We start from the raw sequence: 57,671 nt of genomic DNA, 5'->3' as shown, positions 1-57,671 counted from the left end.
GTTTGACACTGTTGCGGGCTTGTCGGCGGCCAATGCAAATGCGGCCAAAAGACAAATCACGCCTGCCATGCAAACCAAAGTTTTTTTCATCAACAGCCATCTCCCCATCAGTTCTGTTCATGTGTATAGCAACCAGCATGCCAACTTCGGAATCGGCGGTAACTTACCTATATGCCTGTAATCATGCATGAAACATTATCAGCACCGGTCTTCGCAGTTTCGAAGCGGATGTCATCGGGGAATAACTCCCCAGCAACTAGGGAATAATTCTTCAAGCAGCGCTTTACATCCCCACTGTATGGAAATTTTAATACAAAAAAATTTTGAATTGCTCATGTGAGCTGACGATTCAGCACCAAAGATTTCTTCCTGATTCCCCGTCTGTTCTTTTTTTGCAACTCTTGCAGGGAAGTAAAAAACCTTTTTGCTGAAATGACCCTGCAAATAAATAAGACTTTGCGATGATCGATTTAATGTTGTATAAAAAGAGCCGCTTGAAAACCGGCAACCGGAATTGAAAATAGTTAGAGGGATGAATTATAAATTGAGCATTTCAACTTCCAGTGGCGATGAAATTAAATTTTTGAAGCAGCAAATCGCGGACTTAAAAAAAAGCGAATCGTTCTTCCGCGCCATTACACAGAATTCATCAGACATTATCATCATTGTTAATAAAAAAGCCGTCATTACTTATGTCAATCCCGCCATTGAGCTGCATCTCGGATATAAACCGGAAGAGCTCATCGGGAAAAGCGGTTTCGATTACATTATCCCGGCCGATATTCCCCGGGCAATTCTGGATTTCGGCAAATCCGTCCTGACAAAGGAAATTAAAATCTCCAACGCCTTCAGCATCCGGCACAAAGATGGTTCAACCCGTGTTCTGGAAGGCATCGGCTTCAACCTGCTGCATAACGGTATTGTTAAGGGCTTCGTCATGAATGTCCATGACATTACAAACCGGCGCAAGACGGAAACCGAACTGGATTCCTATCGTCAACACCTTGAAGAACTCGTGGAAGAACGGACGGCGGAGATATCCCTGATTAATGCCCGACTCTCCGATGAACTTGCCGAGCGTAAAGCAGTGGAAAAAGCCCTGAAAGAAAGCGAAGAAAAATACCGTGATTTTATCGAGACCGCCCCGATTGGCGTCGGCAGAATCGATATGTCGGGAAAAGTCCTCTACATCAACAAGCGCATCGAGGAAATGATGGGATGGTCCCGGGAGAAGGTTATCGGCAAAGATGGTTTCGGCCTGGAATCGTTTGATGATGAATCGCGCAGTCGTCTGCTCGAAAGATTCGCGGCCCGGACGGAGGGCGATATCCCCAGACGTTTTGAGCTCCCCATTGCCAGAAAAGACAAATCCCCCGTATGGGCCGAGGTCATCACCACCATTCTAAAAAAAGACGACACACCGGTCGGCGCTCAGATGGTTTTTGTCAACATCACCGAAAGAAAGGAAGCTGAAGAGGCCCTGCGAAAAAGTGAGGACCGTTTCCGGACGCTGATTCAACGGTCGTCGGACGTGATCACCATTCTGGACACAAAAGGACGGATAACATACAACAGTCCGTCCGCCGAAGGCATTTTCGGTTACCCGCTTGAAACCTTTCCCGGCAAATCGTTTCTGAAATTTATCCACCCTGACGATCAGGCCCTGGTTCGAAGCCGGTTCGCCGGTCTGATGGACAAGACTAATCAGGGAGACACAACCGAATTTCGCGGTTTAAGAGGCGACGGAACATGGAGAACTTTTGAAACCCTGGGGAAAAATCTGATTGATTACGACGGAATCAACGGCGTTGTTTTCATTACCCGAGACATCACGGAAAGAAAACAGGCGGAGGAGGAACGCAGGATCCTGTTAGAAAGGCTGCACCGCGTCGAAAAAATTGAATCTCTGGGAACGCTGGCCGGCGGCGTCGCACATGATCTCAATAACGTTCTGGGCGTCTTGGTCGGCTATACGCAGCTGATGCTGACCAAAATAGAGAAAGATAATCCGTTAACGAAATATCTGCACAACATTTTGAAATCCAGCGAAAAAGGAACGGCCATCATTCAGGACATGTTAACCATGGCCAGACGCGGCGTCAACGTATCGACGGAAGTGGTCAATCTCAACAACATTATATCTGATTTTTTGCAAACACCGGAATTCGACCGCATTCAATCCTACCACCCTCATGTTACATTTGACAAGGTGCTTGCCGGTGATCTGCTCAACATGAAGGGAATGCCCGTGCATCTGGGAAAAGCGCTGATGAATCTCATCTCCAACGCCACTGAAGCCATTACCGATAAGGGAGAGGTCACCATCACCACCGGCAACTGTTATCTGGACAAACCTCTTTCCGACGGCACCGAAGTCCGCCGGGGCGACTATGTTGCCCTGACTATCTGTGACAGCGGTCAGGGCATCTCGCCTTCCGATATCGGCCGAATATTCGAACCTTTCTACACCAAAAAAGTGATGGGCAGAAGCGGAACGGGATTGGGTCTGTCTGTCGTCTGGGGGACCATCAAGGATCATGACGGTTACATTGACGTGCAAAGTGAACCGGGCAGGGGAAGCACCTTCACGATTTATTTTCCCGCCACGCATGAGACCATTGACAGCAAGCGTCCGAAAGACATGTCTCCGGATACTTATATGGGACGCGGCGAATCGGTCCTGGTCATCGACGACATCCACGACCAGAGAGAAGTGGCCACAAGCATGCTGTCCAAACTGGGTTACCAGGTCAAAGCCATGGCCAGCGGCGAAGATGCAGTTGATTACATGAATCATCAGAGCACCGATGTTCTGGTTCTGGACATGCTGATGGAACCGGGAATTGACGGTCTGGAAACCTACAAGCGCATTCTGAAAAAGCACCCGGGACAAAAGGCCATCATCGTCAGCGGATTTTCAGAAACAGCCCGCGTCAAGCAGGCCATGAAACTCGGCGCCGGCGCTTATGTCCAAAAACCCTACCTGCTTGAAAACATCGGCATGGCGCTTCGCAAAGTCCTGTCGGAATCGTCACAACAAATTCCCTAGCGGATGATTCTCTGCACTGTTACCGGAGCAGCCCTGTCATGCAACCGACGCCTGATGGACAGAGGCCGTCATTGAAAACTTTTCTTTCCGGGACATGGTCATGCCGGCTCATCAAACCGGCATTTCAGGGTTAAGACCCCATCCTCATAGGACGTGCGAATCTGATACGGCAGCTTCTTAAACAGACCGAGCATGGAAAAATTTTCCTTGAGAACCAGGGCGTCAAGACCCGTCAGGCCGTTCGCCAAAGCGGCGTCCACAACTTTTTGCTGAAGCTTTACGGCAATCCCCTTTCCTTTCCAGTCATTGGCTACGGAGTAGGCAACCTCTCCGGCGCCGCTTCCTTCCAGAAAATACCCGCCGATGCCGATGATTTTTCCGTACCCCTCTTCGCCCAGATAGGCGACGATAGAGCAATTCCGGATGTAATCGACAATAAACATGTCTTTGACTTCATCCCAGTAAAAGTGATGCCGCCTTCCAAAAAAGCGCTTGGCAATGTCCTGTTCATTCATTTCGTAAAAATGCTCCTGAATGAGCCGTTCATCAACGGTTTTGACGGGACGCAGCGTGATCTTCTGACCGGCGACATTCAACACTTCCTCCAGCCAGGCCGGATAGACGCCAAACTGGGATTCATACAACTTGCGTTCCTGGCCGATTAAACCCTCGCGCCTGGCCTGTTCAAACAACTGCTCGCGAAAATCGGGATGGGCGACGCTGATCATGGCCATGGCGCGTTCCTGCACGTTTTTGCCGAACAGGTTGACGGCGCCGTATTCGGTGACCACGTAAGTCACATCGGCCGCCGGGATGGCCACGGTTCCCGCTGCCTGTTCCAGAACGATGTTGCTGGATTGACCGTCGTCGGCAACCGACTGGACAACAACAATGGACTTGCCGGAAGGCGCCATGGCCGCCCCCCGGCTGAAGTCCACCAGGCCTGCCACATCGGCAAAATGGTTCTGTGCAATCCCGTCGGCCGCCACCTGCCCCTTGAGATCGATGGACGTTACACGGTTGATAGCCGTCATCTTATTGTGACGCGCGATCATGGCCGGATTGCTTACATAATCGCACGGCCGGAATTCAATGGCGGGGTTTCCATTCAGAAAATGGTAAAGTTCATCGGAGCCTATGGCGCCGGAAGCAACCATCTTGCCTTCGTTAAATCCCTTTTTCCGGTTTGTGATGATACCGCGGTTGGCCAGTTCCTGCATGGCATCGAGGATCATCAGGGAGTGGACGCCCAGATCGCACTTACCGCCCAGAGCATCCAAAATGAGTTCTGACGTAAAACCTGGACTGATATGGAGGGTCGACCCGTCTTCCACAAGGTTGGACAGCAGCCTGGCTACCCGATCCGCGCTTTTGATTTCAGGCGTGGGGTAAACCGTCAGGAGATCTTCCTGGTGTTCGACAATGTAATCCACCTCATCCACATGAATCATGCCATAGCCCGGAATCACCGGCATATTCGGGTTGACCTGGACGATAACGACGTCGGCCGCATGAGCGGCAGCCAGCGTGATGTCCACGGAAACGCCCAGATTAAGCCACCCGAACGCATCGGGGGGCGCAGTCTGAATCAGGGCATAGTGAATGGGAATATGGCGCTGATGAAACAAGGCAGGCACCGTATAAAGATTCATCGGCGTGAGAAAACGCCGGGAAGCCGTGAGCCCCTTGATCATGCCCGATCCCTGATAGATGGAGCGCACGTGGTAGCAGCGCCCTTTCGTTTCCTCCGCGACCAGCCCCATCAGCGACCCTTCCAGATTAAGAAAGCGGACGACTTCCACATCGGAGAAATGGTCCGTATGGGCAATGAGCGCCCGCACGAGATGCTGCGGCTCGCCGCAGTAAGAACCGATGAAAACCCTCTTGCCGCGTGAGATGGAGTTGATTGCCGTCTGCGCGGAAACAACCTTGTCCTTGTATGTTTTTGCCACGTGTCCCTCCTGAAATTAAATAGAATCCATATTGCCTTCAACTCCTGCGGCGCCGGCTGAAACAATCACCGGAACGGGAAGCAATGTTATGATCGTGTTTGTTCTTTATCCGTTTTCCCCGTCAATATCAACAAAATGCCCGCAAGTGCCAGATAGGCCAGGGCGAGCATGTAGTGAGCGTTTGATGCCATCCGCCAGGGCAGATAAAGTTCTCCGGTGGGCATGACGGAATGAATGACGCCGAAGAGCGTGAGCAGCGAGCAGAGGGCGGCGCATAATGCCGCCAGTTTCGCCCGGTGATCGATCAGGAAGGCGAGCATGCTGCCCCAGAGCAGCCCTGTCAGAATAAATCCGTTGCTGAGCATGGTCAGCGTCTGATGCAGGTGTTGCAGACGCAGCGGCAGTTCGCCGGGTGTCATGTTCATGGCGCCTGTGAACTGTCCGAGAATAATCACCACGAGGCTGGCAATGACCGGCAGAAAGCTCAGGCTCACCGCCGGAGAATGGGATGGAGGCGATTCGGAGTAGGCCTGATGAATGATCTCAAAACCGACAAAAATGAAAATGGGGGCGATAACCGCGCGCGGAATGAGGCTGACAAACAGCGACATCAGCCCGACCATGGAGCCGATACCGATGGCCAGGCCGGTGGCCAGCGTATAACGCCAGGTCGCTCCCATTTTTTTATAGGCGGGATGGCCGATATAAGGCGTCGTCTGCGCCACGCCGCCGAAGAAAGCCGAAATGAGCGACGTCAAAGCCTCGGTCAGCAGGATATCCCTTGTTCGGTACTGGTCGCCCGCCAGGCGGGCGCTTTCCGTGTTATTGATGCCGCCGATGATCGTCAGAATACCGAAGGGAATGGCAATGGGCAGATACTGAATACTCTGCGGCAGGGTTTTGAGAAAATCGACGGAAAACAGCGGCAGGCACAGATGCATCTCCCAGGAGGGCGCCTGATACTCCGGCAGGCAGCCGCTGAAGCCCAGCGCAAAATGAATCACCGTGCCGAAAAGCACCGCTGCCAAAACGCCGTGAATTCGCCCGGGCAGGCGCATTTTGCTGTAGAGCGCGGCAAAGATCAGCCCCATGGCTACCATGCCGGCCACAGCCTCATTGAATATTTCGATGAGCGGCAGAAAGCCGAGCAGCATCAATCCGATGCCGGCGATGGAACCCAAAAGCCCCGCTGTGGGAATATTGCGCTGAATCCATCCGCCGAAAAAAGAGATAATTATTTTAACGACGCCGATCATGAAAAGCGTGGCCATGCCGATGTGCCAGGCAAGCTCAGCGTCACGGGTGACAACGTAGGCAGGCCCCAGGACCGCATAAGCAATGCCGATGGTGGACGGCGTATCCAGACCCAGCGGCATTGCCGTGACATCCGGACGTCCGGTTTTTCTTTTCAACCGGATGGCCAGCCAGGTATAAACAAGATCGCCCATGAAGACGCCGATGGCCGTGCCCGGAATCATGCGCGTCAGGATAATATCCACGGGATAGTTGAAAGTGAAGACCAGGATGGCGTTTAAAAAGATCAGCACGCCGGCATTGTCCAGGAACAGGGCAAGAAAAGCGGTTGTTTCCCCGCCCCATCCGTTCTGTTTTGCGCCGCTCTCCGCTTTCATCATGGCATTGTCCGTTCCTTCAAATACAGGCAAAATGAAAGGCCGTGAAACGATCCCTTATGCCCGGAGCTATAACTGAAACCATCGGGTTTGACAATTCAATTTATTGACAACCTTACAGCCTTTCCTTTACACAGAGCTTAAGTCATGGTGACTGCCTCCGCCGACCATCCGGGAAAATGAAACCCCCATCCGGATAAAAAAATTGGTTGCCTATCGCAGCGCCTGTCGGTATAAAAGACCGGACAATGGAACAGGTTATGGAAAAACGAAATGTGCAGACTTACGTTCAGGGCGTCCTTGACCGGGACCGGCGGATGCTGGCCAAAACGATCACGCTCATTGAAAGCTCTTTGCCCGCCGATCAGGAATTTTCACGGCAAATCCTGGACAGGCTGATGCCTTACACGGGCAGGGCGCTGCGCCTGGGCATTACGGGTCTGCCGGGCGCAGGTAAAAGCACGTTTATCGAAAGCTTCGGAACCATGCTGACCCGGAAAGGATACCGGGTTGCCGTACTGGCGGTTGATCCCAGCTCGCCTAAAACGGGCGGCAGCATCCTGGCGGATAAAACGCGAATGGAAAAACTGGCTGTAAACGAAAAGGCTTTTATCCGGCCTTCCCCGTCCGGCAAAACGCTGGGCGGCGTGGCGCGCAAGACGCGTGAATCCATGCTGGCCTGTGAGGCGGCGGGATTCGACGTGGTCATGATCGAAACCGTCGGCGTCGGTCAATCGGAAGTAACCGTGGTGTCCATGGTGGATTTCTTTCTGGTGCTGATGATTGCCGGAGGCGGCGACGAATTGCAGGGCATCAAAAAAGGCGTTCTGGAGCTGGCCGATGCCGTCGCCGTCAACAAAGCCGACGGCGACAACATTGAACGGGCCGCACTGGCCAGGCGGCAGTATGAAACGGCGTTTCATCTGCTCTCCGCCCCCTATCGCAACTGGACACCGCCGGTCGTCACCTGCAGTTCCGTCACCATGGACGGACTGGATAATATTTTAAATATTATCCTCGACCATCGCAGCAAACTGACTGCAAGCGGCGAACTCCAGAAAAAGAGGAAGGAACAGGCCAGAGAATGGTTGAAGTTTATGGTGCGGGAAGGCGTTCAGGAGTGGTTTTACGAAAGCCCGGCGGCGCGGGTTCTGGCCGACTCAATGGAGGACGTTGAAAAAGAAATCATCACCCCGACTACCGCCGCGGCCCGTGTACTGGATTGCCTGAAGGGGCGGAAGTTTTAAAAAAGCAGCAAGGTTCAGGGTAAAACCTGCTTCACAAGATACGAAATACGAACGACGAGATACGAAATACAAGGAGAACAACATGAACATTTTAAAGGTTGATCATATCGGCATCGCTGTAAAGAATCTGGCGGAAAGCGCCAAATTCTATGAAATGCTGGGCATTAAGTCGACTGGCGTGGAAGAAGTGGCGGAACAAAAAGTAAAGGTATCTTTTTTCCCGGTGGGGGATTCGGAAATCGAGCTTCTGGAATCCACATCACAAGACGGCCCCATTGCCAAATATATTGAAAAAAACGGCGAAGGCATTCAGCACATGGCGTTGCGCGTGGACAACATCGAGGCGGCGCTTGCCGAACTCAAGGCCCGGGGCGTCCGCCTGATTGATGAAAAGCCACGCTACGGCGCAGGCGGCGCGAGAATCGCTTTTGTGCATCCCAAATCCACGGGCGGCATCCTGCTGGAACTGAGTGAAAGAAAATAAGGACCGGCCTGAGGTCTTTAATGATTACAGGCCTCAGGCAAAAGCGGAGAAAGCAACTCCGCCCCCGCCGCGAAAAAGGCCGCAATCAACCCCTTACAATAAGCACGGGAAGACATTTATCATGGTGGAGAACACCATAGGAAACGCTGCCAAGGACTGTGGCCGACAGGGCGCTTCTGCCGCGGGAACCCATGACAATGAGATTGGCCTTGGACTTTCTGGCTTCATTTATGATCTCCTCCACCGGATATCCCATCCTGATGGACACCTTCGCTGCGACGCCGTTTTTATCACATAATTTTTTTATTTCTCGGGCATAGCCTCCGGCCACCTCATTCAGATAATCTTCAGTTGTATCCGTGAGCTGCCTTGACGTCTTCGAAGCCGGAGCTTCCAGGGCCATGAACAGACGCTTGTCGATCACGATCAGAATAATAATGGAGGCATGCAGTTGTTTGGCAAGATCGACGGCATACACAGCGGCTTTCTGAGACGGTTTGGATCCGTCCGACGGCACAAGAATTGTTGAAATCATATACCCTCCTTTAATCATCAGATATCCGGTCAATGAAGCGGCTGCGCCGGTTCACTCATTTCAGCAAGTTTAACAAAGTATAGAATTGCCGGGCTTGCCTGTCCATTGCAGATTGACCGTAAGATTATTTGCCTGCTCCTGTTACAACAAGGCCCGGTGCGGAAAACGGCAATGATCCTTCCATCAAGCGTGCGTCCCGGCATTCATGCAAAAGAACATTTTTCATGAGCAGGCAAAGGTCATTATTCTTCCCCGATTTTTGCACTATTTTATCAGCAATAATAATGATTGACAAGATTTAAGCAAATTAATTAGTGTAGCGACACATCGCGATCCTGTCAGACAGGACAAGCAGGAACTGATTCACGGGAGGGAAAATGTTAAGCCGCACCGCCGCCGTATTAATCATGATCGACTTTCAAGGCAAACTGGCTCAGGTCATGGCTGACCGGGAAAATCTTTTTGCCAACAACGTCAAACTGATCCGGGGATTCAGGACGTTGAATCTGCCGATCATGGTTACGGAACAGATACCGGAAAAACTGGGGCCGACCATCCCCCAACTGGCGGAGGAACTCGATGGCATCCGCCCGATGGCCAAGGAAACCTTCAGCTGCTGGGCTGACGCTCCTTTTCATGACCACCTTGAATCCCTCACCCGCCGGCACGTCGTCCTGACCGGCATCGAATGCCACATCTGCGTTTATCAGACGGCGCTGGACCTGATGCAAAACGGCTACACCGTTCATCTGGTCGCGGACGCCGTTTCTTCGCGCACGGTGGAAAACCGGGATATCGGCATTCAAGCCATCAAAAGCGCCGGGGCGCATCTGACCTCGACGGAAATGGTTTTATTTGAGCTGCTGCGCACAGCCGCCGACCCGAAAGCCAAAGACATCTTTAAAATTGTGAAATAGAGGAAGTGGCATGCTCGATATTAAACAGTTTCGATACGGGGACAATCTGGCTTACCTTCTTTACGGCAGGACGGAAGCCATGGCCGTCGACGGCGGCGCATGGCAGGAAATCCTTGCTTTTCTGGAACAACACAGCCTGACGCTTAAGCATGTCACCAACACGCACCGGCATCATGATCATACACCGGGTGACGATCATCTCCTGAAGAAAACAAAGGCAAAATTTCTGGACTGTACGGCGCTTACCGACAATCAGGAAATCATCATCGACAACGAGCCCGTTGTTGTTTACCGGACGCCGGGACATTCCAGGGACTCGATTTGCTTTCACGCAGGCCGTAATCTGATCACCGGGGATACGCTGTTTAACGGAACCATCGGCAATAATTTCTCCGGCGATCTGAGGGGATTTTTCAATTCCATCCTGCGCCTGATGGCTCTGCCCGACGACACGCGCATTTTCGCGGGGCACGATTACGTCAGCGATTCACTGGCCTTTGCCCGGCATCTGGAGCCGCAAAACAAGGATATCGACCGCTTCCGTCAATCCTGCGATCCGGATTTTCTTTACTCCACGCTGGCCTGCGAACGAAAAATCAATCCTTATTTACGATTTAACGAAGAACCTATTGTCAAGTTGATCAAAGATCACGGCCTGCCTTCGTCCACCGAATGGGAACGCTGGCAGTCGCTCATGTCTATTGAATAATTTCTGAGCACTCCCGCTCCGGAGAAGCCTTGCCGTCAGGATCATCAAATTGGTGAGCCTGATTTATACCATTCACCTTGACATCCACCGGCCATTCAGTATAAAAAATATACAGCTAAATAATCTGATCCCGGCGGTCAGACGTTTGTTCTTTTCGGAATTGGATTTTTGCCAATCAGCAGTCGTTTGTAAAGCATCTCTGTTTCAAAAACAGGAGGACGCCATAAACAACACTCTGTTAAAGCCAATCAAAATTGGCCGGATGGAGCTCCCTAACCGGATCTTCATGTCACCCATGACGCGCAGCCGCGCGGATAACGCCGACAACAAAGCAACACCCCTCATCGCCGAATACTACGCCCAGCGGGCAAGCGCGGGGCTGATCATCACGGAAGGCTCGCAGGTATCCACACGGGCCGTGGGTTACATCCACACACCGGGCATTTACAGCCCCGAACAGATTGAGGGCTGGAAACTCGCCACGGGTGCGGTTCATCAAAAAGGCGGGCATGTTTTCTGCCAGCTCTGGCATGTGGGCCGGATGTCCCACAGCGACTTTCATCAGGGTTTGCCGCCGCTTGCGCCGTCGGCCGTCAATGCCGGTGATAAGGTCTTTACCGGCGAAGGTTTTAAAAAGACGTCAACGCCCCGCGCAATGACCATTGAAGAAATCCTCAACACCACGCAGGACTTTCGCCGGGCGGCGCAAAATGCCGTTGCCGCGGAGTTTGACGGTGTGGAAATCCATTCAGCCAACGGATATCTTTTTCATCAGTTCTTCGTCAACTGCGCCAACACGCGCACCGATATTTACGGCGGCTCACGCGAAAACAAGGCGCGCTTTTTCTTTGAAACCCTCGACGCCATAGGAAAGTCCATCGGCTTTGACCGCGTAGGTCTGCGGCTCAATCCATCCGCCCATGGATTCTTCGGCATCACGATTGATCAAGACACCCTTCCTGTTTTTGAATACCTTGTCGAACGGCTGAACGATTATCCCGACCTGGCTTATGTCCATTTTGTAGAACCGATGGTCCCGGTGGATAATGTCCCTTATGCCGTGAAGGAAATCGCCAGACATTTCCGTCCGCGCTATAAGGGTAAACTGGTCATTAATTGCGGCTTCCGCGCGGATTCCGCCAGCCGTGTCATAGAAGAGGGGCTTGCCGACGCCGTTGCCTTCGGCAAAGCATTTATCGCCAACCCCGATCTGGTGGAACGCGTCGCCGCCGGCGCCAAGTGGAACCGCTGGGATGAGTCGACTTTCTATGCGGGAGGCGCAAAGGGGTATACGGATTATCCGACGATGGAAAGGTGAGGTTCACCGCTCGATGGTTCTACGGTCCAGTGTTTGCCGCTGAGGAATAAACAGATTCAGAAGAACGATGCTTGCTGTATGAAAATAAGGAGGGAATAAAATGTCAAGAATTAAAGTTGGAGATGTGTTTGGAGACTTTTCATTGAAGAGTCACACGGACGTGACGGTGGATACGGCGTCAATTGCGGGGAAAAAAATCCTGTTGTCTTTTCATCCGCTAGCCTGGACGGAGGTCTGCGCCAAACAGATGCAGTCGCTGGAAGCCCATTTCGAAGTTTTGCAGTCGCTTTGCACCGTCCCGCTGGGATTTTCCGTGGATTCCGTGCCCTGTAAAAAAGCATGGGCAAAAAATCTCGGCATCGAAAAAGTTGACCTGCTTTCGGATTTCTGGCCGCATGGCGGCATAGCGGCACGGATGGGCATTTTCATCGATAAGTTTGGTTTTTCGGAACGCGCCAATATTATCCTCGACGAACAAAGAAAGGCCGTTTTTGTAAAGGTCTACCCCATCCGGGAATTGCCGGACATTAACGAAGTTCTGGAATTTTTAAAAAAATAACCGCACTGATCCGATACATTTTTCCTGGTATTACTTTTAATAACCCAAGGAAACAGTGAACATCATTATTACGAACCGGGCAAAGAAAGGAAAGACTTATGGCTGCAAATAACGCTTGGGCTGGAATGCGGAATTCCATCATGCACCGTTTTAAGGATAAAGATCATCTGACACAGCAGCGGGCATGGTTTCTTTATCTCTTCAGTTTTTGCGCTTTTATTATGTTTATCGTTTTAGGACTCTTCCTTCTTTCTGCTGACGCAGAAAAATTCAAAAAAGCAATTGCTCCGATTTTTGTTATCGAATCCATCGCCGTTATCGCCATCTTCCTGATCCGGGCGGGGAAATATAAAGCAGCAGCCTATAGCATGCTGGTGGTCCAGGTGCTTTGTACATCCGCCGGATTCCTGATTAAATACAACTCGCCTGTCATCTATGAAGGGTTGGTCAGCTATGTTCATTTCATGTATATTGCCATTGTCTTTGCCACCCTCTTCTGTGAACGGAAGGCCATTTTGATGACGTCCGTCTGGTATCTTGGTGTTTTTTTCGTCTACTATTTTGCCGTCCGTGATAAAGTCAGCAACGAAGCATTAAGCATCGTCAAAAGCAGCTTCGCCGACGGTTTCATCGGGATTGTCCTCTGTTCGGTTTTATCACTGCTTATCATCACGGCCATGCGAAGGGCCAATCAACAGCTGGTCGATTCCGTCGATGACGTCCGTGAGGCGTCGCTTAAACTGACCGAAATATCAGGAACCATCGGCTCATCAAGCCAGAGCATCGCTGAAGGAGCGGCACAACAGGCGGCCTCCATGCAGGAAACCACCGCCATGCTCAAAGAAATTTCAGATAAGACCAGAAAAAATGCCGAAATCGTTTCCAATGCTCAGAAGCTCATGAACGACACGGGCATAATTGTCGCCTCCACCAACACGTCTCTAAAGGGGCTGAGATCCTCCATGAATGAGGTCAACGAAGCCAGTGTCAAAACGGCCCGCATTGTCCAAACGATCGATTCCATCGCCTTCCAGACCAATCTCCTCGCCCTCAACGCGGCCGTTGAAGCCGCCCGGGCCGGCGAAACCGGCGTGGGGTTTGCCGTCGTTGCCGACGAAGTGCGGAACCTGGCCCGCAAATCAGCCGAAGCTTCGAAAAACACGCAGGACGTTATCTCGAGCAGCATCGATAACATCAAGAAAAGCACGAATTTTGCCGTCACGTCCGATGAAGCGTTTACGAAATTTATGGAAGTATCCGATCATCTTACCCGGCAACTGAAAGTCATCGGTGAATCCTCGGCGGATCAAACGCTCGGAATTTCGGAAATTGAACGGGCCGTTGACAACATCAACACGGTCATTCAGGCCAATGCCGCCAGTGCCGAGGAAACCGCCGCAGTATCGGCGGAACTCACTACGATGTCCAGGGATATTGCCGCTTTCGTCAGAAAGCTTGACAAGTTAACGAAGTCCTAGGCCGCGGGCATCATTCACGCGTGACCTGATAACCTTCAGGTCATCAGATGGTCGGGGAGCGCGTAATGAATGGACCTTACCTTACCGGGAATATTTACCGGAATGGCCAATACTGTCCTTGGAATTGAAATTACATGTAGCTGTGCAGACTGGGCAGGAAATTCACGCCCAGATAGGTAAACAGGACACAGCCGAAACCGACGATTGCCATGATGGCCATGCGGCGGCCGCGCCAGCCGCGCACCAGACGGGCATGCAGCATGACGGCGTATGTCAGCCATGTGATGAGCGACCAGGTTTCCTTCGGGTCCCAGCTCCAGTAAGAGCCCCAGGCATAGTGCGCCCAGACTGCGCCGGTTACGATCCCCAGTGTCAGAAAAATAAATCCCAGGGCGGCGCTGGAATACATCAGTTCATCCATCTGATATTCGGACGGCATCAGCCGGATAAAAGCATTGGTGTTGGATGAATCCGCGCCAGCCGCACGCTTGATCAGGAACATAATGCCCAGCGCGAATGCCACGGTAAACGCGGCATAACCCATAAAACAGGTCAGTACGTGCGAGGTCAGCCAGTTGCTTTGCAGTGCCGGGATTAAAGGCTCAATGCGGTTATTGATACCCGGAGCAATGGAGGCGTAAGCCATAATCAAGAACGCCACCGGCATGACAAAAACGCCGATGCTGCGATTTTTCAGCCGCCACTCCATCAGCAGATATAACAGAACAATCGTCCACGCAAAAAAAATCAGGGACTCATAAAAATTTGACAAAGGCGCATGCCCCATGCCGAGATCATAAGATGTTTTCCAGCGTATGATCAGGGCAAGGCTCTGAGCGGCAAGACCCATGAGCGCCGTCCAGGTCGCCAGTTTTCCCCAGAATTCCCTTCCCAGGATCATCCGGAAAAGATAAAAAACAAATGCCGCAAAATAGATGAACGTGACCCAGCTCAAAATGGTTGTATTGATCATTTGGAATTCTCCAGATTATCCTTCAGTTCTGCAATAAGGTATTGAACTTCCTGTTCCAGACCCGACTTGTTCTTATAGCTACGGCCCGTGACGCTGATGCGAACATTGCCCTTAACCTGATCAATCCGGATTCCAACCTGCCGCGCATACGAAAACAAGACCAGCAGCAATCCGCAAATCAGCAGCACCGCCGCCGCGCCGACAACAGGCGTTCCCGGATCGCGGTTGACCTGCAGGCCGGTATAATATTTCTCCTCCAGCCCCAGAAGCGCAAATGTATAAGGCTGGAAAAGCCCGGGATTAAACATCGGAACCTGTTTGATGATATCAGGATTCATGGCATTGATCTTTTCAAGATGCTGGAAGACCCAGAAGGTAACCGTTTCTTTTTTAGACCGGACGGCGACTTTAATCGCGGGCCCCATATTCATCAGATTTTTTTCCACCCTCAAAACCTGAAACTCTCCTTCTTTTCCCGGCAGTTCAAACGTGTACCCTTCCCCTACATTCATGATATCGCGGCGGCCGCCGCTCCTCAGCAGGGCCAGCGTGGCCTTCCCGCCCGGTGCGGCGCCATAGCTTGACTGATAAAAGCGGAACCCGTCAAATGCAATGGGATGATTGACAAGAAGTTTTCCCGAATGAACGCCCTGGTTGTTCTTTAAGAACGTCAGATCCGATCGATAGCTTTTGGGTGCGCCGCCGTCATAAAGCTCCAGGGTGAACTTATCGCAGCGGACGGAGAAAGGCAGGGGCAGGGACTGGCTGCCATTGCGCAATTGAATGGCATTGACGGCCTCGCCTTCCCTAATGTTGACGTATCCTTCAACACCGAAAACCGATCCGATAACGGCGCCGATAATTAAAACCAGAAAACTTAAATGAACGATGTAGACCCCGAAAAGTGAAGAGCGCCCCTTTTGCGCGCAGAGGAAAACGCCGCCCGGCACATCCGTCCGCGCCACGCCGCGGTATTTCTTCCGCAGAAGCACGGCGGCCGCGTCCGCCGCTTTCTGAAGATCGGACGCAGACTGAAATTTGTTTTCATCCGGAATATTTTGAAAGGCATCTTCGTTTTGAGGCGTGAGGCTTGTCCGGAAACGCCGCCAGGCTAAAGGGAAACGATCAAGCGAGCAGATGATGATATTGATCGCCAGAAGCCCCGACAAAAGGAAAAACCATACGGAATGATACAGATCGAATATCTGTATCTTCTGCAAAAAGGAAAACAGCGCGGGCGACAGGCGCCCCGCCAGTTCCCCCGCGGCTTCCCGCTGGGGAATCAGCGTTCCGATCAGGGCAAAAAAAGCAATCAAAGCAAGAAGAACAATGGCCAGTTGAACGGATGAAAAGAAAGACCAGATAACGGATTTATTTTTGCTCAAATGAATTCACTCCTATAGATCATTGCAGTTTTTTTACCATAGCACACACTGTAATGCAACCTCACCCTGCCGTAATCCTGAGGATGAGCCCCGTAACTGTCAGCTGAAAATTATATAAACGAATTACTTCTTGTGGCACCTGGCACAATCGCGCGAGGAAAATGCCTTATCACCGTTATGGCACATGCCGCAGGTCTTGCCCTGATACATTTCCGACATGGTCATTTTTGTCTGGCCTTTTTTAACGGTAAACGGCTGAGGATGACATTGATTACACGAAAACGTCGCGTGGCTGGCGTGATGGAAATAAACATTCTGCACCGGCGTTTTATATTTCAGCACAGCGGGGTAATAAGCCGATTTTTTGGCGGCAGGCTTATCTTTGTGACAGCGGTTGCAGTCGTAAAACGCAGATCCGTCTTTGGCGGCATGACAGGTAAAGCACGATTTTCCGTTGACATGATCGTTGAAATCAATCCGGGCTCCGCTCCTCCCATAGGCAAACATTTGCGGATGACAGGCTTTACAGCCCGCTTTAAGCTGATGGCTTTCATGCTTGAAAGAAACGGCTTTAGCGCCCTTGCCGAAATGGATGGCTTCCTTCGGAGAGGGAATGGCCTTTTTATGACACCGGCTGCAATCACTCCAGGCAAACGTATCTTTGCGCTTCTGGTCATGGCAGGTGAAGCAGTATTGATTCCGGCCGTGATCCGTCATCGTGATTTTTGTCGCTCCTTCTTTGGGTTTAAACAGGGAGGGATGGCAGCTGCGGCACGTTGCTTTTTTGACATGCGTCTCATGATGAAACGCCACACCTTTATCGCCCTTGCCCAGCATCACGGATGATTTGTAGGCAAGGACTTCTCTGGCGGGCGCCAAGGCTGCGAAACCGGAATGGCAGCGCGCACATTGCGTATCGGAAGCGAAAGCTTTTTTGCCGTTATGACAGGCTCCGCAATATTTCCCCTTGTAAAGGGAATCCATGGTGAAATCTTTACTTTTCTGGGCATTGAGGGCTTCCATCTCAAACAAACCGCTGTGGCAGGTGCTGCAGGAAAAATCCTTCTGCGCATGGTCCTGATGCGTAAAAATGACGGACTCTATCGGTTTGGTATAAAGAATGCCGGCAGCAACCACGTCGGCCGCCATCGTGGTTACGGGCGCGAAACAGATCAAAAGCAAATTAAAGATCATCAAAAAACGTTTATGCATTGGACTATCCCGGCTACCCTTTCATATAAAATATATTGGGTTTGGCGTCCGTGTGTTCTTTAAGAACCCAGACGGGCTTTTGCAATTGATGAATCAATTTATATACGCGATCCTTTGGATTGGACAAGTCGCCGAAAACACGGACATCCGCCGGACACGCCACCGAACAGGCAACGTTTTTCTCGCCGCGTGAAAGCCTTGATTCAAAGCAAAAATCGCATTTGTCGATAGCGTGCTTTTCCTCGTTGAAATACCGGGCATCGTACGGGCAGGCCACCATGCAGATTTTACAGCCGATGCACTTTTTGTTATCCATCATGACAATGCCGTTTGCTTTATCCTTGTATGTCGCAACCACGGGGCAAGCGCGGACGCAGGGCGGATTATTGCACTGATTGCAAAGCACCGGGATAAATTCCCTCTTCTGTCCGATCGCCAGCGGAACTTCCCTTTCCAGGACGAGCGTACGCCAGCCATAGTCCGGCACATGATTGGTGTCAATGCAGCCTCTCATGCAGCGGCGGCAGCCGATGCACTGGTCCACGCGGACCACCATACAGTAGTGTGGTTTATAAGGATACCTGTCCATAAAGGACCCGGGGGGGAATATTTTTTCAGCGGCGGATACGAGCGACACAATTGAGCCTCCCGCAAACACACCGGTAATCGCGAAACCGATTTTTAAAAATCTCCGGCGATCCATCTCGGAAATCTTTTCGGATTTTTCCAATATTTTTTCTGTGTCAAACGGCTTGAAAATCATGGTTCACTCTCAGTCTTTCCGTTTTCGACCGGCTCATCACAACGGACATCGCCAAAACCGTTGAATATCTTTTCCCCCAGTAAAAACGCCATCCCGCAAAAGCCGGCACCCCCCATGGCAACCAGGATTTCTCTCCACGTGGGAGTATAAGTAAGCAATTGAGAAAACTCTTTGACGCCCAGTTCCCAGTAAAGAGGAACAATTTGTGCAGTCACCACCAGATCCAGACGCATGAAGAAGATACTGAAGATCATAAAGCTCGCGGCAACAATCATCAAGCTTTGCTTCCGGCCCCCGGAAAGCAAAAACAGAAAAAAAGGAATGACCATGCCGCAAGTCACCTCCAATACCCAGAAGTTGAAGGCATGCGCTCCGCTGATCATTTCATAAATGGTGATCAGAAGCGTTGCACCGGCCGTGGTTATCGTGATCATCTTCCAGATCGTCATAAACATAACGGCGGCAATCATCAGCATGGCCAGCTTACTGACCAGTAAAAGCGATTTTTTCTCATCCTCTTCCATGGCCTGTTTGCGGAGCTTTTGCGCCACGATACTGAAAAAGATAATGAAAGCGCTGCCCGTCATCATTGCCGATATAATGAAATAAACAGGGAGGAACGGACCATACCAGAGATCCCGGCCATGCAGCATGGCAAAAATACCGCCCAGATTGCTATGCGCGGCCACACCGAAGGCGACGCTCAGGAACCCGAAAAAGGCAGCGACGCGATGAGATTCGCGCAGGAGCAGAACAAATTCTATTGCCATAAAAATCATGTACATCATGTAAAGGGCGCCCATCCACCAGATGTTGGAGGAAAAATTAGGCGATGTAAAAAAGTAAATCATCATCCGGAAGGGATTTTCGATTTCCAGCCCGATCACCAGAAAACCGGATATGATCGTAATTAAAGCCAGAAGGACGGAACGTTTGGCAATCGGCAGAAAGTCTCGGTTGCCGAACACGTGTCCGATGGAAGAAACCAGACAAAGCCCGGTGGATGCCACAACAAAGAAAATGTATGTGGCAATGAGCAGCGCCAGCGGGATCTCCCGGAAGGTGCCGTAAGCATGGCGGCTGCCTGCAATAAACAGGGAATAAACGCCGGAAACGACACCGGCGAGGAAGAGAAGAGTAAAAAAAATTAAAAAGACAAAATACAGCGGACCGCCGTTTATTACGCGGCCCGCTGCATCCTTAACACATCCCATCCATGCTGATTCTTCCGAACGCACCATGATCTTTTTCCTTATGTCGGCTCAGATCAACTTCAGTTTACGGAACGATAAAATCAAACTTATGGCACTGGGCGCAAAGATTCTCCGACCTGGCATGCTGATGATGACAGAGATTGCAGTCGGCATCCGTCCCGTAATGCGGCGATTCGTGAGGATTGCTCGGTTTGACTTTCGCCGTTTTTTCGGCCAGCTTCGCCGTTGCGCCGTGACAGGCCAAGCACTTGGCCATTTCCACCGGAGCCGGTTTCTTTACTTTGCCGTGGCATTGTGCGCACTGCACACCTTTAAGAGCATGCAGGTGGCTGCCCGGAACCTTGCCCTTTAATGTACCGGCCTTCCCTTCGCCCGCCACATGGCAAACCAGACAGCCTGTATAAGGCATTTCCTTGATCGCTATGTGATTTTCCGGAAGCACTTTCTTGTCTTTATGACAACCCGCACAATCCCATGCTTTTACGGTGATGGTCTTTGACTTGGAGGCGGCCGCTTTCTTCTCTTTAGGCGCGGCATCAAGACCGCCGGCAAAAAACACCGCCAGCAATGCAACCAGTGAAAAGGTCATGAGCAAATATTTTATGTTCTTATTCTTCATAATTCATCTCCAAAATCATACAATGACTTCAAATATACTAACCGTCTTTTAAATAGCATATAAGCATGGCAAGACACAAGCGTCAATGAAGGGCTGTTAACGGCCCTTCATTGATGCCGGACCATTTTACAGTTAACCCCACGGTTTTTCTTTAGCTGCGCTTTTTCCGGCAATACGGCCGAAGACGATACAATCCGCCATGGCCACGCCACCCAGCCGCACGGCGCCATGCACGCCGCCGGTCACCTCGCCTGCCGCGTAAAGACCCTTCACCGGCTTAAAATCAAATCCGATAACCTGAGCGTCCTGATCGATGTTCAGTCCACCCATCGTATGATGAACCTTGGGCCAGAGTCTTGCGGCATAAAAAGGCGCTTCAACGGTCGGTTTGGCGTCCTTGAAGATCATACAGTCAAAATCATCGTCCTTTTTCTTTTCCACAAAGGAATTCCAGCGTTCGATTTCTTTAAGGAAAACATCAACGGCAATATGGTATTCCTTCGCCACGGCGTCCAGCGAATCAAACTTCTTGATAGCTCCCGCTTCCATCCCTTTTTCGAGCGCCTTGGGAAAGATCTGTTTCCTGACGGCGTAAGAATCGCCCATAATAATGACCGGGTCGCCAACCAGGATGATGGCATCGGCGCGTTCCTTGCGGTTTCCCGTTTCCTTGAAGAATCGTTTGCCTGTCTTGGGATTGATCATCGGGCCGTATCCGACCAGCCGTTCACAAAAGAGCGGCACATAACCGAATCCCTTTTCATCCGGGCTTGTCCAGGGGCCCAGCTGAATCCAGTCCATCTGGACATCCATCGCGCCGGCCTTGCACGCTGCCAGCAATGCTTCGCCGGTAGCGCCCGGCTGATTAGTGGATTCGAACCTGTCCGTGAGGCGGGGGTCATGCACCTGACGCAATTTCAAATCTCTGGAAAAACCGCCTGAACTCAGCACGACGGCTCTCTTCGCCTTGATAAAGGCTGTCTTGCCCGAACGATCATCGGGAAATTTGTAATCCTTCCGCACTTCCAGGCCGACGATTCGGCCCTCTTTGTTGGAAAGGAATTTGACCAGCCTGGTGCGCATTTGAATTTTCACGCCGATTTCTTTGGCTTTGGACAGTTCTTTGTTGACCAGTTCCGAACCCGAGGAGTTGATTGTTCCATGGGCCCTCTTGACGGAGTGGCCGCCGTGATAATTGAGTTTGGTATATTTGGCGCCAATGTATGTTTCCGTCCATTCCAATGCTCCCCTGGCCCCGTAGGCCACAATTTTGGCCAGGTCGGGATGATTCAGATAAGCCCCCGCCTTGAGCATATCTTTTAACATCAGCTCCGCCGAGTCCTGAACGCCGTTTTCCTGCTGCAGCTTCGTGCCGGGCGCGCAAAAATCGCCGCCGTTAATGATGGAGTTGCCTCCATGAAGCGGCATCTTTTCGATGACCAGAACACTGGCTCCCGCATTTTTCGCTTCAATGGCGGCGGCCAGACCCGCAAAGCCGCTGCCCACCACAACAACATCGTAGGTGTCATCCCATTTTTTCGGCAGAACATCGCATGCCGCTTCGGCCTGTCCGGTCATTAAAGGCAAGCCGCTTGCGGCCAGTCCGGCAACAGCGGCCACCCCGCCGGCCGTCTTGAGAAAATTCCGTCTGCTGAGCGTTTCTTCGGTCTGATTGATTTTTTTCATAGGATATCCCTCCTGGTTGTATTTATCTTTTTGGGTTGAGTAATGATTCCTCCGGCAAAGAATAAAAAAGAGGCAGTTAGTACTTCTGAAACGATTGAGGATTATACATTCCGGCGACAAAACGGATTTTACACTTACCTGCAAATCCGGCGGTGCTACAATACACCCAAACGGAAAGGCCTGTCAAGAAACTCCATCATCAATAATTTATTTGTCAAACAGCAACATAAGAAGTTAATATTATTAATATATGGCGGCGCTGATCAAATGTTTGAAATAACACCGTTCCGGATGTTCTTCCGATACGTAAACCCATGATGTCTTGACAAATGATCATGATCGGCGGATAATGCACTCAGACTCAGCAGGGTGTATCAATCATATATCTGAAACATGCAAGGAGGTTCGTTATGATTCATGTCATAAAAATATTTGCATTTATGGTTTCATTCCTGCTGTTTGCCGGCGTGGCCCCGGCAGCGCAGGACCACTCCCAATTTATCTCGGGACCGTTCAAGACGGGACCGGACGTCACGAAAAAGTGCCTGCAATGTCATGGTAAACAGGCTGGTGACTTCATGAAAACGCCTCACTGGACATGGAGCACAACCCAGGAAGTTCAGGGGAAGGGAAAAGTCGAACTCGGCAAGAAGAACGCCATCAATAATTATTGTATCGCCTTACCGAGCAACAATCCCCGTTGTACAAGCTGTCATGCGGGCTATGGCTGGAAAGATAATTCTTTCGATTTCTCGAAGCCGGAAAACATCGACTGTCTCATTTGCCATGATAAGACAGGCAGCTATAAAAAGCTTCCCGCAGGATCAGGCCATCCCGCTTATCAGGATACGGAATTCCCTCCTAAATCAGGAAAAATCTGGAAAGCGCTTGATCTGGAAAAGATCGCAAAAAGCGTTGGCCCAACCAGTCGAGCGACCTGCGGAGCCTGCCATTTCTTCGGCGGCGGAGGCGATCACATCAAACATGGGGATCTGGATAGTTCTCTGGGAGCCCCCAAACGTTCAATCGATGTCCATATGGCCGTAGACGGCGCAAACATGAACTGCAGTTCCTGCCATAAAACCGTTAATCACGTCATCCCCGGAAAAGCGCTCTCCGTATCCATGACCGGAAGTGGATTGACGCTCAACTGTTCCGATTGCCACGCGGGAACCCCGCATGGCAAAAATGCCATTCTCAACAAACACAGTGAAAGGGTTGCCTGCCAGACCTGCCACATTCCGACTTATGCCAAAGCGCTTCCGACAAAAATATGGTGGGACTGGTCAACAGCGGGCAAAGACGGACCTGTCCAGAAAGATCAATACGGCCAGCCGCTCTATGACAAGCAGAAAGGCGACTTTAAATGGGCTAAAGAGGAAAAGCCGGTTTATTTCTGGTTTAATGGCTCCGTTGATCGCTATCTTCTGGGAGAAAAGATGGATCCGTCAAAAGTGACCCACCTGAATTATCCCAGGGGGGACCGAAATGATAAAACGGCCAGGATTACCCCGTTTAAAGTCATGCGGGGTAAACAGCCATATGATGCGGGAAACAATGTCTTTGCCGTACCGCATTTGTGGGCCGGTTACTGGAAGCACTGGGACTGGGGCCAGGCCATGGTTGACGGGATGAAAGTCGCAGGTCTGCCCTACAGCGGAAAATACGGCTTTGCGGAAACAGACATGTACTGGAAGGTCAATCACATGGTAGCCCCCAAGGCAAACGCGCTAAAGTGTAACGACTGCCACGGCAAGAACGGCAGACTCAACTGGAAAGATCTGGGTTATGCCGGCGATCCTGGGGAAAAGAAATAAAGGGCAGGGCAAAAAATAAAGCCGTTGGAAGGTTTGCTGCATGCCCTTCCAACGGCTTTTTTAATTCTTAAAAAAATCAGGGTTCGGCGGGAGCTGCCGGATCGGCCAGCCATTCCATGGACGAACCATCATAAACTTTCACATCTTTATATCCCAGCATATCCACCATGATCAATGCCCAGGAGGTACAAGTCTTGCCGGTATCGCAATAAAGGATATATTCCTTATTCCGATCGCCCCCCACTGCTTTTTCGGCTAACGCGGCAAGCGTGGCCTTGTCTTTGTATAAACCCTCCGGAGTGTACAATTGGCCCACCGGCAAATTAACAGATCCCTTGATTCGGCCCAGCTTAGGCACAAAAGCAAGCTTTTCTTTTCCCTGGTAGAAAGCCGGCGCTCGGGTATCGACGATGACGGCCTTGCCTATTTTATCCAGGACATAGGCCTTATCGGCAAACAAAGCCTGATTAACGGAAGCTTTGAAAGATTTTGCTTTCGCCTTTGCCATATCCTGCGAGAGAGGTTTGTTTTCTTTGACCCATTGATTCTGGCCGCCATTGAGAATAGCTGCATTGGGCACGCCCAGATACTTCAAGGTCCAGGCAACGCGGGTCATATCGAACTGATCGGGAACTTTATCCGTTTTTCCGACAATGACCACCTGTGAATCCTTGTCGATGCCCGCGTTTCCGACAACATCCGTCAGATCATCAACGGGCGGCAGTTCATTGAGCAGGCTCCCCTTCTTGATCGCCCAGGAACCATAAAACACATTGATCGCACCGGGAATATGACCGGCCTTGTATTCCTCCACTTTCCGAATATCCAGGATGACTAAATTTGCATTCTTCAGATTATTTTGCAGCCAGTCCGTAGAGACAACGGGATCCATGCTGCCGGCCAGCGCGGTTAACGGCAAAAGGAACAAAATAACAACCATTACTGTTTTGAACCATCTTTCATTTCTCATAAAAAAACCTCCCGGGTTATTTGTTGATTCGCTTAAGATGATAGATTAAGCCTTCATTGGCCCTGGAACCATCCTTGATCAGTTTTTCTTTCGTTAAAAAATTCTTCTTCTCGACATGGCAGGCATCGCAGGAACGGGTGCGGTCCGTCCGTTTCCGGATATTGTGGGCGGGCGTGTCCCAGTAATTGGGCAAGGCGTCGAAATGCTCCATTTTGATGCCTTCTTTGGCAAACGTGTCGCGAACTGTCGGAATCAACCGCAAAGTCGTCAGCATTTTTTTGTCCCGCGGACTGCGCCCTAATATGATTTCCGGATTGGCTTTTGCGCCTTCGCCCGCATGGCATTGCTGACAGTTGCGATACTCCGCTCCGGCATGGCATCCGTAGCAGGATACCTTGTCTTGATGCGTCTCGTGCGACATTTTAGCCATTGCATTTTTTTCGCCGCCCGCCTTGTGGCAGCTGCGGCAGGCCGGACGATCTTTTACATGATTCTTGGATGCATACGCCTTACCGTCGCCGTGAAATTCCAGCTTCTTGTGGCAGTCCATGCACAGCATGCCTTTTTGATAGTGAACATCCGGGGCACCGCCGTATTCTCCCGTATATTCAGGATAGACCCGCCCGCCGTGGCACGACGAACAGGTTTTGCCTTCATCTTTTTTGACGAACTTATGTTTGGCCAGCAATCCGGTACTGATGCCGCCTACGGCCGGAGACTTGACGTGGCAGTCTCCGCAGGACGCATGGCAACTGCGGCATGATTTTTCAAAAACTTTTTCATCAAATATTTTTAATTCTTCTTTGGAAAAACGGGGCATCACCCCGTTTCGCTGACCGGCCAATGTGTAATGAAGCGACTTTGCATACTTGTCCGTCACCGGCTTATGGCACGTCGCGCAGGTGGACAGATTGTCCGAAGGTCTTTTAATCAGGCCTTGATGGGCCTTTTGTTTATTTAAAGTTTCACTGTCTCCCCGATGACACTGGGAACACGATAGAATAAAATGTTGATCTTTCTTGAGAAGGTCACGATCGACAACATACCCTTTATACATTTCTTCCGGCCGGACCGCCGGAGGAGCGCCCGCTCACCCCTCTCCTTCACTCATCGGCGCAGGCGGCGGTTTATGCATCGACTTCATCAGCGATTCATTGGAATGACAGGTCACACAACTGCTGTTAGAAGCAGCGAAGCCGGCTGAACAAAAAATGAAGAAAAAGATCAGCATTAGAAAGAAAGGGGTTATTTGTTGATTGCGCATTGAAACCTCCCGGAGATTGCAGTTTTTTGAATTGATTAAGCCGGTAACCTTTCATCAAATTCATTTAATTTGCGATCCATCAATCGGGATGGAAATTTAATGCATCGCTGGCAGTTGACGGGCATCATAATGTCTTCCATCATTTCCCGCGCATTCTAGTATTTAATCGGCGACATTGCAAGCCTCTTTCCCGTTGCGGCTTTTTCCGAATAAAAGTCAGAGGCGCCGGAAATAATTTAACGACTATCCATGGGATATTTGGCCAGAAGGGAATTCTTGCATTTCTTTCCGTTTATGCTACATTCTCCGCAGGGTTTATACTTGTGAAAAGAATTATTAAGTCATTTTGCCATAGCAGTTCGTTGTTTCTTCTTCAGCCTGGTCTCATCATATCCATTTTCCGGCGCTGTCTTATCCCTGCAAAATACTGTTCCCATGCACGGATACCGCATCAGGGTCTTTTAACAAAATCATTTTCAATCATGATAAGTTATAATGATTTTAGTCATTACAATTTATCTTCGGTCATTTTATGGCAAGAAAACGTCTTTTAACAACCTAACCACAGAAACAAATTATCAGGAGGTAAATTATGGCGGAAGACAAAAAAATCACAAAATCATTAACCAGACGGAATTTCATAAAATCCGCAGGCACTGTAGCGGCTGTCGCCGGGCTGGCCTCAAGCGGTGTCGCGTTGGCGCCCTGGAAAGCGGAAGCGGCCGCCTTGCCGAAAAAATGGGACGAAACTTATGATGTGGTCGTCATCGGCAGCGGATTTGCGGGACTGGCTGCGGCTTATGAAGCAAAGAAAGCCGGGGCATCCGTTGTCGTTTTGGAAAAGATGCGTACGCCGGGCGGAAACTCGATTATCAACGGCGGTGTAATCTCCGCGGCAGGTTCTCCCAAGGAAAAAGAACAGGGTATTCAGGATTCACCGGAACTCTTGTTAAAAGACATGCTGGCAGCCGGCCTCAACCTGAATCATGTGGAACTGGCCAAGATGGTTGCCGATAATTCCAACTCAACCGTTCAATGGACCATTACGGAACTCGGTGTTCAGTACAAGGACAAACTTTCCCAGGAGGGCGGTCACTCTGTTCCCCGGATGTACAGCACTTACAACCAGAGCGGTTCGGCCATCGTCACGCAGCAGCTGGCTAAATTAAAAGAGTTGGGCATAGTGCCCAAAACACAAAGCTTTCTGACCCAGATATACCGCGACGCAGACGGACGGGTCAAGGGCGTTCAGATTCGGGAGAAGTATGTTTTCCCCAACAAAGACAGTGGAAAAGCAAAAAACATCAAGGCCAGAAAAGCCGTCGTTCTGGCCACGGGAGGTTTTGGCAACGACGTCGCCTTCAGAACCATCCAGGACCCCCGCCTGACGGCCGAATTCCCCAGCACGAATCAGCCCGGCGCCACCGCGGAAAGTTTGCGCGAAGCCCTGCGCATTGGCTGCACACCGCTGCAGCTTTCCTGGATTCAGCTTGGTCCGTGGGGCAGTCCGGATGAAAAGGGCATGGGACTGTCGCCTTTCTTCGCACAGCTTTGTGCTGCCATGTATGGCCTCTGGATTGACACCAAAACCGGCAAACGCTTTGTCAATGAATTGGCCGACCGTAAAATTCGCGCGGATGCCATCATTCGCGTCGGCAATAAATGCATCGCTTTTACAGATGCCTATGGCTATGCCCTCGGCGAAAAGCTGATTGCGGAGTCCCTGCCGAAATTGATCGAAAGAGGCGTGGTTAAAAAATATGATACGCTGGAACAGATGGCAGCGGCATATGATTGCCCGGTGGAACCCCTGAAAGGGGAAATTGAAAAATTCAACAAAGGTGTTCTGGCCGGCAAGGATGCCGAATGGGGCAGATATTTGCAGAAAAATCAGAAACCGCTGGGCCCCGGTCCCTACTATGCTCTCAGGCTCACACCCAAGATTCATCACTGCATGGGCGGCGTCAATATGAATGTCAAAGCGCAGGCGACGGACATCATGACGGACAAGCCCATCCCCGGTTTGTATGCGGCCGGTGAAGTCACAGGCGGTGTGCATGGTGCGGTCCGCCTGGGCAGCTGCGCCACGCTTGACTGCCTGATTTTCGGCCGGATTGCCGGAAAAAACGCGGCAGCGGAAAAAGCATGGAGTTAAAACCCTGCCATCCCTGATCGCCTGATAAAGATCGGGAATGCGTTGAAACCAAAAGAGCCCTTCCGGATGAACCGGTGAGGGCTCTTTTTTTGCATGGATGCCGGCAATCCATTAAACAGCTGAAAATTATTCCAATGTCCGACCGGTCATCCTTTTTCACTGTTGACTTCAACTGCGTTATCAAGTAAAAAATAGCATCAGTCTCAAGTAACCTGCTCAAGGAAAGAACGCGATGATTCGTTCGGCACTCTTAGTCACATTAGGCATAGCGATTACGGCATTTTTCTCCTTCTGGTCCGTTGTCTTTTCTTTTTTTAACAACGCGGAAAATAATGTTCATAAGGTAGCCAATATCTGGGGCAGAATTCTGCTGATGCTCTGCAACACCAAAGTCGAGGTCATCGGCAGCGAAAACATCCTGCGGGGCAAACCCCAGGTGTTTATGGCCAACCATCAAAGCGATTTTGATATTCTGATTACGCTGGCGCACGTTCCGGGGCAGTTTCGCTGGATTGCCAAAAAAGAATTATTCGCGATCCCCATCTTCGGCCAGGCCATGAAAAGCGCAGGCTATATTGAAATCGACCGGCAAAACCACGAAAAAGCCCTGCAAAGCCTGGACCTGGCGGCATTGCGCATCCGGCAGGGAAAATCCGTCATGACGTTTCCGGAAGGTACCCGCAGCCGCAACGGCGAAATTAAAACGTTCAAGCAGGGAACCTTTTACCTGGCGATACAATCCGGTGTGCCGATTGTTCCGATCAGCATCATCGGCAGCGGCGACATCATGCCGAAGCGGTCGCTCAAAATTAAACCCGGCAGAATCAAACTGGTCATCGGCAAACCGATTAACGTTAAAAACTACACATTGGAAAACCGGCAGGAGCTGATCAACCATGTCCGGCAGGTCATTATTGAAAATTATAACGCCTATCGACATGACGGCACGGCAAACATCAAAGACGTTCAGCCAGAAATGAAAATGGCGCTCTAATGGAAGAAAATCCCAAGGATCATCCTCATAAACGCATCAGGGAAATTAAAGGCGTCATTTGTCTCGGACTGTCGCTGTTTCTCTTTTTGTGTCTTTTTTCATTCTCGCCTGCTGATCCGTCTCCGATGAAATTCATCGGGGATGCCCAATCCACACACAATCTCACAGGCATCGTCGGCTCCTATTCCGCAGGTTGGATGATCTTTCTTCTGGGGTTTGCCTCTTTCCTTCTGCCCATCGCCCTCTCGGCCATGGCCTTCCAGTATTTTCTGCGGCCGGCTTTTGCAATGGACACTCAGCGCGTTTTCGGCTTTCTGTTTTTTACATTGTCCTGTGCCGGTCTTTTCAGCACCCTGATCAGAGGGGGTATTACCCTTCATGGAGAAAAGCTCAGAGTAGGAGCAGGCGGAGAGATCGGCAGCGGTATCGTTCAGTTCCTGCTTGGCTATTTTAATCCGGCCGGCACCTACATTATTCTGATCGTTATTTTTATTGTCGCGCTGTTTTTCATCATCGAGTTCTCCCTCGTGTCGGTAACGGAACGTTTTTCTCAGTGGACCCATGGTCTGTTGAAATCAACCAAAGATCATGTCACATCTTTTTATGCCGGATTGTTTTCCCGGCTGAAAACGGAAAATAACCCGCCGCCCATCATCGAAGAAACGGAGCCAGCGCCGAAGAAATCAAAACCGAAGAAAATCGAACAGACGCATTTTGATTTTTCGAAACTCAAATCCGACGGCAGATTTCAGTTGCCGCCTTTCACCCTGCTGGAAGTAGCGCCCCAGAAAGACACACGCGTCAAGCGCGATCATCTGGTTACCAACTCGCGCATCCTGGAAAAGAAGCTGGCGGATTTCGGCGTCGAGGCGCGTGTCGTGGAAGTGATGCCCGGCCCGGTGATTACCATGTATGAACTGGAACCGGCGTCCGGCGTGAAAATCAACCGCATTACCAATCTGGCCGACGATCTGGCGCTGGCGCTGATGGCGCCCAGCATCCGGATTCTGGCGCCCATTCCCGGCAAATCCGTCATCGGCATTGAAATCCCCAACCTCAAAAGAGATCCGGTTTTCCTCAAAGACGTGCTGGACAACGACGCCTTTACCGAGTCATCCCTGCGTCTGCCCATCGCGCTGGGCGTCGATTTTGTCGGCACGCCGGTGATTGCCGATCTGGCTAAAATGCCGCATCTGCTCATTGCCGGAACCACCGGCTCCGGTAAAAGCGTCGCGCTCAATGCCATGATTTGCAGCATTCTTTTCAAGGCGCAGCCGGACGACATCAAGTTTCTGATGGTCGATCCCAAACGCCTGGAACTGTCCTCCTATGAAGGCATTCCCCACCTGATGCACCCCGTGGTGGTGGACCCGAAAAAAGCCTCGCAGGTTTTGCGCTGGACCGTTGAAGAAATGGAGCGTCGCTATAAAGTCATCAGCGCCATGGGCGTGAAGAGCATCGACGCCTATAACGAAATCATTCTGACCAGCCCCAAAAGCAAGGCGGCGGTTAAAGACCTCAAATCCGAAACCGCGCCGGATGCCGATGAAGCGGAAGGCGCCGCTAAACATAATCCGCCGTTCCAGCACGTCAAACTTCCTTATATTGTCGTGGTCATTGATGAACTGGCCGACTTGATGATGGTTGCCTCCCGGGACGTGGAAGAATCGCTGACGAGGCTCGCCCAGATGGCGCGGGCGGCGGGTATTCACCTGATTCTTGCCACGCAGCGGCCCTCGGTGGACGTCATCACGGGGCTCATCAAAGCCAACTTCCCCACGCGGATTTCCTTCAAGGTTTCCTCCAAAATTGATTCGCGCACCATTATTGACCAGCCGGGCGCGGAGCAGTTGCTGGGCGCGGGAGACATGCTCTTCATTCCGCCGGGCACATCCAAACTCACCCGCATTCACGGCGCGTACCTGTCGGACGCGGAGATATCGCGCATTGTCGATTTCATCAAAATGCAGGCCCAGCCGACTTACGACGCATCAATTGAAAAATTTGAATTCGAGTCCGCCCAGGCCCGTGAGGCTGAAGACGGCTTGGATGAAAAATACGATGAAGCCGTCGCTTTAGTGGGCGAACTCGGACAGGCCTCCATCTCGCTGGTCCAGCGCTATATGAAAATCGGCTATAACCGTGCCGCGCGCATGATTGAACAAATGGAGCGCGAAGGCATCGTCGGCCCGTCCGACGGCGCGAAACCCCGCAAAGTCCTTATCAGAAAGCTGCCCCAGTGAAAAAGACTTCTCCGTCAAGACTGCATATTATTTCTTTAGGCTGCTCCAAAAACCTGGTGGACTCGGAGGTTATGGGCGGCCTGGCCCAATCATCCGGCATGACGATTGTGGAGAGTCCCGACGATGCCGATGTCGTAATCGTCAATACCTGCGGCTTTATTCAGCCGGCCAAGGAAGAGGCGCTGGATATTATTCTGACCCTGGCGGGAGAAAAAAAGAAAAGCGGGCGCAACCTGAAGCTGGTGGTGGCCGGCTGCCTGGCCCAGCGTTATGCGAAAGATTTGCAGAACGAAATCCCCGAAGTCGATTTATTTATCGGCACGGGAGAAGTCGGCCGCATCGCCGGTCATTTACAAAATTTAAGCGAAGCAAAGCCACGCCGCACCGTCGTTTGCTCCAAACCGGATTTCCTGATGACATCGCAGCACGAACGGGTTTTGTCCTCCAAATCGGTCACCGCCTATTTGAAAATTTCGGATGGCTGTTCCAACTGCTGCACTTACTGCGCGATTCCGTCCATTCGCGGTAAGGCCCGCAGTCGTCAGCCCGACGATATTCTGCGGGAAGCGCAAAACCTTGTGGCCAGAGGGATTAAAGAAATCATCCTGATCGGTCAGGACACAACCGCTTACGGCCGGGATTTAAAAACGCGGCCGAAGCTTTCCGGTCTTTTATCCGATCTGGCGGGGGTTTCCGGTCTTCGCTGGCTGCGTCTGCTTTATGCCCACCCGGCGCATATCACAACCGAAGTGCTTACCGCCATGAGCAATCACAAAACCATCTGCCGTTATCTTGATCTGCCCGTGCAGCATATTGACGATGCGATCCTTGCCGCCATGAACCGCAAGACCGGCGCCGCCCGCATTTCGCAAATGATCAGCGATGCCCGATCCATCATCCCCGGTGTGGCGCTGCGCACATCGATCATCACGGGTTTCCCGGGAGAAACGCAAAAGCGGTTTGAACGCCTGCTCGACTTCGTGCGCGAAACCCGCTTTGATCATCTGGGTGTCTTTACCTATTCGCGCGAAGAGGGCACGGCCGCGGCAGCTCTGCCGTCGCGTATTTCGGAAAAAGAAAAAGAGCGCCGGCGGGAGATCATCATGAGCGAACAGGCCGATATTTCTCATGCCATTAATGCTTCGCTGATCGGATCGATACAGGAGGTTTTGATCGAAGAAAAAAGCGGCCGCGAAGGCTATGCTTTTGTCGGACGCTGCCGCAGGCAGGCTCCGGAAATCGACGGCGTCACCTATATCAAAGACGCCAGCGCCAAAATCGGCAGGATAGTAAAATGCAAAATCACCGCCGCGGATCATTACGACCTCTTCGGCGAAATCATATCTAATTCCATTTCCCAATCATAGATGATACCGCGGCGTCTTCCAAGCGTGCTTCTACGCGACGCCAACAACCGTAGCGCTTGACCTCGCGTTCTCGAGTCACCTTCAGGTGATTATGGTATTGGGGAATGTGATAAATCTTATTTGACAATTCTTATCCGTTTCCCATATAGTTCGTCCAAATATTTTCGGGGTCAATAGTGTTATGCAAATATCCGATGTCTTCGCCGCCTATGCTGATGAGATGCGCCAAATCGAGCTTCATCTCGACCGCTATATCACGTCCGATGTGAAAATGATCCCGGAAGTCGCCCATCACCTGATTGACAGCGGCGGCAAACGCTTCCGTCCTCTGTTGCATTTGATCAGCTCCGGACTTTGCGGATATTCGGGAGAGCACCGTTTCCCGCTTGCGGCTTCCATTGAATTCATTCATACCGCCAGCCTTCTGCATGATGACGTGATCGATGAGGCGGTTATCCGCCGGGGCAAAACCTCCGCCAACAATGTCTGGGGAAACGCGGCCAGCGTCCTGGTCGGCGACTTCTTGTATTCCAAGGCCTTCAAGCTTTTGTCCGAAATCGGCGATATTGCCATTGTTCAGATCATGTCGAAGATGACCAATATCATGTCCGAGGGCGAAGTCTTTCAATTGATGAAATGCGGCGATACCAGCCTTACGGAAGCGGAATATCTGAGCATTGTCGAGAAGAAAACCGCCGTGCTCATTTCCGCCGCCTGCGGAAGCGGAGCGGTGCTGGGCGGCGCGTCCGGTGAAAAGGCCAAAGCCCTGGAGCAATACGGCTACAAAATCGGCATGGCCTTTCAGATCACCGACGACACGCTGGACTACATGGCCAAGGAAGAAGATTTCGGCAAATCCATCGGCAAGGATCTGGAAGAGGGCAAAATGACGCTGCCGCTCATATACACGATAACAAAATGCACCAAATCTGAACAAGACATGATTAAAACAACCATTGAGAAGAAAGCTTTTTCCACGGATGCCATACGGGACATATTCGCCTTAATACAAAAATCCGGCGGCATTGACTATTCGCTTCAGCGCGCGGAGCAGTTCATCCGGGAAGCAAAAGACGGATTAAAAGTCTTTGCCGACGGCCCTGAAAAAGAACATCTTCACGCCGTCGCGGAATATATTTTGTCGCGAAAAATTTAGTTTACAAGATAGTCACTGATTGCGGTTTGCGTTTTCCCTCCACAACATTATCACGGCAAAGTCAAGAAGAACGTGGCTCCCTTGTGTATCTCACTTTCGGCCCATATCCGGCCGCCATGAAGATCCATAATTCGCTTCACCGTGGCCAGACCAATGCCCGTACCCGGGAATTCATTGGCGCTGTGGAAACGTTGAAAGGCATCGAAGAGCTTATTGATATTAGCCATATCGAAACCCGCACCGTTGTCCTGGATATAATGAACAGCCTTACCGTCTTTCACGGTTACGCCGAACTCGATCCGGGGATGGGTAGTATGACTGGTGAACTTCCAGGCATTGTCCAGCAGGTTCGTAATGGCAATCCGCAACAGATTGCTGTCTCCCCACACGACGACGCCTTCCTGAATAAGCAAATCAACAACCTGCCGGGGATTATTCTGACGGCACATCTCAGCAACAGACCTGACCAGCGCGCTCAAATCGACTTTTTCGCCTTGAAATTCCATTCTTGTTATTCTCGATAACTTCAGCAGATCTTCAATCAGACGTCCCATATGCTGCGCGGCGCGGCGTACCCGATCCAAATAGTCCCTCCCCTGATCATCCAGCATCTGTCCATAATCTTCCAGGAGCGTCTCACTGAACCCGTCGATTGCGCGCAGGGGGGCCCTCAGGTCGTGCGAAACGGAATAACTGAAAGACTCCAGCTCTTTATTGACTGCCTCCAACTGAGCGGTGCGTTTGAGGACGCGCTGTTCGAGTTCAGCATTGAGTGCCTCAATCTCTTCTTTCGCCCGTCTGCGGTCTGTTATATCGTGTGTGACGCAAATGTAACCTGAAACCGTGCCGTCTGATTTCCGCAGGATCGTCGCCGAAATCTCTCCGAAGAATGTAGTTCCGTCTTTCCGAACCAGCTCATACTCAACAGGCTGAATATCCTCGCCGTTCAGACGGCGCCGCATGATTTGCACGGAATAGTCCCTGGAAGACAGGGCGACTAACTGCGTCGCATGGACACCAATCAGATCACTTGGCGGGTCATAACGATACATTTGTCCCTGCGCGATGTTTGCCTGCAGGATACACCCGTCAGGCCCGACGAGGACTATGCCGTCGGGGCTTGTGTCGAATAACTGCCTGTAGCGCGCTTCGGACTCTTTCAGTGCACCTTCCGTCCGCGCAATCACCTTTGTGCGCCGCTGCACTTCTTCTTCCAAAAAGGCACTTTTGTCCTGCAGGTAGTCTTGCACCCGCTTCAACTGCAGATGGGTTTTCACGCGAGCCAGGACAATAGGCGGGCTGATTGGTTTGGTGATGTAATCCACCGCGCCAAGTTCGAAGCCCTTCATCTCATCCTCAATATCAGTTTTAGCGGTCAGAAAAATGACCGGGATATTTAACGTTTCCGGAGTTGCCTTTAAAAGGCGGCAGGTCTCATAACCATCCATGCCCGGCATCATGATGTCAAGCAGAATGATGTCGGGCGTTTTACCGCGCATGGCGACTTTTAAAGCCTGTCCGCCGCTATTGGCAATTTTAACCTCATACAGATCTTTGAGCAACACGCTGATCAGAGCAAGATCATCTGGTGAATCATCAACGATCAGAACGGTCGTTTTCTCCATCTCGCCAATTGTCTCCGCCATTTTAATCCTCATCTATTCGCAATCTTTGACATTGCGCGAAAGAAAACGTTAAAAAATTAATTTCCTTTCATTTTACAATAATGAGCCGGCTCACTCCATTACAGAGGTACGCAGCAGCATAACGATAATGTCCGTCTCATTTTTACTGTGCAGTCGTCATTTCGATTTTGCCTTGTTGCGCCAAGGTGGGCAACTTGCCTGAATAAGTATAGCAATACCTGTTGTCCGCTTTCAGAACGTTTGAAATTCCAAAAGAACCTAAATGTTTCGCCGCAATGTTATGCACGGACTCAAAATCGTCTACAACCGGGAAAAATGGCTTCTTTGGAAATCATGCCGGACGTTTTGCATCTATTCCGAGATCATGATCTGTGTCTTCATAACGCTTTGCTATCTCGATAAATTCTTCGGCAATTTCCACAAAGGCATCCACCATGTCCGGATCAAAATGAGTTCCCTTACTCTGAACGATTATATCGACAGCTTTGGCGTGCGGCATACCTTCTTTATACACGCGGCGGCAGATCAAGGCATCATAGACGTCCGCAATGGCCATCAGACGGCCGGATATCGGTATGTCATCTCCCGATAAACCTTCAGGGTAACCGGTGCCGTCCCATTTTTCCTGATGGGTATACGCGATTTCCTTAGCCAGGGAAAGAAAAGGCAGCTCCAATCCCAGTCGTCGTTCAGCAGCGATGATCGCATCGCGGCCCAGCTTGCAATGTGTTTTCATGATTTCGAATTCTTCCTGCGTAAAACGTCCCGGCTTGAGGAGAATATTATCAGGAATGCCGACTTTGCCGATGTCATGCAATGGAGCTGATTTGAACAGCAAGTCAATGATTTTGTCGTCATTGAGGAGATGACGGAAACGTTCGTGATGACGAAGCTTTTCCGCCAGAGCCCGGATATAGAACTGAGTCCTGCGAATGTGATTCCCCGTATCGTTGTCTCGGGTTTCCGCAAGCGATGCCATCGCCAGTATGGTCACCTCCTGGACGGCAACAACCTCCTGGGTACGTTTTTGCACCTCCTCCTCCAGAAATTCATTCTGATCCTTCAAATAATCACGAACCCTTTTCAACTGCAGGTGGGTGTGCACCCGGGCCAGAACAATAGGCGGGCTGATCGGCTTGGTGATGTAATCCACGGCCCCGAGTTCAAAGCCCTTCATTTCGTCCTCGACTTCTACTTTGGCGGTTAGAAAGATAACAGGAATATCTCTGGTTTCCGGATTTTCTTTCAGATGCCGGCAGGTCTCATAGCCGTCCATGACCGGCATCATGATATCCAGGAGAATGATGTCCGGCGGCGTACCGGTCATGACAACCTTCAGGGCCCGCTCACCATTGTTGGCGATCTTGACTTTATACTTATCCTTGAGCAACCCGCTCATCAGGGTCAGGTTGTCCGGCGTATCATCGACAACCAGTACCGTCGGTTTTTCAATATAAGTGTTTGTATTGGCCATGCCCTTCTCCTTTATATTGGTTTTCATTATTCATCCGGGTGTTCCGTATTCAATTCTCCACTTTTACCACAAGTCTGCCTCGTCCATTTTACTTTTCAAATAGTCGGTCATTCTTTTCAACTTCAGGTGGGTACGGACTCGCGCAAGAAGAATGGGCGGACTAATTGGTTTGGTTATGTAATCCGCAGCCCCGAATTCAAAACCTTTCACCTCATCCTCAATCTCTGTTTTGGCGGTAAGGAAGATGACGGGGATGTCCCTGGTTTCCGAATCCCCCTTTAACTGACGGCAGACCTCATAGCCATCCACCTCCGGCATCATAATATCGAGGAGGATAAGGTCGGGGCGTTCTCCGGAAAAGGCGATCTGCAGGGCTTTTTTCCCGCTTACGGCAATTTTCACCCGATAGAGATCCCTGAGTAACGAAGTGATCAGCGTGAGGTTATCGGGAGTATCATCGACAACAAGGATGGTCGGCTTATGCTCATTGCTGGAATCATTCATGGGCGCTATTCCTCTCAACAATTTTATTGATCACAGTTCGATATTAACCTTTTTCGCCCGGGCTCTGAGAAGTGCCAGAGCTTTTTCAAAATCATAATCCTTCAAGGCCTTCTCAATGGACCTGAATTCATTCGCCCCCAGGATACCCCTCAGGAACTCACTTCGCTCATCCAGCAGGTCCAACGCTTCGCTATCGTCGTTGCTCAACAATTCCGCCAGTGCCTTGCAGGCCGCAATGCCCTGCTCATGGTCCACCGGGACTGCCAACCCGTCCGGTTTCTCACCGGATTCCCGGACCGGCAAAGTCTCCTTCAACCCCGTAATCAGCAGGGTATGGGCATCAGCAAAAGGCCCCAGCAAGCCTTCAATCACGTCGCGGTTCTCGCCATCCTTGACTGCCTTCTCCACCCGGGCCGCCAGTTCCTGCAGTTTTGTGGCGCCGATGTTTCCGCTTACTCCTTTGGCCGTATGGGCCAGACGCTCCGCCGTCGCGTAGTCCCCTGCCTCCAGACTCTGACGAATCTGCGCCGGCATTTCACTCTGGTTGTCAATGTACTTCTTCAGCATGGTAAGGTAGAAGTCTTTCTTGCCCGCAACCCTCTTCAAACCGAGACTGGTATCCAGCCCGGGAATATCGGGCAGATCGTCTTGCTTTTTTTCACCTGCCTCTGCTGGTATTTTGCCGGCAGCTGATTTTTGCACTGGCTCCTGAACGTGGCGGATTTCGCGCGGCTTGATCCATTTCAACAATTTGCCGAAAAGCTCATCAGGGTCGATGGGCTTGCCGATATGGTCATTCATACCCGCCTTGTAGCACTTATCAATGTCTTCGGCCATGACGTTTGCTGTCATGGCCACAACCGGCAGATCCTTGAAACATTCCCGCTTGCGTATTTCCTGTGTCGCAGTAACACCGTCCATGACCGGCATCTGCATATCCATCAGCACCAGTTCGTAGGTTTTTTTACTCAACATCTCCAGTGCCTGTTGACCATCCACGGCCAGATCAACTTCGACGCCGGCATCGGCAAGCAATTCCATGGCGAGCTGCTGGTTGAATTCATTATCTTCCGCCAGCAGAATGGATGCCCCCTTAATGGCTGCAAGATTATCTGTTAATACCGTTGTCTGCTGGCCGTCATCTCTTCTTTCTTCATGGGATCCGCCTAAAACCTGGATCAGAGTATCAAACATGGTTGAGGCGCTCACCGGCTTCATCAACACATCTTCCAGACCGGCCAGGGCCGCCTCTTTCAATACCTCCTCGCGTCCATAAGCCGTGACCATGACCATATGCGGAAAGGGTCTCAGGGGCAATTCCCTGATCGCCCTGGCTGTTTCAATGCCGTCCATTTCGGGCATCCGCCAATCAAGCAATATGATCTCATAGGGTTTGCCTGTTTCAGCAGCTTTGCGGATCTCTTCCAGCGCCGCCTTGCCGGAAGCAACATCATGCACCTCGAAGGTCATCGAGGTCAGCATGTCTCCGAGGACCACGCGGCTCATCTCGTTATCATCCACAACCAGGATCCGCCGCCCGCGCAAATCGGGATCGGGTACGAATTTTCTCGCTTTGGCGATTCCCTTGCCCAGGCGCGCTGTAAACCAGAAGGTGCTGCCTTTGCCGTATTCACTTTCCACTCCCACGTCGCCGCCCATCAGGTTAGCGAGTTTCTTGGAGATGGCCAGACCCAGTCCGGTTCCGCCATACTTCCGGGAAGTGGACATGTCCGCCTGCTGGAATGACTGAAACAGCTTGCCGATTTGTTCTTCCGTCAAGCCAATGCCCGTATCCCGGACGTCAAAGCGGAAAAGGCCGTCATGGTCGGTCTCTTCAACGACCTTGACGGAAACGACAATCTCGCCCTGTTCCGTGAACTTGACGGCGTTATTGGCATAATTGACCAGGATTTGCCCCAGCCTGAGAGGATCTCCCACAAGATAATTGGATGTTCCTTTCTCAACGCAGAACACCAGTTCCAACCCTTTGGCGGCCGTCTTTTCGGAAATGAGATTGGAAACATTCTCCAGAACTTTCTCCAGTTCAAATTCCGTCTGCTCAACAGACAGTTTGCCGGCTTCGATCTTGGAAAAATCAAGGATGTCATTGATGATCCCGAGCAAATGCTTTCCCGACTGCTGAATCTTGCTGAGGTAGTCGCGCTGCTTCCTGTCCAGTTCCGTCTTCATCGCCAGGTTGGAAAATCCGATAATGGCATTCATGGGCGTGCGGATCTCGTGACTCATGTTGGCCAGAAAATCCGCCTTGGCTTGGGCGGCGGAGTCGGCTTCCTGTCTGGCCACGTCAAGATCTTCCATGAGATTTAACATCGCCTTTCGCGCTTTGTCCATCTCTCCTATTTGATTCTGCAGCTCGTCCGTTTTTCTGTTTCGTTCCTGAAAGTAGGTTTGCAACTGCTCTGTCATGCTGTTGAAGGCCTCGGAAAACTCACCCATAAAGCTGACTTTCTGATTGAAATCACCGGCGGCAACCTGTTTGGTGGTCCAGGTCAGGTTTCTCAGGCTGGCATGCAGCGCCTTTAGCGATTGGAAGATGATCATGTTTCCCCGCGGCGGCTCAACATTGATCTCTCCGCGCCCAAGATGATAGCCAAATTCAGTCATTTGATTATATTCAGCAATAAATTTGTTGATATAACCAACGGCTTGAAGGATTTCATTGTCCGGATAATCATCGGGCAGCACAATCGGCGCGGGCTTCTTGCCTTTGAGGATCGTATAGAAGACTTCCGTGATCTTATCGATATCGCTTTCACTGACCTGGATCATTTTATGATATCCTTAAGCGTCCGGTTTTACTGCAAAGCGGCAAACCCTGTCACCCGAACACCAGCAATCAACCTCTTTGACCGAGAATTTTTTCCCGGAAAACCCAAATAGCAATCCGCTGATAAAGCCTTCATCATAAGTGCATATCGTCTCATCTGAGACCGGCAGCCCTGAACAATCCAGATCCTCGGCAACGGTCAGCGTGAATTCCATCTTTGCCATGTCCGCTTTTTCCACTCTCAGGATGCCGATCTTCAGCGCAGACAGAACATCCTGCAATTCTTTCACAAAGGCGCCGAAATCAGTCTTCTGGGTGATTACATTCTTGAACAGTTCCCGGCCCGCCAGTTCCCCGGCCCTAAAATAAATTCTCTCTGCCGTTGCCGTGTCGAATTCCTGAATAATTACATCCCGCAAAGTAAACTGCATGAGACGATAGACCGCCACATCCATGGTGTTGCCGAGATTGGGACGTCCCTCCGTAATATTCCCGATCATACTCCAGTCAAACATCGAAGCGTCTCTTTCCTCTTTGAACATAAGTTCCTCCTTTTTAATCAGGTCGGCAATTAGGTTATTCTACAATCTTATACTTTTTTTCCTGGCCAATCTTCTCCAGTAGGCTGTTGATTTCCTCCTTGAGCTGAATCATTTTCTCCTCGCGGTTGATGGTCAGCCGGCTGAACCGCTCCAACTCATCCATACGTTCTTTTAATTCCTTTTCTGCCATTCTTCTTTCGGTAATATCACTGATAATAGCGGTAAAGAGTTTGGTGTCTTTTAGAAAAACTTCGCTGATTCCTATTTCTGCAGGAAAGAGTTCACCATTTTTCCTTTTCGCTGTAATTTCTACGCGTTTTCCGATGACTTTCTTAATTCCAGTTGTTAAGTAATTATTCAAATAGATGTCGTGCCTATCCGCATGTTCATCAGGCATCAATAAAGATACATTCCTCCCCGCTATTTCATCCAATGCATAACCGAATATTCTTTCCGCGGCGGGATTGAATGTTTCAATAATACCTTTTTCATTGATCGTAACAATGCCATTGGTTGATGCCCCCAGTATGGCGTCTGTTCTGTTTTTTGCCTCCAGCATCGATTCTTCCGCTTGTCTGCGCTCGGTAATGTCGTGGAAGGTGACTACCGTGCCTACAAGATTTCCTTCTTTTTGTATCGGAGTTGTCGTGTATTCCACCGGGAAACTTGAACCGTTTTTGTGCCAGAGGACCTCATTGGTAATGGTGCGTGATCTGCCGTCTGCGAAGGTCTTATACATATGACATTCTTCCCGCGGATACGTCGATCCATCCGTATAGGCATAGTGGACGAGATCATGCATCGGTTTGCCGATCACTTCCTCTTCCGTATAACCCAGCATACCCAATGCCGCCCGGTTGACAAATGTCGTCTTGCCTTCTGTATCCAGGCCCCAGATACCTTCCTGTACCGAAACAAGGATCAGGTTGCTGCGTTCCTCACTCATGCTCAGTTCATCGGTACGCTCCCGGACAAGCAGCTCCAGATTATCCTTGTATCGTTCAAGCTCTCTACGGGCATCGTTGGCATCCTCGGCCAAGCTCATGGCGGAGGCACGTTCACGTTTGATCGCATCTATCTGTCTGGCCACAAATATTTCTGCCTGTCTGGCCCGGGTACGCTCCATGGACATGGCAGCTACTGTTTGCGCTACGCCTACGAGGAATCCCAGCACCGGCTGGAGTTTGTTTTCAGCGACAACCGGAACATCTCTGATGGCTGCCAGATACTGGTCTGTATCCAGACCACACTCCTCGGCCTGGCGCCGGAAATAATCCATATCAGGGGGACTGGTGAAAAACTGCCCCACAAAGGTATTGGCAATATGTTTGCCCTCAACGATGATAGGCGAGGCAGCGTCGGTTAACCCGTTTTTGCAGCGGTAAACGGAAAATGGCTTGCCTGCGTTGAGATTAAGGGCAAGTTCAGTGTCACTTTCTATGCAGCGTGTGCAGGTCTTTTCGTTGACCCTATGGTAATCGGTACAGGCTCTCTGCCAACGCGCTGCAACCAGAACTTCACCTTTCAAATCGATGATCGCAGAGGCTATGCCTACTGATTCGCAAAAATCCGTCAGCAGCCGCTGAAACTGCTCCACGTTGAGCATTTCAGCCAAAGAGTTCCGGTTAATATCCGACTGCTCAGGCTCCGGAATGACTGAGTCTGTCAACACTAATTCTTCATCCATTCCCCCGGTTAATTCGTGTTCCTGATAAAAAGGCTTTTCGCCTGCCTTGATTGACAGGGCATTCACTTGTTTCTTAAGTTCGATAATTCGTTCTTCGCGACCTAATGACAGCCGGTTAAATCGTTCTATCTCCAGAAGCTTGACTGTTAATTCCTTTTGGATGCGTTCTGCCTCTTGCCTGGCCCGTTCGGCGCGCTCGGCAGCCTCTTCGGCAACCTCCTTATCCACCTTGAGGCCTTCGGCCCGTCTGCGCTCGGTGATGTCGTGAAACGAAACGACAGTCGCTACTACCTGGCCGTTTTTCCATACCGGTGTTGTTGAATATTCCACTGGGACAGCCGCACCGTCTTTGCGCCAGAAAACCTCATTGTCCACGGTACGGGCCTTGCCATCCTGGGAAGTCAGATACATGGGGCATTGCAGACGTGGGAATTCCGACCCGTCGGGATAAGTATGATGAACTTCCGTATGCATCAATTTCCCGAGCATTTCTTCTTCTGTATAGCCGAGGATCGTGCTCACGGCAGGATTGATGAATGTGACCCTGCCGTCATTGCCCATACCAAAGATCCCTTCACTCATTGAGGCCAGGATCAAACGGCTGCGTTCCTCTGTTTGAGCCAGCAGTTCCTTCTGTTCCTCCAGTTCGTCTCTGCGGACCATGAGTTGCTGCTCGGAAGCAGCCAGGGCCGATGCTTGAGACTGGCTCTCTTTGAGCAGCTTCTTCATTCTTAAATTAGATTGAGTGAATATGTAAAGTGCCGTAAGAAAACTTATTGTCAATAAGATGGTCAGCAGGGTCAGAATAATGCCGAACCAAAGATAATTGGTTATCTGCGCCGTTGGCCAGAGAAGGACTACGGAAACACCCTCATAGGGTGTGGCAACCTGCTCCGCAAGATATTTCCCCCCTTTAAAACTTACCTCCTCCCCGCGCTGGAATTGTCTGGGCATGATGGGTGAGAATGGTCCAGGTCCGTATTGTTTGGAAGAAATAATTTTTTGCTGCTGCTGATTATCCAGTGGCCATAGACTTTTCAGGCGTGCATCCGGCTGTGAAGACATAAAGATAATGCCGTTTTTGTCCACCAGAAACCAGATATATTGTTTGAGACTGGCCTCAATATCCTCGACTTCTTTTTTTATGACCACAACTCCAACTATATTTCTTTTTTTATCCTTGACGGGAGCACTGGCGAATATTCCGCGTTTCTTCGATACGGTACCGAAAGCGAAGTGTTGGGACACATCCCCTTTTATCGCCTGTTGGAAATAGGGCCGGAATGTATAATTCTGCCCCACAAAACTGTCTTTTGCATTCCGGTTGGAAGATGCCAGCGTTAATCCTTCATCATTGATGAGATAGCAGGCAGCCGCATCCAAAGATTTGTGATATCGATCCAATATGTTGTTTACCTTTTCAAGATTCTCAGGGACATTGACCTGCAAAACGGGAAGGGTTAGGGGGGATCCGGCAATAGCCACCGCCGCGTTTTGAATTTTCTTTAATTCATTGATCAGATTGAGAGATATGATGAGGTTTGCATCGTGAACATCTTCTTTCACGGTGCGTGTTGCCATTTCTACAAGGGAACCGGTAAAAAACCACCCGGCGGCAGTCAGGATGACAAAAGCGCAAAAGATCGTTGCGAGAAATCTATTCTTGGTGAAATGAAATCTGGGCATGGTCAAAAGTCCTCGGGTTGAAAAACATCTGCACTAACCAAATTCTCTCATGAAAGTTTAAATTACTGGTTATTCCATATTTAAGGAAGTATTGATGATCGACAGATACCCGCTTTGCACCGTCTTGATTTTACTGTAACCCATGGGACATGTCAACTAATAACCTTTTTAAAATGGAGGTCTTTTCATTAAAGCGGCAGGGTAGACGCCGCATTAGACGGGTTGTATTTCTAAATTTTGCTGTGAACGTATAAAGCAGAACCGATTGAATCTGCCTTTTAACAATCCGCATATATGCTTCACCATCCTGTGAGCAGTGTATTTCAACTATCGTAATATCGAAGAAGGGTCAAAATGTTTCAGGAAGAAACTGAATCACTTCCAATATTCAAAGGCGCTGCATGCTGCGGAAAGATAGGGCAGACGTATAGATTGAACAGAGTATGGCTCCGTCAGATATTGTTTCATCCGTCTCGTTTTTTTAAGCATGATTTTTTTTGTAGTACGATTTCAGGGCGCGAACGACGTTGCCGTCAAATTTCGTTCCGATATCCTGATCGAGAATCTCGAAGGCCTCTTTGACGGAAAGGGGGCCGCGATAGTGTCTCTGGGCGGTCAGGGCTTCAAACACATCGGCAACGGCGATAATCCGGGACATGAAAGGAATTTCCGCCGCCGTCAATCCTTCCGCATAGCCGCTGCCGTCAAGGCGTTCATGGTGTCTTGCCGCCAGGAGCGGAACGGCTTTGTACTTCCGGCTGAACGTCATCTTGTTCAGGATATTTCTCGTATTGACGACATGCTCTTTGATATGTTCATACTCGTCCGGAGTCAAGCGCCCCGGTTTTTTCAGGATATGGTCGTCTGTTCCGAGCTTTCCGTAATCATGGAGGAGAGCCGCCACGTTGAGCGTATCGATGTCGTCTTCGTTGAACCCCAACTCCGACGCAATGCCCACGGTAAATTCGGCAACACGGGATGAATGGCCCGCCGTCATTGAGTCCTTGGCATCAATGGATGCGGCCAGAACTTCCAGCACGCTCCGGAACTGCCTTGTCTGTTCATTGAAGAGAATGGCATTTTCCAGAAACATGCTGAGATAGGAAGACAGGGATTTCAGGTGCTCCATGTCGGCCGTGGTGAAGATGCCGTTTTTTTTGTTCATGACCTCGATGACCCCGAGGATTTCCCCCGACATGGTCTTTAACGGCACACACAACAAACACCGCGTCCTGTATCCCGTTTGTTCATCGACGCTTCGGTCGAAGCGGTCGTCCTGATAGACGTCGGGTATAATGATTTCTTCGGCGGTGAGCGCCACAAGTCCGGCAATGCCCAGATTCAGATTCAAAAGGATATCCCAGCCTTCGATAGCATCGGCAAACGCGGAACGAATTTCACCGTTTTTACGATTGAGAAGAAACAGGGCGCACCGCGCGCACTTCAGGTCATCGCGAAACGCTCGGACGGTATCTTTAGTCCTGTCGAGGTTTGCTGCCAGATGACAATCACAGGCTTTAAGGCCGTCCGCAAATTGGGTTACCTTTTCTTCATCCTCCTTGGTGAAAACCCCGCTTCTTTTGTTGAGGAATTCCACCGCGCCGATGATCTCCTGGTGTTGATTGAAAACGGGGGCACAAAGAACGCTTTCCGTACGGAATCCCGTCCGCTCGTCGATTTCCCTGTTGAAATAAGGAGAATCATAGGCGTAAGCGACATTGACAATCTTTTTCGTGATGACGCACAATCCGACCAGGCCCATTTTCATTCCGATGCGAATGCGGTCGTTGTCCAGGCCTTCGGCAAATTTTGTCCAGAGTTCCCTGCGCTCCCAATCGACAAGAAAAAGGGTGCTGCGATCCGCAGCAAGGAGGGATGAGATTTCCTTCATCATCATGGGGAGCAGCTTTTCCAGGTTCCGCTCCATGCAGAGGGTATCACCCATGGCAAGGATTTGTTTAAGTTGTTCGTTTTCTGTTGTCAGCTCTTCTACCCTGGACTGAAGTGACAAGATATCTTCCACTGCGGATCAGCTCCTCATTTATTCGTGCTCAAAATTGATTTTCGTTGTGATGATGAAAGTATATTTCAAGAAGCCGCCGGACGCTTCCTTTTTTATACGCGACCGGAAAAAAAATTATCCGGTGTGAAGACATCATCAGAAAAATCATAGCGCAGAATATTCCCATAAGCATCGAGACTGGCGCTGACCCGGCAGACATCTTACCTGGACAGCCCGAATTTAATAAAACCTTCTTTATATAAAATTGAGTATAGGGAACGCGGCCTGATGTGTCAAGAAAATCTTGGTCTTAAACGCGGACGGTGCACCTTGCGCTTGGTATGGGTCGTTAATACTGTTTGTAACGGATTAAAGAAAGTATGCCCTCTGAAATTCTGGATCGCTTTATTCCGGAAGGCATACGTCACTAAAAATATTTTTTTAATCTCTACAAGATGACAGGCGGCGCAAAATATTTCTCAGCCACCGCGCAGGCGCGATCATCCTTTAATGCCGCAGGCATTTGTTCCAGGATATCCGTCGCGACGATGCCGTCTTCGCCTTTCTGTGCGGCGGCCAGGTTTCCGGCATAGCCGTGCAGAAAAACACCTTTGCGTGTTGCCAGTTCCGGACTTAAACCCAGACCATGCATGGCCGCAATGCAGCCGGTCAGGACGTCGCCGCTTCCGGCCGTCGCCATGCCCGGATTGCCGCTTAAATTGACATACACCCGGCCGTCCGCAAGGCCGATCAGCGAATGCGCGCCTTTGAAAACAACCGTAGCGTTCATCTTTGCAGCCGTCTCCCGTAAAATACTGATTTTATCGGCATTCACCTCGGCTACGGTTTTGCGCGCCAGACGCGCCATTTCACCCGCGTGAGGCGTCAGAATCGTTGCCGCTTTTCTTTTGAGTAATATCTCCGGCCGCTCGGCAATGGCCGTTAAACCGTCTCCGTCAATCAACAGCGGTTTTGCAATGACCGAAGACAGCTCGCGGACCAGTTTTGTTGTTTCATCCTGCAAAGAAAGCCCCGGACCGATTACCACCATGTCGGCCTTGTCCGCCAGAGCAAGCAATTCCGGTTTGGACTTGAGCGACAAGCTGAACGTTGCGGTTTCCCGCTGCGGGAGATAAACGATTTCACGGCCGGACTGCGCGATAAAAGGAATAATCGACGCCGGAGCGGCCAGCCTTGCATAGCCGCCGCCCGCTTTCAAAAAAGACATGGCGGAAAAATACGGTGCGCCGAAGTAGTTGGCGCCGCCGGCAATAAATAAAACATCGCCCATTAAGCCTTTGTAGGCTTCGACGGACCGGGGCGGCAGCAAAACCCTGTCATTGGTTTCCACTGTCAGATCGGCGCGGTCATAAAGTGACGGCGGGAAAGAAATGTGCGTCACGGAAAGGACGCCGCAATGTTCATAGCCGGGATAAAGCAGATTGCCGATTTTCGGCAATCCGAAAGCAAGCGTATGCGAAGCCCTGACGGCAACACCCATCACCCTTCCCGTATCGCCGGAAATGCCGGAGGGGATGTCCAGGCTCAAAACAGGCCGGCCGCATCCATTAATGAGCGCAATGACATCCGCAGCCAACCCCTTGACATCGCGGTCCAGTCCCGTGCCAAAAATCGCATCCACAACGGCATCACAGTGAAAGATGTCTGCTCTGGCTTCATCGGCTCTGGTTAACAGTTGAATATCGCCGGACAGGTTGCAAAGAATATCGTAATTCGTTTTAGCCGCGCCGCTGTATTTCTTGGGAGAAGCCGTCAGCAGGACTTTTGACTGGCCTCCTGCGGACATTATCAGGCGCGCCACAGCCAGTCCGTCGCCGCCGTTATTACCCGCGCCGCAGAAAATCACAAATTTCCTGCCGCGAATGCCGAATGCCTTCGCAAGCAGCGCAACCGATGCCAGCGCCGCGTTTTCCATCAAAATTTCTTCGGCAATTCCCAGTTTTTCGATCGCGTAACGATCCATTTTTCGCATTTGTTCCACGGTGGCCAGTTTCATGATTACTCCTCATACGGCTCATGATTTAATGTGAAATATTCCGGTTATTAGTATAGAATACCCGCGGGATTTTGCCAATAACATTTTTCAGGAGGCCTCTTGACGTCCATAACGGAAATCATTCAAAAGCGTTATTCGTGCCGTTCCTATTCGGCTGATCAGGTCGAAGAATCCGTTTTGCAGAGTTTCCGGCAAACAGTCAGCGCCCCCCAAAAGGGACCTTTCGGGAACAGCCCGCGCTTCGTTTTGATCTCCATGGACACGTTTTCCCGCGACGACTGGAAAAAACTGGGGACTTATGGCGTGATTAAAAATGCTCATCTGTATCTGGCGGGCATGATCAGTCCCGCGCCGATGGCCACTCAGGATTACGGTTACTGCAAGGAAAAACTCATCTTAAAAGCCACCGAACTGGGTTTGAGCACCTGTTGGATGGGCGGCACTTTTGCAATCAGCGCCTTCGGACGCGCAGCGGGAATGCGGCGAAACGAGCTGCTGCCAACCGTCACCCCCATCGGCTACGCGGCGAAACGCCGCAGTCTGACCGAACGCGTCATGCGCGGCATTGCCGGCTCCGACCACCGCCAGCCCTGGTCTGCCCTTTTCTTTAACGGCAGTGTCGCAAATCCACTTTCGCCCGAAGATGCAGGGACATACCGTGAAGCGCTGGAAAACGTGCGTCTGGCGCCTTCGGCTTCCAATAAACAACCCTGGCGAATCGTCTATGAACCGGCCCGGAATACTTTTTTGTTTTATCTATCGCGAGCCTTCGGATACCGCCACATGCGGGATGTTTCCCTGCAGGAAATCGATATCGGCATCGCCATGTGCCACTTTGACTTGACTCTCAAAGAGTCGGGGCTTGCCGGAAGCTGGCGTCAGGACGATTCCGCACCGTCGATCAAATCATTAGAGTATATGGCAAGCTGGCAGGCAGGAAGTTAAGACGTATCTCGTAGCTCGTAGTTGGTGCTAGTCCATTTTCAACACTTTCGCGCCGCGTATTTGCCCGGCTTTTAATTCCGCAAGCGCCCGGTTGGCGTCGGCAAACGGATATTCCTCGATGTCGGGAATGATGGGGATGCGCGCGGCGAATTCCAGAAATTCTTCAATGTCCCGGCGCGCCACATTCGCCACGCTTTTAATTTCTTTTTCCTGCCACAGATGCAGCGGATAGTCGAGCCGCAGCAGCTGTTCCTTATCCGTTTCCTCCTTGCGGATGGCGTTAATCACCAGCCTGCCGCCGGGCGCCAGATTTTCCAATGCTTCGAGGACCGGCTTCCACACGGGCGTCGTGTCAATGATCGCGGAAAGCTTCTGCGGGCTTTTCTCGCCTGTATCGCCGGCCCAAGCCGAGCCCAGATCCAGTGCAAAATTCCGCTCGCTCGCGGCGCGGGCAAAAACAAATATGCGGGAATCGGGATAAAGGTGACGGGCCAGCTGCAAAACCAGATGAGCCGACGCACCAAAACCCGTAAGCCCCAGAGGATCGCCGTTGCAAAGACCGGCCAGGCGAAGCGACCGCCAGCCGATGGCGCCCGCGCATAAAAGCGGCGCGGCCTCACTATCGGAAAAAACAGACGGGATGAGAAAAGCGAAATCCTCCGCCACCGTTACATATTGCGCGTAACCACCGGGCAAATCCCTTCCGGTTGCTTTAAAATCCGGACAGAGATTTTCCAGGCCGAGCCGGCAAGCCGCACACTGGCCGCAGGCCTGCCCGATCCAGCCGATCCCGACTCTCTGACCTTCGGAAAATTTTACGGCACACGGACCGCACTTTTGCACAGTGCCGACAATCTGATGTCCCAGAATAAACGGCAATGAGGATGGGGGCGTCCGGCCTTCGATTTCGTCGAGTTCGGTATGGCAGACGCCGCAGGCGGCAACGCGAATCAGAAGCTGCCTCTCCGCAGGCACGGGTTCGGGAAGATCCACAAAAGAAAGCGGCTGTGGATTCTCACGAATGCTCGTAATTTTCTCCAGAACAGCCGCTTTCATGATTCAGCTCAATCCTGCCTGCGTCTAGCCCTTCAGTGATGCGGGCATTTTCAACGGTACGTCAACCGGTTTAATATATTGATCCATAAGGCCCCTGGTGCCGTTGACCTTGAGCTTGTCAAACAGAAATGCAAATTGGCGCTCCAGCTCGGCGCAGATGCTGTTACGGATATCCGCCGGCAGATGCCACAATTCCAGTTTGAACGGCCCGAAGACCTTCTTGCGGGTCTTGTAAATAAATTGTTCTTCCGTATCTTTTTCTTTCCGCTCGTCCTGCATGTTGGCTTTCAGATAATCATAAATTTTCGCCCGCAGATCCGCCGGAAATTTTTTGCTGTCCAGGATCATATTCTGAAACCCTGTCGCGAGATGAATCTCGGCGGTGCCGGTGGCGGGAAAACGGTCAAACGCCTCGTCGGGCAGGGTTGATGCGCCGTGTTGAACCGCACCGGACAAACCGTATTTCAAGCGGGACATTTCAGACAATTTTTCCAAAACGTCGAAATCAATCTTGACTTTCGCGACCGTGCCGTCGGCCAGCGGGATGCCGCCGTGCGTTGTTCCGGTCTGCACGCTGATCTTGCTGATCCCCTTGAAGTCATCGCCGCGCTTTTTGAGTTCTTCGAGGTAACCGTCCATGTAGGCCTGCAGTTCTTCCACTGTGCTGTTTTTACCGCCCACCTCGCCGATCTCGCCGCCCACCGAAACGGTAACGCCTTCCGGTTCCAGATCACGAATCATGGTGGTCAGCTCCGCTGCGAGCGAGAAATTGGTTCTCTGCTGGTCTTTGATCGTGGGTTGAGACAAATCAACCAGCGTGGAGGTATCAATGTCAATATTATAAAATCCGCCTTCAATGGCTTCCCAGATCAGGTTCTTGACCGTTTGCGTTTCTTTATCCGCATCCGCGGCAAATTTCTTGGCATTCATCTGAAAATGATCGCCCTGAATAAAAATCGGGCCGCGCCAGCCGGATTTGACGGCCGCCGCAGTGATCGCACAGGTATATTCCTGCGGTCTTTGACTGGTGTAGTCGATTTCCGAACGGGCAATTTCAAAAAGGACCGGTCCCACGTCCCCTTTCATGGCGGCGCGGAAAACAGCCTGCGCGACATCGTAGGTCATCCCGCGGAGATTGATGGCCGGAACGGTGAAACCGCCAACCTCTCTGCGGCCCATCGCCTCATAGAGTGATTGAATCGACGCGGACATAATCCCCAGCGCCGCCGCTCCCCGGCGGATCAGAAAAGCCGCAGCTTCCTTCGTTCCGGGATCGGGGCTGAACACGACCGTATAGATCAAATCATCGATTAATTTACTCTGAAACCCGCCTTCATCTAAAATGCGGACATCACCGTCTTCACAGGCGAGTATGTTTTCGCATCCTTTTTTCAATTGATCTTTGTTTTCGTAAATCATGGCTGCTCCTTATATGCTGTAATTATTGCGACAGGAATTGTCCCGCCATCGTCACTTCCGCCGCAGAGCCGATGTAAATCGGCGAACACTGATTAACCGATGTTACTTTCAGGGATAAAATATCGTCTTTGCCGTCCGTAGCCAGCCCGCCCGCCTGTTCCGTAATAAAAGCCATCGGCTGCAGTTCAAACAACAGACGCAGCTTCCCCTGAGGCGATTTTTTCAGCGCGGGATAGGTAAACAGGCCGCCCTTTTTAATCAGGACCTGATTGATATCGGGAACGAACCCGCCGCTGTATCTCAGTTTATAGCCGTCCTGCTCCAGTTTCTCAACAAACCTCAGATGTGCGTCCGTCCAGTCTTTACGCAAGCCGCCCGGTGAAAAGATGGATCCTTTTTCCTTGAGCTGAATTTTTTCTTCGGAAAGGACATATTCCCCTTCCCGGTCCAGAACAAACTCATGGGTGCCCTTGCCCGCCGAATAAATCATCGTGATCAGCGGACCGTAAGTAATGTAAAGCGCGGCCACCATCGAATTCCTTCCGCAATCAAAAATAGATTTCTGATGAATGCCGATAATCGTCCCGATGGCCAGATTGGTGTCCACCAGCGACGAACCGTCAAGCGGGTCGGCGGTGACAATATATTTCTCCCGGCCCGTGCCGATGGCCACGATGTCTTCCAGTTCCTCGGAAGCATAGTGGCTCACAAACCCGGAGTTTTGTAATTTGTTTTTCAGGATATCGTCGGTGACGCGATCCAGAGCCAGTTGTTCCTCACCGTAAATATTTTTAAACCCGGCCAGCTTGCGGTTGGATTCATGGATTTTGGCGGAGATATACTTGCCGACCACGGCAATCTGCCAGATCAGCCGCCGCAATTCCACTTCGATGCCTTCCCTCCACATGTGGCGTCTCAGATCAACAATATTTTTTGTGTAATCATTTATGCCTTCGCCCATAGCGTCTCCTTAATTTTTTGCGTCACCCGTACCGGCCAGGATTTTTTCCAGAGAACTTTTCAGCTCCATAAGCGAGTAAGGTTTGACCATGGCTCCGACAAAGCCGTATTTCCAGTATTCTTCAATGACCGGATCGTTCATGTAACCGCTGGAAATCACGGCTTTCACTTCCGGGTGGGCGTTTTTCCACCGGCCGATCGCGATTTCTCCTCCCTCATCGCCCCGCATGGTCAAGTCCATGATGATCAGCGAAAAAGGGTTGCCTTCTTCCTTGGCCCGCCGATAATGCTCCATCGCGTCGCCGTGTGTTTTAGCCGTTACAACATTGTAGCCGATATGCTGCAGCATGCTGCCGGTTACATCCAGCAGGATTTGCTCATCATCAACAAGAAGAACATTCTGCCTGGGCGCGACCTCCGCCTCTTTTGCGGCAGCCGGTCTCTTTTCATCTTTTTCGCCGTTGGATGCCGGAATGTAAACCGTAAAGGTCGTTCCGCTCCCGGGAGTGGAGTCGACCATAATAATCCCTTCATGGCTCTTCACAATCGAATAGCAAATAGCCAGCCCCAGTCCCATTCCTTTGACGCTGCCCATTTGCTTGGTAGTAAAGTAAGGGTCAAAGAGTTTTTTCATGTGCTCCTGAGAGATGCCCACACCCCGGTCCCGGACAAACCATTTGATGTAGTGGCCCGACTTGAGCGGCTGGATCTGATCCGCGGTTAAATCCACATTTTGTGCTCCGATTTCAATGGTGCCTCCCTGGGGCATGGCTTCGGCGGCGTTGGTTACAAGGGAATGGACCACTTGATGCATTTGACTCTCATCAATTTGCGCCGACCAGAGATCATCGGGAAGATCAAACCGGCAATCAATATTTTTCCCGCTTAAAGATAAATTGACCGCATCGCGAATGACATTAGCGATGGATGCGGTTTTTCGCTGCGGAGACCCTCCCCGGGAATAGGTTAACAGCTTCCGGGTCAGCGTCTTCGCTCTCATGCAGTGTTCTTCGGCGCTGACCAATCGCGTATAAAGCGAGCTGCCCGGAATGGCTTCCATTTTCGCCAGAGCCAGGGAGCCGAAAACAGCCGTCATGATATTATTGAAGTCATGGGCGATGCCGCCGGCTAAAAGACCGATCGATTCCAGTTTCTGCGCTTTGGCCAGTTCCGCCTCCATAAACCTTCGCACGGTAATGTCGCGTCCGATGCATTCAAAATACAGGATGTCACCCGCGTCGTTCCGGACAGCGATCACCGTAAATTCCATTATCACCGTCTGCCCCTCGTTGCCCGTGCAGGTCATGATAATATTTCTTAAAACATTTTTTGCGCCCTGTTTTTCGTCGACCGCGGCAATCCAGGTTTTCAAATGCTCGTTATCGATCACCTTCATCCGCACTCTGGAATCCGCCAGATAGTCGGCAAGTGAATACCCCAGAATTTTCTCCGCAGCGTCATTGATGTAGACCATTTGGCCGTTTTCGGGCTGAATACGGAAAATCGCCTCATCGGCGTAATGCGCGAGACGTTCGTACACGGTTTTGATTTCCTGATTTTCCGCCTTCACGCGGCTCAGTTCCGTGCAATCACGAACAATAGCGGCAATTCCCGCCAGGCGCCCTTGTTCATCATGATGAATGGTGGTATTGATCATGAAAGTCCGCTGATGGTCTTGCTCAACCCCCATCCGGCAGACTTTGTCGGTAAGTTCCTGACCCGTCTCAAAAACGCTTTGAAAAACAGACTCCTCCGGACCCGATCCCCCGTCAACACATTTTAAATTCCATCGCGGATCATCAAAAGGCTGCCCAATCATCTCCCGGCTTTTGCAACCGACAATCCGCTCCAGCGCTTTGTTCACGTAGGTAATCAGTCCTTCTTTGCCGATCATCAGCATGCCATCGGAAACCATGTGCAGCAAATGTTCAAGATCCCCGTTAATCTCTTTAAAATTGGCAATGTTCAGTTTCAACTGTTTGATTTCAGATTGCAAATCATTGATCATCGACGACTCTTCCATTTTTCACCTTTTTCAATGCGCATTATCGTCATTAATTAATCAAATATCCATAGTCTTTACAAGCAAATATTTACAAAAAATGCCTTTATTTGAAATACGATGACCGGATATCAGCTATCCTGGAAAAATAGGGCAGGTTCATTGAATGTTTAGACAGAAGGTTGAAGAATGGCCCTGTGGAAGCCCCTATTTTGCAGCACCGGGGAACGCTCCGCAGGCCCGTGGAAGACGACGTCTGCGGCCCTCCCCTCCGGGGCCGCGGCTATTTGGATTGTCCAAGTTTGGTAATGGTGCCCTGAGCTGTCGCGCACAGATTCTCTTTCGCGTCTTTGACGGCGAAAACATCGCACCGGCAGACAGCCTGGGTTTTTCCGACGTAAACCGCGGTTGCACGCGCGATGATGTAATCACCCATCGCCGGCCGCACGTAGTTGATCTTGTATTCGGACGTCACCACGGCCGGGCCCAAAACACTTCCTCCCACATAGGTCAGCGCATTGTCCGCCGCGTAACTGACGACGCCGCCATGCAAAAAACCGTGCTGCTGTTTGAGCTCATGCTTGATGGGCACTTTCAATTCGGCGCTGCCGACGGCAAAACCGGTTAACTCCGCCCCAATCAAAACACTGAAGGGTTGGGCCGCCAGAACCTGCCGGCCCAGTTCGAGCATTTCGTCCATTGGTAATTAACCTCTCATGAGTTAAAAACCGCTTTGCGCGGTTTAATCATCTTCCGAAATTGACGGCTGAATGGCTGCATAAGACATTTGTTGTCCATCGCTTTATCCCGGCTTCGGATCGGGTTGCCTTTGATCGGTTTTATAACAACTGCCCGTAAAACGTTTCGCGAATTTTTTCATATCGGCGGCGATTTCGGTAATTTCTCCGTAGTGTGTAAAGGCGCGGTTGCGCGTTTCGGTAATCCCGATGGAAATGCCCATCACCGGAAATTGAGAGGCTTTGCCCGCGCGGTCAAAGGATTTAATGAAGCCCTGTTTCAAATCGGCGTGGTCATACAGTCCGATAATCAGACTGTCGAAAGCCTTGATGATCTCTGCCGCCGCTTCTTCCACCAGCGGCGTATCAATGATGAAAACAAAATCATCACCGCCGACATGGCCGATAAAACTGCCCTGCGGCTGCTTGCTTTTGATCACGCCCAGAATAATGCGGCCGGTCATCTTGATGACCTCATCCCCGCGGCTGAAACCATAGCGGTCGTTGAAGGGCTTGAAATAATCGAGATCGGCATAGCCGAAGGCAAATTCTTTTTTAGCGTCGATGCGCTCCTGTATTTCCTTGTTGATGGAAATATTGCCCGGCAGACGGGTCAGGGGGTTGATTTCCACGATTCGCTCCGAACGCAGGATGGACAGATTCACACGCGCCATGAAATCCGTTTCCAAATCCGGCCGGCGGATGTAATCCTCCACCAGCAGGTGCGTCCAATCGGTAATGCTAAATTTTTCAGGCAAAACCGCCAGAACCGGCAGCTGCTGGAACATCGGGTCGGATTTTAAATCGTTCAAAACATTGAGACTCAGCGAATCATCATCCGTGATGCTCATGACAATAAGGTTGGGAATGGAATTATAAACATAGTCGAGCGCCGAAGGCATGTTGTGGAAAGTGACGACCTGATAGATATCTTTCAGACGCCGTTCAATCACATTATTCAGGATAACATCTTTACAGACGACAACGACTGTTTTCATAAAATTAGTTGATATCTTCCGCCGCTTCCATATTATCTTCCATCTCCCTCAGGACATCTTTAATGTCCTCATTGGAAAGATTGAGAAGTTCATAGGCAACCGGATTGACTTCCGGCACAAAATTTTCTCCGGCAAAGCCAAAGCCCCGTGCCCGCACCAGCAGATCGGCCATGTGCACAATAGCCGTTTCCATCGGAGCGGTTTTCGCCAGAGTCGGGCGGTGATGAAATTGAATGACTTCAATCAAATTGGTTGGAAAGCGCCACTTTTCTGCCAGCCAGCCGCCGACATCGGCGTGTGTTGCGTTAAATTGAATTTTCTCCGCATCAAAGATCGCTATCTTTTTTTCCTCGGCCTCTTTCATGGCCTTTTCATATTCCTGGGCAAATTCAAGCGTCAAAATGACTTTGCCGATATCGTGCAAAAGGCCGGCAACCGAAACCTCTTCCGGCTCCTTCAGGTTTTTCTTTTGAGCAATCACGCGGGAAGCAATCGCGGTCGCCAGTGAGTGCTCATAAAGTCCGCTCATCGTTTTCTGCATCAATTCAAAAACGGACACCCCCAGGAGCAGTCCCTTGATAACATTCAATCCCAGGAGCATCGTCGCATGCGAAACGGAAGCGATTCTCCCCGGAAATCCGTATATCGCGGAATTCACCATTTTCAAAACCTTGGTGGTCAAGGCCGGGTCGTTGGAAATAAAGGCGCTGATTTCGACAATCGTGATCCGCGGTTTTTCGATAACGGAGGAAAGCCGCTTCAAAACCGCGGGCATGGTGGGCAGCGCATTGATATTTTCCACTTTATGACGCAATACTTTCGGGTCCATTTAGTTATACAATCCTTCGATGTGTTCTTTGACAATTTTTTTAATGGAATTCATGAAAGGTTTGCCTTCAACCAGAACGAATCTGGCGTCCAGATTGGCCAACGCGTCTTCCCTGGAAATCGTCTGAATCGGCGGACCGTCGATAAAGACACTGGGGATTTCCATATCCTGAATTCTTTCAACCCATTTTTCGGTAAGCTCCGTCCCTTCACCCAGCATGACCATACCGTTCGGTGTCAGAATAGGCTTGGCCAGTATCATGCCGGGCTCAAGCTTGGCTACAGGAATTTTCGGCATTGCAGCAACTCCTTCTCAGGTAATGTTGGATCCCATCGGGCGGCAGTCTCAGTTGGCCCGAAATCAAGTAAAAGCCGGCTCACCCAATTCTTTTTCAATCTGATCGGAATCAGCGGCGTTAAACTGCAAAAGTCTTTTTAAGTGATAGAAAGTTTCTTCATCCATCACCAGAAAAGAGGCTATGGTTTCGTTGTCTTTGGAGCGGAGAATTTTAGCTTCAATATTTAAATGTATTTCTTTGTTGAGGCGCAAATCGATGGTGCATTTTTCTCCGGCTTTGAATGTTTGCGGACTGATGAAGTTGACCCCCGTCATGCTGATATTGTTCGTTTGAACTTTTATTTTTTTCCCTTTCAGCAGTATATTCAATTCGAAATTAACCGGA

The 57,671-nt window shown here is 50.8% G+C and carries 44 protein-coding genes and 1 pseudogene (2 of these 45 cut by a window edge); 15 read left to right on the top strand and 30 right to left on the bottom strand.

Annotated elements, in window-relative coordinates; genetic code table 11:
• Window positions 1-90, bottom strand: partial view of a hypothetical protein gene (locus tag CVU71_13300; protein PKN18464.1) — the beginning only. 303 nt of this gene lie to the left of the window's left edge; the window shows 90 of its 393 coding nt (coding positions 1-90); it begins with the start codon at window positions 88-90; its stop codon lies beyond the left edge, outside the window.
• Window positions 91-532: 442 nt separating this feature from the next.
• On the opposite strand from CVU71_13300, the gene CVU71_13295 reads away from it, so the two are divergent.
• Complete coding sequence (locus tag CVU71_13295; GenBank protein PKN18463.1) at window positions 533-3,049, top strand: hypothetical protein; 2,517 nt, start codon at window positions 533-535, stop codon at window positions 3,047-3,049.
• Between the two features lie 98 nt (window positions 3,050-3,147).
• Here the strand turns inward: CVU71_13295 and CVU71_13290 are convergent, their stop codons facing one another.
• Both CVU71_13290 and CVU71_13285 read right to left on the bottom strand, forming a co-directional pair.
• Window positions 3,148-5,001, bottom strand: coding sequence for an acetyl-CoA hydrolase (locus CVU71_13290; protein ID PKN18462.1), 1,854 nt, complete (start codon window positions 4,999-5,001; stop codon window positions 3,148-3,150).
• A gap of 86 nt (window positions 5,002-5,087) precedes the next feature.
• Complete coding sequence (locus CVU71_13285) at window positions 5,088-6,635, bottom strand: MFS transporter (GenBank protein PKN18461.1); 1,548 nt, start codon at window positions 6,633-6,635, stop codon at window positions 5,088-5,090.
• A 257-nt stretch (window positions 6,636-6,892) separates the two neighbouring features.
• Here CVU71_13285 and CVU71_13280 point away from each other — a divergent pair, with 257 nt between their 5' ends.
• A complete protein-coding gene (locus CVU71_13280) occupies window positions 6,893-7,879 on the top strand; it encodes a methylmalonyl Co-A mutase-associated GTPase MeaB (GenBank protein PKN18460.1) in 987 nt (328 codons plus the stop codon).
• 82 nt (window positions 7,880-7,961) lie between these two features.
• A complete protein-coding gene (gene mce / locus CVU71_13275; protein PKN18459.1) occupies window positions 7,962-8,363 on the top strand; it encodes a methylmalonyl-CoA epimerase in 402 nt (133 codons plus the stop codon).
• Between the two features lie 85 nt (window positions 8,364-8,448).
• Here the strand turns inward: mce and CVU71_13270 are convergent, their stop codons facing one another.
• A complete protein-coding gene (locus CVU71_13270) occupies window positions 8,449-8,916 on the bottom strand; it encodes a universal stress protein (GenBank protein ID PKN18458.1) in 468 nt (155 codons plus the stop codon).
• A gap of 359 nt (window positions 8,917-9,275) precedes the next feature.
• On the opposite strand from CVU71_13270, the gene CVU71_13265 reads away from it, so the two are divergent.
• From CVU71_13265 to CVU71_13245, 5 genes are all read left to right on the top strand, one after another.
• Window positions 9,276-9,815 (top strand): hydrolase, encoded by a 540-nt coding sequence (locus CVU71_13265; protein PKN18457.1) that lies wholly within the window; start codon window positions 9,276-9,278, stop codon window positions 9,813-9,815.
• Window positions 9,816-9,825: 10 nt separating this feature from the next.
• Window positions 9,826-10,524 carry a hydroxyacylglutathione hydrolase gene (locus CVU71_13260; protein ID PKN18456.1) on the top strand — a complete coding sequence of 233 codons (699 nt, stop codon included), beginning with the start codon at window positions 9,826-9,828 and terminating at the stop codon, window positions 10,522-10,524.
• A gap of 223 nt (window positions 10,525-10,747) precedes the next feature.
• Window positions 10,748-11,842 carry an alkene reductase gene (locus CVU71_13255; protein PKN18723.1) on the top strand — a complete coding sequence of 365 codons (1,095 nt, stop codon included), beginning with the start codon at window positions 10,748-10,750 and terminating at the stop codon, window positions 11,840-11,842.
• A 100-nt stretch (window positions 11,843-11,942) separates the two neighbouring features.
• The gene (locus CVU71_13250; GenBank protein PKN18455.1) at window positions 11,943-12,401 is read left to right on the top strand and encodes a peroxiredoxin; all 459 of its coding nucleotides are present in this window, start codon (window positions 11,943-11,945) and stop codon (window positions 12,399-12,401) included.
• Between the two features lie 98 nt (window positions 12,402-12,499).
• Window positions 12,500-13,879 carry a hypothetical protein gene (locus tag CVU71_13245; protein ID PKN18454.1) on the top strand — a complete coding sequence of 460 codons (1,380 nt, stop codon included), beginning with the start codon at window positions 12,500-12,502 and terminating at the stop codon, window positions 13,877-13,879.
• Window positions 13,880-14,009: 130 nt separating this feature from the next.
• On the opposite strand, the gene ccsB is transcribed toward CVU71_13245, so the two are convergent.
• The 7 genes from ccsB to CVU71_13210 all read right to left on the bottom strand — a co-directional run bounded on the left by ccsB (window position 14,010) and on the right by CVU71_13210 (window position 21,731).
• Window positions 14,010-14,852 (bottom strand): c-type cytochrome biogenesis protein CcsB, encoded by an 843-nt coding sequence (gene ccsB, locus CVU71_13240; GenBank protein PKN18453.1) that lies wholly within the window; start codon window positions 14,850-14,852, stop codon window positions 14,010-14,012.
• Window positions 14,849-16,237 (bottom strand): hypothetical protein, encoded by a 1,389-nt coding sequence (locus CVU71_13235; GenBank protein PKN18452.1) that lies wholly within the window; start codon window positions 16,235-16,237, stop codon window positions 14,849-14,851. Before CVU71_13235 ends, ccsB begins: the two co-directional genes overlap by 4 nt.
• Window positions 16,238-16,360: 123 nt before the next feature.
• Entirely contained in the window at window positions 16,361-17,449 is a 1,089-nt protein-coding gene (locus tag CVU71_13230; GenBank protein PKN18451.1) for a cytochrome C, read from the bottom strand.
• A 13-nt stretch (window positions 17,450-17,462) separates the two neighbouring features.
• Complete coding sequence (locus CVU71_13225; GenBank protein PKN18450.1) at window positions 17,463-18,212, bottom strand: twin-arginine translocation pathway signal protein; 750 nt, start codon at window positions 18,210-18,212, stop codon at window positions 17,463-17,465.
• The gene (locus CVU71_13220; GenBank protein ID PKN18449.1) at window positions 18,209-19,453 is read right to left on the bottom strand and encodes a polysulfide reductase; all 1,245 of its coding nucleotides are present in this window, start codon (window positions 19,451-19,453) and stop codon (window positions 18,209-18,211) included. The genes CVU71_13225 and CVU71_13220 overlap by 4 nt, the downstream gene beginning before the upstream one ends.
• Window positions 19,454-19,490: 37 nt before the next feature.
• Window positions 19,491-19,835 carry a flavodoxin gene (locus CVU71_13215; GenBank protein ID PKN18722.1) on the bottom strand — a complete coding sequence of 115 codons (345 nt, stop codon included), beginning with the start codon at window positions 19,833-19,835 and terminating at the stop codon, window positions 19,491-19,493.
• A 342-nt stretch (window positions 19,836-20,177) separates the two neighbouring features.
• A complete protein-coding gene (locus tag CVU71_13210; GenBank protein ID PKN18448.1) occupies window positions 20,178-21,731 on the bottom strand; it encodes a flavocytochrome c in 1,554 nt (517 codons plus the stop codon).
• A gap of 410 nt (window positions 21,732-22,141) precedes the next feature.
• Here CVU71_13210 and CVU71_13205 point away from each other — a divergent pair, with 410 nt between their 5' ends.
• The gene (locus CVU71_13205) at window positions 22,142-23,548 is read left to right on the top strand and encodes a cytochrome C (protein PKN18447.1); all 1,407 of its coding nucleotides are present in this window, start codon (window positions 22,142-22,144) and stop codon (window positions 23,546-23,548) included.
• A 76-nt stretch (window positions 23,549-23,624) separates the two neighbouring features.
• Here the strand turns inward: CVU71_13205 and CVU71_13200 are convergent, their stop codons facing one another.
• Window positions 23,625-24,518: a hypothetical protein gene (locus CVU71_13200; GenBank protein PKN18446.1), complete on the bottom strand. Its 894-nt coding sequence runs from the start codon at window positions 24,516-24,518 to the stop codon at window positions 23,625-23,627.
• A 16-nt stretch (window positions 24,519-24,534) separates the two neighbouring features.
• On the bottom strand, window positions 24,535-25,575 hold the full coding sequence (locus tag CVU71_13195; protein ID PKN18445.1) for a hypothetical protein: 1,041 nt from the start codon (window positions 25,573-25,575) through the stop codon (window positions 24,535-24,537).
• Between the two features lie 799 nt (window positions 25,576-26,374).
• Between CVU71_13195 and CVU71_13190 the strand changes: the two genes are divergently transcribed.
• From CVU71_13190 to CVU71_13170, 5 genes are all read left to right on the top strand, one after another.
• The gene (locus tag CVU71_13190) at window positions 26,375-27,937 is read left to right on the top strand and encodes a flavocytochrome c (GenBank protein PKN18444.1); all 1,563 of its coding nucleotides are present in this window, start codon (window positions 26,375-26,377) and stop codon (window positions 27,935-27,937) included.
• A 232-nt stretch (window positions 27,938-28,169) separates the two neighbouring features.
• The gene (locus CVU71_13185; GenBank protein PKN18443.1) at window positions 28,170-28,931 is read left to right on the top strand and encodes a 1-acyl-sn-glycerol-3-phosphate acyltransferase; all 762 of its coding nucleotides are present in this window, start codon (window positions 28,170-28,172) and stop codon (window positions 28,929-28,931) included.
• Window positions 28,931-31,174 carry a cell division protein FtsK gene (locus CVU71_13180; protein ID PKN18442.1) on the top strand — a complete coding sequence of 748 codons (2,244 nt, stop codon included), beginning with the start codon at window positions 28,931-28,933 and terminating at the stop codon, window positions 31,172-31,174. The genes CVU71_13185 and CVU71_13180 overlap by 1 nt, the downstream gene beginning before the upstream one ends.
• On the top strand, window positions 31,171-32,541 hold the full coding sequence (rimO, locus tag CVU71_13175) for a 30S ribosomal protein S12 methylthiotransferase RimO (GenBank protein PKN18441.1): 1,371 nt from the start codon (window positions 31,171-31,173) through the stop codon (window positions 32,539-32,541). The genes CVU71_13180 and rimO overlap by 4 nt, the downstream gene beginning before the upstream one ends.
• A gap of 181 nt (window positions 32,542-32,722) precedes the next feature.
• A complete protein-coding gene (locus CVU71_13170) occupies window positions 32,723-33,697 on the top strand; it encodes an octaprenyl diphosphate synthase (protein PKN18440.1) in 975 nt (324 codons plus the stop codon).
• A gap of 50 nt (window positions 33,698-33,747) precedes the next feature.
• On the opposite strand, the gene CVU71_13165 is transcribed toward CVU71_13170, so the two are convergent.
• The 8 genes and pseudogenes from CVU71_13165 to CVU71_13130 form a co-directional block, all read right to left on the bottom strand.
• Entirely contained in the window at window positions 33,748-35,355 is a 1,608-nt protein-coding gene (locus CVU71_13165; protein ID PKN18439.1) for a hypothetical protein, read from the bottom strand.
• A gap of 319 nt (window positions 35,356-35,674) precedes the next feature.
• Entirely contained in the window at window positions 35,675-36,817 is a 1,143-nt protein-coding gene (locus CVU71_13160) for a two-component system response regulator (protein PKN18438.1), read from the bottom strand.
• A gap of 63 nt (window positions 36,818-36,880) precedes the next feature.
• A complete protein-coding gene (locus CVU71_13155; protein ID PKN18437.1) occupies window positions 36,881-37,321 on the bottom strand; it encodes a hypothetical protein in 441 nt (146 codons plus the stop codon).
• A gap of 738 nt (window positions 37,322-38,059) precedes the next feature.
• Window positions 38,060-40,111 (bottom strand): annotated as a pseudogene (locus tag CVU71_13150) (hypothetical protein).
• Window positions 40,112-40,123: 12 nt separating this feature from the next.
• On the bottom strand, window positions 40,124-40,651 hold the full coding sequence (locus tag CVU71_13145) for a 4-vinyl reductase (GenBank protein PKN18436.1): 528 nt from the start codon (window positions 40,649-40,651) through the stop codon (window positions 40,124-40,126).
• Between the two features lie 34 nt (window positions 40,652-40,685).
• On the bottom strand, window positions 40,686-44,024 hold the full coding sequence (locus CVU71_13140; GenBank protein PKN18435.1) for a hypothetical protein: 3,339 nt from the start codon (window positions 44,022-44,024) through the stop codon (window positions 40,686-40,688).
• A gap of 481 nt (window positions 44,025-44,505) precedes the next feature.
• On the bottom strand, window positions 44,506-46,047 hold the full coding sequence (locus CVU71_13135; GenBank protein ID PKN18434.1) for a hypothetical protein: 1,542 nt from the start codon (window positions 46,045-46,047) through the stop codon (window positions 44,506-44,508).
• Window positions 46,048-46,474: 427 nt separating this feature from the next.
• Window positions 46,475-48,043 (bottom strand): bifunctional ADP-dependent NAD(P)H-hydrate dehydratase/NAD(P)H-hydrate epimerase, encoded by a 1,569-nt coding sequence (locus tag CVU71_13130; GenBank protein ID PKN18433.1) that lies wholly within the window; start codon window positions 48,041-48,043, stop codon window positions 46,475-46,477.
• 99 nt (window positions 48,044-48,142) lie between these two features.
• On the opposite strand from CVU71_13130, the gene CVU71_13125 reads away from it, so the two are divergent.
• A complete protein-coding gene (locus CVU71_13125) occupies window positions 48,143-48,988 on the top strand; it encodes a nitroreductase (GenBank protein ID PKN18432.1) in 846 nt (281 codons plus the stop codon).
• A gap of 27 nt (window positions 48,989-49,015) precedes the next feature.
• Here CVU71_13125 and CVU71_13120 read toward each other — a convergent pair whose 3' ends face one another.
• The 9 genes from CVU71_13120 to CVU71_13080 form a co-directional block, all read right to left on the bottom strand.
• Window positions 49,016-50,044: an alcohol dehydrogenase gene (locus CVU71_13120; GenBank protein PKN18431.1), complete on the bottom strand. Its 1,029-nt coding sequence runs from the start codon at window positions 50,042-50,044 to the stop codon at window positions 49,016-49,018.
• Between the two features lie 24 nt (window positions 50,045-50,068).
• A complete protein-coding gene (locus CVU71_13115) occupies window positions 50,069-51,463 on the bottom strand; it encodes an aldolase (protein ID PKN18430.1) in 1,395 nt (464 codons plus the stop codon).
• Between the two features lie 22 nt (window positions 51,464-51,485).
• Window positions 51,486-52,424 carry a fructose-bisphosphatase class I gene (locus CVU71_13110; protein ID PKN18429.1) on the bottom strand — a complete coding sequence of 313 codons (939 nt, stop codon included), beginning with the start codon at window positions 52,422-52,424 and terminating at the stop codon, window positions 51,486-51,488.
• Window positions 52,425-52,433: 9 nt separating this feature from the next.
• Complete coding sequence (locus tag CVU71_13105) at window positions 52,434-54,446, bottom strand: hypothetical protein (GenBank protein ID PKN18428.1); 2,013 nt, start codon at window positions 54,444-54,446, stop codon at window positions 52,434-52,436.
• A 262-nt stretch (window positions 54,447-54,708) separates the two neighbouring features.
• Window positions 54,709-55,125, bottom strand: coding sequence for a phenylacetic acid degradation protein (locus tag CVU71_13100; protein PKN18427.1), 417 nt, complete (start codon window positions 55,123-55,125; stop codon window positions 54,709-54,711).
• A gap of 102 nt (window positions 55,126-55,227) precedes the next feature.
• Window positions 55,228-56,160, bottom strand: a complete 933-nt coding sequence (locus tag CVU71_13095) for a diguanylate cyclase response regulator (GenBank protein PKN18426.1) — start codon at window positions 56,158-56,160, stop codon at window positions 55,228-55,230.
• Window positions 56,161-56,164: 4 nt separating this feature from the next.
• The gene (locus tag CVU71_13090) at window positions 56,165-56,989 is read right to left on the bottom strand and encodes a histidine kinase (protein ID PKN18425.1); all 825 of its coding nucleotides are present in this window, start codon (window positions 56,987-56,989) and stop codon (window positions 56,165-56,167) included.
• Window positions 56,990-57,286, bottom strand: a complete 297-nt coding sequence (locus CVU71_13085; protein ID PKN18424.1) for a hypothetical protein — start codon at window positions 57,284-57,286, stop codon at window positions 56,990-56,992.
• A 63-nt stretch (window positions 57,287-57,349) separates the two neighbouring features.
• On the bottom strand, window positions 57,350-57,671 hold the 3' portion of the coding sequence (locus CVU71_13080) for a hypothetical protein (GenBank protein PKN18423.1). Its footprint extends 38 nt past the window's final position; 322 of the gene's 360 nt are visible here — the last part of the coding sequence; the start codon falls outside the window, past its right edge; its stop codon occupies window positions 57,350-57,352.

It is taken from the genome of Deltaproteobacteria bacterium HGW-Deltaproteobacteria-6 (genome assembly GCA_002840435.1).
Classification (GTDB): Bacteria; Desulfobacterota; Syntrophia; order Syntrophales; family Smithellaceae; genus UBA8904.
The sequence above is the reverse complement of the archived record's forward strand: the minus strand, read 5'-3'. Positions and strand labels throughout refer to the sequence as shown.

Bases quoted from the DNA above. Each gene is read 5' to 3' on its own strand.
- CVU71_13215 (PKN18722.1), bottom strand. From the start codon at position 19,835: ATGCCTTATACAGGCTGTCTGGTTTGCCATGTGGCGGGCGAAGGGAAG.
- CVU71_13250 (PKN18455.1), top strand. From the start codon at position 11,943: ATGTCAAGAATTAAAGTTGGAGATGTGTTTGGAGACTTTTCATTGAAG.
- mce (PKN18459.1), top strand. From the start codon at position 7,962: ATGAACATTTTAAAGGTTGATCATATCGGCATCGCTGTAAAGAATCTG.
- CVU71_13085 (PKN18424.1), bottom strand. From the start codon at position 57,286: ATGCCGAAAATTCCTGTAGCCAAGCTTGAGCCCGGCATGATACTGGCC.
- CVU71_13165 (PKN18439.1), bottom strand. From the start codon at position 35,355: ATGAGGATTAAAATGGCGGAGACAATTGGCGAGATGGAGAAAACGACC.
- CVU71_13160 (PKN18438.1), bottom strand. From the start codon at position 36,817: ATGGCCAATACAAACACTTATATTGAAAAACCGACGGTACTGGTTGTC.
- CVU71_13195 (PKN18445.1), bottom strand. From the start codon at position 25,575: ATGTATAAAGGGTATGTTGTCGATCGTGACCTTCTCAAGAAAGATCAA.
- CVU71_13100 (PKN18427.1), bottom strand. From the start codon at position 55,125: ATGGACGAAATGCTCGAACTGGGCCGGCAGGTTCTGGCGGCCCAACCC.
- CVU71_13145 (PKN18436.1), bottom strand. From the start codon at position 40,651: ATGTTCAAAGAGGAAAGAGACGCTTCGATGTTTGACTGGAGTATGATC.
- CVU71_13200 (PKN18446.1), bottom strand. From the start codon at position 24,518: ATGAGAAATGAAAGATGGTTCAAAACAGTAATGGTTGTTATTTTGTTC.
- CVU71_13210 (PKN18448.1), bottom strand. From the start codon at position 21,731: ATGAAAAAAATCAATCAGACCGAAGAAACGCTCAGCAGACGGAATTTT.
- CVU71_13285 (PKN18461.1), bottom strand. From the start codon at position 6,635: ATGATGAAAGCGGAGAGCGGCGCAAAACAGAACGGATGGGGCGGGGAA.
- CVU71_13170 (PKN18440.1), top strand. From the start codon at position 32,723: ATGCAAATATCCGATGTCTTCGCCGCCTATGCTGATGAGATGCGCCAA.
- CVU71_13095 (PKN18426.1), bottom strand. From the start codon at position 56,160: ATGAAAACAGTCGTTGTCGTCTGTAAAGATGTTATCCTGAATAATGTG.
- CVU71_13110 (PKN18429.1), bottom strand. From the start codon at position 52,424: ATGGGCGAAGGCATAAATGATTACACAAAAAATATTGTTGATCTGAGA.
- CVU71_13105 (PKN18428.1), bottom strand. From the start codon at position 54,446: ATGGAAGAGTCGTCGATGATCAATGATTTGCAATCTGAAATCAAACAG.
- CVU71_13205 (PKN18447.1), top strand. From the start codon at position 22,142: ATGATTCATGTCATAAAAATATTTGCATTTATGGTTTCATTCCTGCTG.
- CVU71_13120 (PKN18431.1), bottom strand. From the start codon at position 50,044: ATGAAAGCGGCTGTTCTGGAGAAAATTACGAGCATTCGTGAGAATCCA.
- CVU71_13280 (PKN18460.1), top strand. From the start codon at position 6,893: ATGGAAAAACGAAATGTGCAGACTTACGTTCAGGGCGTCCTTGACCGG.
- CVU71_13090 (PKN18425.1), bottom strand. From the start codon at position 56,989: ATGGACCCGAAAGTATTGCGTCATAAAGTGGAAAATATCAATGCGCTG.
- CVU71_13190 (PKN18444.1), top strand. From the start codon at position 26,375: ATGGCGGAAGACAAAAAAATCACAAAATCATTAACCAGACGGAATTTC.
- CVU71_13245 (PKN18454.1), top strand. From the start codon at position 12,500: ATGGCTGCAAATAACGCTTGGGCTGGAATGCGGAATTCCATCATGCAC.
- CVU71_13155 (PKN18437.1), bottom strand. From the start codon at position 37,321: ATGAATGATTCCAGCAATGAGCATAAGCCGACCATCCTTGTTGTCGAT.
- CVU71_13220 (PKN18449.1), bottom strand. From the start codon at position 19,453: ATGGTGCGTTCGGAAGAATCAGCATGGATGGGATGTGTTAAGGATGCA.
- CVU71_13230 (PKN18451.1), bottom strand. From the start codon at position 17,449: ATGCATAAACGTTTTTTGATGATCTTTAATTTGCTTTTGATCTGTTTC.
- CVU71_13265 (PKN18457.1), top strand. From the start codon at position 9,276: ATGTTAAGCCGCACCGCCGCCGTATTAATCATGATCGACTTTCAAGGC.
- CVU71_13260 (PKN18456.1), top strand. From the start codon at position 9,826: ATGCTCGATATTAAACAGTTTCGATACGGGGACAATCTGGCTTACCTT.
- CVU71_13185 (PKN18443.1), top strand. From the start codon at position 28,170: ATGATTCGTTCGGCACTCTTAGTCACATTAGGCATAGCGATTACGGCA.
- CVU71_13115 (PKN18430.1), bottom strand. From the start codon at position 51,463: ATGATTTACGAAAACAAAGATCAATTGAAAAAAGGATGCGAAAACATA.
- CVU71_13295 (PKN18463.1), top strand. From the start codon at position 533: ATGAATTATAAATTGAGCATTTCAACTTCCAGTGGCGATGAAATTAAA.
- CVU71_13225 (PKN18450.1), bottom strand. From the start codon at position 18,212: ATGATTTTCAAGCCGTTTGACACAGAAAAAATATTGGAAAAATCCGAA.
- CVU71_13140 (PKN18435.1), bottom strand. From the start codon at position 44,024: ATGCCCAGATTTCATTTCACCAAGAATAGATTTCTCGCAACGATCTTT.
- CVU71_13180 (PKN18442.1), top strand. From the start codon at position 28,931: ATGGAAGAAAATCCCAAGGATCATCCTCATAAACGCATCAGGGAAATT.
- CVU71_13270 (PKN18458.1), bottom strand. From the start codon at position 8,916: ATGATTAAAGGAGGGTATATGATTTCAACAATTCTTGTGCCGTCGGAC.
- ccsB (PKN18453.1), bottom strand. From the start codon at position 14,852: ATGATCAATACAACCATTTTGAGCTGGGTCACGTTCATCTATTTTGCG.
- CVU71_13130 (PKN18433.1), bottom strand. From the start codon at position 48,043: ATGAAACTGGCCACCGTGGAACAAATGCGAAAAATGGATCGTTACGCG.